The following is a 57,671-nucleotide window of genomic DNA, read 5'->3' as shown; positions in this document are numbered from 1 at the left end:
ATATTGTGTGTACAGGTCAGTTAAAAATTTTAATTTTTACCTGATCTTGGCTTAAATAATTTTGCTGCGATTGCTCACTCATTTTAATTTGGTATCAATAGGAGTATGCAATGGGCTATTTGGTTAATAAAGTTGAATGGGATTTACAAAAAGACATATTACAAAAAATTCGTGAGCGGGTTTTTGTCTACGAATTACATATTCCAAAACACATTGAGTTTGATAGCCTAGATAAAATTGCGTTACATGTACTTGTTACAGATGACGCGCACCACCCTGTTGCAACAGGTAGATTATGTACTGATGGCTTAATTAGCAGAATAGCAGTATTACCCGCCCACCGAAATCGCAGTGTATATAAATCACTTCTCAATTTTATTGTTAAGCTAGCATCTAGCCAAGGCATAGAAGAAATCAGCATTAATTGTATTTTAAATGAAGTAGGACGTTTTAAGCTAAATGGCTTTGCAGAACACGGAAATGTTTTTATGGAAGCTGGAATTGCAAGACAGCGTATGCAGTGTAAAGTTGAGCACTTTAATACAGCCCCTTTCACGCTTGTTCATTAGATAAAGAAAAGGGTAATAAATAAGCTATTACCCTCTACGTTATTGCTTAATACGCACCATAGCTACTTTGATTCATTAGCCCACAGTGGTTCATTCTCATATATTTCGTACAAGCCATGTGCTCTATTTATAAGTAAGTTAGCAAAATCTACCTGCGTTTTATCTCGCGCGCCTGTACTCATAATTTGATCCGCTTTTAATTGCCACTGCAATGAAAAGTAACGCATTGCATCGCGTGCATCTGTTGCTGCACTTACTTCAGCATGATCAGTAGGTAAGCGCCCTGTAACAACCCAATAAGTTTTACCGTTCTGTGCTTTAAACTTCCACATTGCACAAAGAGGTGCTAAAAATCGGCTGTCTTTATCAACTACTGACTTTGGCATAATACCTTTTTCGGCTAAATGCTTTTGTGCAGCTTGAAAGCATTCACGCTGCCATGCAATACCTTGCTGTTCTGCTAAAGCTTGCTCTTGTGCTGTTAACTGTTTTTTTTCTTGTTGTTCCATTTTAATAACCTTTTTACTTCTTTTTTTACACTCTAAGGGCTTAGTAAATAAGGTGCAAGTATAAAACAGTCGTTTGCACCTTAAAGCCTTCTGTTTGCTGTGTTTTTAGACAAATTGCTATTTTATATTGTGATCAAACGATCCTACATCACCCGGAAAAACCACTGGTGACTCAATGCCCTCTTTACTAACAGAGGCAACACCAAAGTAATAATTATCAATCACTACATTTTCAAGCGTATACTTTGAAACATTACCCACGTATTTACTAAATTGCCATTGCGGCTCACTCGTGTAACGCCAATAAATTTTATATCCAGCAATGTTCTCGTCATCATTTTTCGCCCATGAAAACGAAGTATTAGCTGTAACAGCCCCCGTTATTTTAACCTTTTTTGGTGGTGCAGGTGCCCATGCCATAGACGCCATAGTTACCGCATTAAGTGAGGTTAGCTTTGCCGTGTAATCAAAATCAACGCCTTCAATTGTATCGCCATACTCAACACCATTCTCAGTGCGTAGATCTTGATGCTGACGATCGTAGTGCTCGTTAGTTTCCATAATACGCACCGCTGCAAAACCTGCATCGTTAAATGGACGATGATGCCCACCACGGCCAAATCTATCTAATCGATATACAAGCATCGTATCTAGATTAGGGATGTATCTGTCGGCAACGGTATCAATATAACGTGCTAAATTGCGACTCGCCGAATCAACTTCACCACCTGTAAAGCGACGAGTATTAGCTTGCGCCTTGGTTTCTACAACACGGGTGCCTTCAGAGAATATACGTGCAGTGGTGTTATCGATTACGCCATTAATTCCGGTAATGTTACCAATCATATCGTTATTTAAAACACCATGAACTTGCCAGTTATGCTTTTGCGCATACGCGGTGAGTATTTTTCCGCCAAACAACCCTTGCTCTTCGCCCGAAAGCGCCGCATACACTACTGAGCCATTAAATTTATACTTACTCAGTACTCGCGCAGCTTCAATTACACCAGCAACACCCGACGCGTTATCGTTTGCTCCAGGCGAATCGCTGGTAAAATCCATAACATCACTTACACGCGAATCTATGTCACCCGACATCATCACCATGCGATTAGGCTCACTTGACCCGCGTTGAATAGCGACAATATTCACCACTTCAACAGGATTCGGAATGCGTTTTTCGCCCGATATAGTCTCTTTTACTTCTATTATTTCCAGGCAGCCTCCACATTGGGCTGATATTGTTTCAAATTCTTTTTTTATCCAACGCCTTGCCGCGCCTATGCCTCGAGTATCCGACTTAGTCTCTGAAAGAGTATGGCGAGTACCAAAATCCACCAGCGTTTGAATGTCACTGCCAATACGTTCAGCCGATACTTCGCTAGCTATAACATGTAACTTTTGTTGGTCGGTATATTGTAATTGCGTTTCACCATTTGCTGACATAGCAATGCTACATGCACTAGCGAGTACGCTAAATTTAAGTAATCTTGTTGATATTTTAAAAGGTGATTTAAGCATCTATTAGCTCCTAATTATTATAGTGTAACCATTACTTAACTAAAATTTTATGGCAATACATTTGAGGTAGATGTAGAAAGGAGCACGCTAAAGCGCAGTTATAACAATAGTTAGATAATTAATTGAGTCGTACAATTAACATAATGCCGGTCATAGGGATTAAACCAAACATCCAAAGTTTTATTCCTAAAATATATTTTTTAAAGCTCCCTTTATTTATACGTGATCTAACTCTACTTCTATAACCGTTAAAATTACCCAAAATTGAAAATACGATTCCAAGTACTACTGCGTAAAATAAAGCACCAATAAGTAAAGGATTTTGCTTAAAAATACTGATTATTTTATCTAAGTAGCGAACGTTGAAGGTCATCGCTAAAAGAAAAATATATAACGTTGATATCATCGCTAACAATGTTGCCGCATTAATGGCTGTATTTTTATTTCTTGAATCTAACTTTTTCATCCACTGAGCGCATACAAAATGTACTGCACAAATAAATGTTCTCATTTTCAATCCTTGAATGACGTTTAACTTGTTAATTGCTAATACACTATTATATTTAGAGGTTAAATTACAAACCTTGTTACACAATAACTATTAAAAAATGTGCTTTTCGTGGCAAACTAGCATTGTGTATATATTAATAGTTTAAGTTATGCGTCAGCTAAAAGAAGATACAATTAAAAGTAACCTTATCGAATCACAGCAAAGTGAATACGGCCCCGTATGCGTGTATCAAAATAAAGAATACCGTTGGTTAACGCTTGCACAAAAAACTGATGAAGACATAACAATTCAAGGCGTTATGAATCTTACACACCCTGAGCAAGTAATTGTGCCTGTAAACCAGTGTATGATGTTATTTTTACTTAAACCAGTAGATACACTAAAAATATTAAATTTAGGCTTAGGCACGGCAGGGTTTGAGCGAATTATGTACCACTTACAAAATAATACACCTCACATAAAAACTATAAATACATTTAACACAGTAGAAATAAACCCAAGCATTGCCTTAATTGCTGCCCAGTACTTTAAGTTACCCATTAAGCACCGCACCTATTTACAATGCGCCGAGCAATATATTACACAATGTTCTGATCTCTTTAACGTAATCACTATCGATATTTTTAGTGGTGAATATCACCAGCCTTTTTTAACCAGCGATAGCTTTTGGCAAAATATAAATCGCTGCAGTGAGCAAAATACGCAAGTAATCATAAATTTAAATCCACAAACTGGCCAAGAGCTGCAAATGCTTTTAGTTCTATTGAGGCAACATTTTAAGTGTTTAGCAATAATAGAGTTTAACGAATACAAAAATATAGTGATCATGCTAAGCCAACAAACATTAATGCACATAAACGTTGATGAAATACAAAACTCACCTGTGTTTATGAATTTTGCACCTGACCTTTATAAAAATATTAACAGTATTTATCACATAGAATAAAACGTGTTACCTTCCAGGTTCATGTTTTTCATAACAAGGTAAGCTTGTTTCTAGCTGCTCCCAGTTAGCTTTAGACGTAACAAAATTATGCGATAATACTTGCTCTGTAATATCGGTATCGAATATTCCTAAACGAATTCGTATTCTACTTTTATCATCGCTGTTGCTGCTATAAACAGGCGAGCCACAGCATTTACAAAAGTAGCGTTTACGCCCTGGTTTAAAACTAAATTCACTAAGTAGTGCTTGTCCTTTGATTATTGTAAAGTCATCTGTATTTACATAGCCATTGGTTGCAAATGCAGTCCCGCTGTTTTTTCTGCACAGTGAACAATGACAATGAATAATGCTGGTTATACTGCCCGACACTTCAACGCTTACCTCACCGCACAAACACGAACCCGTATACATATAACATCCTAACTATTAAGTTATTTTAAATTCAGCTGAAATTTACTGAGTTGATTTAATGGATAAGTTTACTGGTTAATTTTCTGAATGGAATAATAATTTTTGTATCTTCACAGTTCCCACTGCTATACCTGCTTTTTAATGATTGACATAAAAAAGTTAAATTGGTTATATAAATATTAAAAATAAATATAGCCAAAATTTATATTGGTTAACCAAATATAAATAATATTACGAGAGCCAATTATGCCTTCCAAACACATTTTAATTCTATGTTTGTTTAGCACGCTATCAGCATGTTCAAACATTCACAAAAATACATCGAGCGATTGGCTACTTATTGATAACTTTGAAAATTCACTTAGCAAGTGGCAAAGTGTCGATACCCAAAATGAAACTAAACCACAGGTCAAAAATCCACAAATAACAGTTATACAATCAGAACAAGCAACTACATCCACAAATCATTATTTATTAAAAAAGCCCGCACGCGATGGTATTGTTGGCAATCGTAAAGCGCTTTCTTATACAAAGCTTCCACAAGCGGTTGAAGTTGGTCAAATCTACACTTTTTATATACGTATAAACGTAGCAGCGTTTCCTAATAACCATGCTTTTGGCTTGAGTAACCTCACCCCAGAGCTCATTAATAAACATGCGTACGATGCGTTTGAGCCTACACTTCGCATAACCGATAAAACAGAGTCAAATGGTTTTGTTAACGATGGTGCGTTAATGGTTAAAACCGACAGCGGTTATAGCAATATTCAAAACTACACCACTAAGCAATCGGCTAAACCTCTGCAAACAAATACCTGGTACGACGTATGGTACGTTGTTAATAATTCAGCAGCCTCAGAGCAAGGTCAGCAATACAATGTTTACGTAAAAGGCGGTGAATTTAAAAAGCAAACACTGGTCTACAAAAATGCACAATTTAGAATGAAGCGCGAGCAACCGCTTATATATTTTTTAGCAAACTGTAATACAGGCCCTATTAAAAAGCCTTACGGCAACGGTGGTCTAAGGTATGATGATTTATACATGAGCAAAGGAATAAATCTAAATTACCCAACATTATAAATATGAGTAGAGCGCTTTTTAGGTGTTCTTTTAGATTTTCTGTTAGATATAAGTTTATATTAATAATGCTCTACCATATTCATAATTAATGCCCTACAAACCTGCATTTTAAAATACTTAACTGGTATGATAGCCGCCATTATTTGCCATTTAAGTTTTTAAAATGTATCGATTATTTGAAAAAATGACAAAAGCATTTCCTGAGGACCAACCTACTCAGCCGCCTTCTACTTTGTTTGCTTTTTGTCGCCACTACACCAAAGGAATGGAACTGTCACTGTTGCTTATGTCAATTAGTGCCGCCATGCTCGCTATTTTAGAAGTTTCTTTATTTAGCTACATGGGACAGCTTGTTGATTGGTTAACAGCCTACACACCTCAAACCTTGTTTGTAGAGCAAAAATCAGAACTTATCAAAATGGCTGTCATGCTGTTAGTTGTGCTGCCCGTTGTTGTATTTTTTCACTCCGCTATTTTACACCAAGCCCTACTGGGTAATTATCCCATGTCGATTCGCTGGCTAGCGCATCGTTATTTATTGCGCCAAAGTGTTAGTTTTTATCAAAATGAATTTGCAGGAAGAATCGCCACCAAGGTATTGCAAACCTCGTTAGCTGTTCGCGAAACTGTTACCAAGTTACTCGATGTATTAATGTATATCGTGGTTTACTTTGGCTCTATGGTGTTTTTAGTGGCTGAAGCCGATTGGCGCTTAATGATCCCATTACTCGTTTGGTTAGCTTTATACATTTGCGTGCAGCTTTATTTTGTACCGCGCCTTAAAAGAATTGCCAGCTCACAAGCCGATGCTCGCTCAGAAATGACTGGCCGCATTGTTGATAGTTACACAAATATTTCTACAATTAAGCTGTTTTCGTATACCCAACGTGAAGAGCAATACGCAAAACAAAGCATGGATGTATTTTTGCAGCCTGTGTACAAGCAAATGCGCTTGGTAACCAGCTTAAACTTTGTTATTCAAACCCTAAATTACCTATTAGTGTTCTCTGTTGCTGCCGTATCACTTTATTTATGGTCACTTAGCGCAATTAGCGCAGGCGCTATTGCGGTAGCCGTTAGCTTAGCGCTTAGATTAAACGGCATGGCGCAGTGGATCATGTGGGAAATAAGCAGCTTATTTGAAAACATCGGCACCGTAGCTGATGGCATGAAAACACTGTCAAACCCTATTGAAGTAGCCGATAAACCAAACGCAGATACGCTTAACGTAAGCCAAGGTGCCATTGAGTTTAACAACGTACATTTTAACTATGGTAAAGCAGCAAACGAAACTAGTCGAAGCCCTGTAATGAACGGTTTAAACTTAAATATTAAACCCGGTGAAAAAATTGGCTTAGTCGGTCGCTCTGGCGCAGGTAAATCAACGCTCGTTAACCTGTTACTACGCTTTTACGACACCGATTCTGGCAGCATAAAAATTGATGGCCAAAACATCACAGACGTAAGCCAAGAAAGCCTACGCCGATATATAGCCATGGTAACGCAAGACACCTCCCTGCTTCACCGCTCAGTAAAAGACAACATTTTGTACGGTCGCCCCGATGCAACGCATTCTGAGATGATCAACGCGACCAAACAAGCTAAGGCGCTTGAGTTTATAAACGACTTGGTAGATAGCAAAGGCAACAAAGGTTTTGATGCGCAAGTGGGTGAACGCGGCGTTACGCTTTCGGGCGGTCAGCGCCAGCGTATTGCTATTGCACGAGTGCTACTTAAAAATGCACCCATACTTATACTCGACGAAGCCACCAGCGCACTCGACTCAGAAGTAGAAGCGGCTATTCAAGCAAGCCTTGATGATTTAATGACAGGCAAAACAGTAATTGCCATAGCGCATAGGCTCTCAACCATTGCACAAATGGACAGATTAATTGTACTTGATGACGGCGGCGTAGTGGAGCAAGGCACTCACGAAGAGTTAATAGCTAAAGGCGGCATTTACGCAGCCCTATGGACTCACCAAACGGGTGGGTTTATAGGAATGGATTAGCCATTAATATTACCCTACTGTAGGCGTGATTTTACATCGCGCTGCTCTTTAAACATAAAAGCGAAGATGCCACTAGGCTCTTCGCTTTTATGTTTATAGTTTATAAATACATTTTATAAATTAAGCTATTAATCTTAGCCCTATCAATACCAGCATAACCACATTAGCAAGCACACCTATTAAAAAGAAGTATGAGCGCGGGCTTGGGTTTTTCTCAGTAGCAATCGCGTAGTACAGCACCATGTGAATTAAGCGCGCTATTAAATACACCCAAACACACATTGCAAAAATAGGGCTCTGTAAATTAATTACAAAGGCAAATAAAACAGTACCTATAAATAACGCGCTGTTTTCAAGCGTATTATGAAACGTGCGATGCGCTCTAAATATAAAACTGTCGTGCGATAAATCATCGCTTATTTTACCTGGTACTGCATTAGGCTCTTTTGCTTTACTAAATGTAGCTACCGCCCATTGTACAAGTAACATGATTAAGTAAAGGTAAAAAGCCAGATAGGCCGAAAGTACAACTTCAGTCATTATTAAATCCCTTGTTGTGTTTTTAATTGGTATTGTAGAGCAAGTTTTAGGCCGCACTTAATTAATTGATAAATATAAACTTAATTTAGTAAAGTTATTTATAAATGTAAGTACTTCCATCTATTTATAAAAATTACCTGGTACAAGATCCCTATTAGCCCAACGCGACTGATTTACGAAACCGCGATAACGCAAATATAAAAAATACACTGCCGATAGCAAATAAAGCCAAAAAGTAAGGCCAAACTACATCCCAGCCTGCTCCTCTGTACAAAATAGCTTGAGCAAATTTCACAAAATGAGTAGTAGGTGCAAATAGCATAATATTTTGTACTATATCAGGCATACTTTCACGCGGTGTGACGCCGCCTGACAACATTTGTAATGGCAATAATATAAGGATCATCAATAAGCCTAATTGCGGCATAGTCCGTGCTTGAGTGCCTAATAATATACCCAATGATGTTGTAGCAAATAAATGAATTGCCGCACCCACCAAAAATAGCGCTGCTGATCCATGAATCGGTACTTGTAAAAAACCTTCAATCACAATAAAGAGTGAAAAAGTGGTCAGTAATAAAATGACCAAACCATTAGCCCAAATTTTAGCCATTACAATTTCAAACGGCGTTAATGGCATTACTAATAAATGCTCTAGCGTACCGTGTTCACGCTCACGTATTACTGCGGCTCCTGTTAAAATAATCGAAATCATGGTAATAACATTCATTAATTCCATTACACTACCAAACCACACACTGGTCATATTTGGATTAAACATTATGTGCGCCGATTGCTTAATAGGTAGCGTGTATACCGCTCGATAACCTTTCACAAATTCATTTATTTCAGCACTGATAATTGTTTGAATATAATTATCACCAATAAATGATTGCGACATACGAGTGGCGTCTATATTCACTTGTAATGTCGGTTGCTTACCCGCAAGTACGTCACGCTCAAAGTGTGGCGGAATATTTAGCACGAAGGTATAGCTTCCGTTATCAAGTGAAGGATCCACTTCACTTAATGCAATAACGTCAGGCGTTTTAAAGTAAGGGTCGTAAAATGCATTAATTATACGCTTAGATAATTGTGATTGATCGTCGTCAACAACCGCAATAGGTGCATTATTTAATTCGATAGAAGTTGCCGAAGAGACTACATAAATTAATCCTGTAAAGGCAAAAAATACAAATAATAGCAGCACTTTATCGCGCCATAAGCTACGCAGTTCTTTAATACCTAGATTAAGAATATTCCCGCGATGTTGCATGGCTATTTATCCTGCTTTGGAAGTAAAAATACACTGGCTAGAGTCAGTACCGGTATAAAAGCAAGTAAAGGTAAAAGCTGCGCCGATAAATCAGAAAAGTTAAGTGCTTTATTAAATACACCACGACATGCTTCTAAAAAGTAGGTAGTTGGAAACAGTTTTCCGATTATTGCAGGAAAGCCTTCTAGCGATGAAACAGGGTCAATCAACCCGCAAAAGTTAACTGCAATCATCAATACAACCACAGTTGATGCTGCTAATGCCGATATTTGTGTCTTAGTAAAAGCCGAAATTAACAGCCCTACCCCCGTTGTTGCTGTTACATACAATAATGCAGCCACGCTCAACGCCCATAAACTTCCTTTTAGCGGAACGCCAAACACAGTGACAGCAAGGGCAACTAAACCAAAAAAACTCACCATACTAACTAAAATGTAAGGCAGTTGTTTACCAATAATAAATTCGAGTCGCGTAACCGGTGTAACATATAAATTTGTAATTGAACCTAATTCTTTTTCACGTACAACACCCAGCGCCATTAATATCGCAGGGATAAACACTAATAAAAGTGGAATAACAGCAGGCACCATAGCCTCAATGCTTTTAAAGTCTTGATTATAACGATAGCGTGATTCAATATTCGCAGGTACTAAATTGGGTATTACCCCATAAGTACGCAATGATAAATCAGTGAGGTAAGTGTAATACGAGCTCGTCATATAACCCGATATAGTTTCCGCCCTAAAAGGCATTGAACCATCAATCCAAACTACAATTTCTGGTTTTCGCTCGCGTTTCAATTGCTGACCAAAATTAGGCGGAATTTCAACTGCCACACTTAACTCGCCGCTGCGCATTCGTTTATCTAGCTCTGAAGGGCTTTTAATATCGGCTTTTTGTATGAAGTAACGCGATCCTGCAATATTTTGAATGTAATCTCGACTCTCAGGGGTTTGATCTTGATCCATCACCGCAAAGCTTAAATCTTCAACATCAAAGGTAATACCGTAACCCAAAATAAACATTAAAATAATTGAGCCCAACAACGCAAAGGTTAAACGGATAGGATCACGCCATAACTCTAGCGTTTCGCGATGTGCGTAACCAAATAATCGTAATAAACTAAAAGCGGCATTCCCTTTCTTTTTATGAGTGGTCGATGTTGTAAGTAACTCATCTGATAATGTATCAGACTCGTCAACTGCTGAAATTGGCAAACTTGAAGCAGTAGATTCAAGTACCGCTTCTTCTAAGTAAGTAATAAAGGCATCTTCGAGAGTATCAGCACTACGCGCTTTGCAAAGTGCAGCGGGTGTATCGCTGGCGAGTATTTTTCCTGCGTGCATTAACGATATTCTATCGCAGCGTGCGGCTTCATCCATAAAGTGGGTCGAAATAAAAATAGTAACGCCCTGATCCCGCGATAACTCAATAAGTAATTCCCAAAAGTCATCACGTGCAACAGGGTCTACGCCTGAGGTAGGTTCGTCAAGTATTAGCATTTCAGGGCTATGCACTACCGCAACTGCAAGTGATAAACGCTGGCGAATACCTAATGGTAAATCGACAGGAAAATCATCACGGTATTTTTTAAGGTTAAACCGTATAATTAATTCATTAACACGCGGCGCTATTTGCTCTGCAGGCAAATGAAATAAGCGCGCATGCAACACCATATTTTGCTCAACGGTTAATTCATTATAAAGTGAAAATGCTTGCGACATAAAACCAACGCGTTTACGGGTTTCTATATTGTTAGCATCAACAACTTGACCAAATAACTTAGCTTCGCCACTAGATGCCGGTTGCAGGCCTGTTAGCATTTTCATGGTTGTGGTTTTGCCACAACCATTTGACCCCAAAAAGCCAAAAATTTCGCCTTGTTCAATACGCAAACTAACATTATTAACCGCCGTAAAATCGCCATATATTTTACTAAGCGCTGTAGCCTGAATAGCGGCTTCTGTTGTATTTAGATTTTTCTGGCGAGGAGGAACTACAAGTACATGATGATCATGACGTTTTTCTTCAGGTAATAATGATATAAATGCTTCATCAAGCGATTTTTTCCCTGTTTGTGCTTTAATGTCTTCTGGGCTACCAGTGCCTATAACTTTGCCATCGTCCATGGCTATTAGCCAATCAAAATCATCTGCCTCTTCCATGTAAGCGGTAGCAACGAGTACACTCATGTCAGTGTGCTGAGCGCGTATATGGTTAATCAATTGCCAAAATTGACGACGAGAAAGCGGATCGACCCCCGTTGTTGGCTCATCCAAAATTAATAACTCAGGGTCATGAATTAGCGCACAGCACAAACCGAGTTTTTGTTTCATCCCGCCTGAGAGTTTTTCAGCAGGGCGATCGGCAAACTCAGTGAGTCCAGTGCTTTTTAATAAGTTTTTAATTCGATGCTGGCGCTCTTTTTTTTCTTGTCCAAAAAGACAGCCAAAAAAATCAATATTTTCAAAAACAGACAAGGTGGGATATAAGTTTTTGCCTAATCCTTGTGGCATATAAGCAATACGTGGCGAAGTTGAGGTACGAAAACGGCTACTACGCATATCGCCCCCTAACACTTCAATGTCACCTTTTTGAACGGCACGTGCTCCCGCAATAAGCGCGAGCAAACTCGACTTACCTACGCCATCTGGGCCTATAAAACCTACCATACTGCCTGCAGGTAACTCTAGGTTAATATTATCCAACGCTAAATTATTGCCATAGCAATGCGTAACCTGAGTCAGTTTTACTACACTAAAAGATTTTTTAGCTTTATTACTCTGCTTTTCGCTATTGTTTGCATCAGCCATTATTCAGGCACTCTAACCTGTAATTGTATAGGCCAATTTTGCTCTGGTGCTAATAAAACATAAGCAAGCCCAGGCACACCTGTTTTAACTTGTTCAATATGATCGTTTAATAACTTTGAGTCTAGCTTCACTTTTACTCTAAACATCAGTTTGTCACGTTCGTTACGCGTTTCTACTGACTTAGGCGTAAATTGTGCTTGCGCTGATACAAAAGTAACTTTGGCGGGTAACGTATATTGTGCTATTGCATCTATTACAATGCGTGCCTCAGAGCCTATGGTTACTTTGCCAGCTTGCGCTGTTGGCAAATAAATACTCATATACACATCGGTTAAATCAAGCAAAGAAAAAACCTTACCACCACTGCCAAGCACTTCACCGGGCTCTGCTAATCTATATAATATTCGGCCACTAATCGGCGCTTTAAGTGTGCTATCGGCAATATTGCTTTGTAATCGTTCAATACGCGCTTGTGCCGCATCTATTTCTGCATCCGACTGCACCACTTTTACATTTGCCGCTTTTAAAGCTGCTTGCGCTGTTGCTGAAGCTGTCCGCTTTTGATCAACCACTTCTTTAGAAATATGCCCCTGTTTAAGCAGTGTTACTGAGCGACGTAACTCGGTTTCTGCAAAAGTAAGTTCACTTTTATGTTGTTCTACAATTGCCAAAGCATATTTGCGTGACTCAGTAGCAACACGTAACCCTGCATTAGCCTCACGTAATTGTGCATTTAAATCTTCAGTATCAATAACTGCCAAGGTTTGACCGGCTTCGACCATATCGCCTTCTTGTGCTAAAACCTCAATTAAGCGACCCGGCAATTTTGTTGCAATATCGTACTCGGTCGCTTCAATACGACCATTCCCATAGGCTACGCTCTCTGGCAATTGCTCAGATAGCAGTGCAGATTGCTGAGTTTGCCAAACATACCAACCACCCCCACCCAATATAATCACAGCAGCGATTGTACTGATAGATTTGAGTGTCGATTTAATCGTCATGCGGTAAAGCTCCATGTATATAAAAGTGGGTAAATATAGTTAGTATTGGCGTATTTAATAAGATTAGGCTAATACTAACTATCTTAGGTGTTAACTATCAATGCACTAGTTAATTGTAGTATAGGAGTGACTCTACTTTGTTACTTCACGATAGTAGATGGTTTTAATGAATTTTAAATGTCAGTACCCCTATTAATAATCTATCATTACTGGCGTTTATAAATATGATTTAGATCAAAAAACATTCAACGCAATAATAAAGATTACAAATAAGGTACGCCCTATCAAAAACGGCTTATTTTTTTAGTCTCCAAAAATATAAGATTAAGCCAAAAAGAGTATCAGGTTCTTTAAATATCCGAATAAATACAGGGGCTCCGTATTTAAGCCCTTTAATAAAAAGGCTGCTCTTTTAATGCTGGTTGAACTATTGATATGGCTTTTTCAGAACGTGCACTAGCACGTGATTTCTGCTGCAGAGTAATCAACCATAAACAAGATAAAAGAAATTTATGCAATTAGTGTTAATTCATACATAAAAGACCGTTCATGATCTCAATTTAAGCGTAACTAACACAACACCATGGTCGGTAGTTAAATCATCACGCTCATACTCCGGATTTATTAAGTGCCTGTCGTACGTGCTGTATTCACTAACTTCAAAAAAGCTGTCATCGTAACTAGCGTCAAACTCACACGATAATAAAATGTAATCAAGCACAGAGCTGCTCGCGCCATAGTAATGTGTTGGCGGCCTCAACGGTGCTGGCTTTGTTATTTTTGTATTTTTTACTTGGCTTTTATCTGCTAAATCAACAATCTCACTATTATTACTATCACAATCACTTTGTTCATCGTTTGTTATTAGATCGTCGCTAGTAACCTTATCATTGCTTAGCTGCGACTTTACAAATAAATCCCACGAGTCATTTAAACAATATTTAGCTAAGTAGGTTTTAGCATCAAACGCGGGAGCAAAACGCAGCGTATTTGTCAGTAAATGACTTAATACACCATCCGCAAGTTCATTGTTAAAGTCTCCCATTAATACCATCGGTTGCTGCGTCGCTTCGCGTCGAGCAATCATTTGTGTCATTAGCAATGTAGCTTCACTGCCACGCTGAATAGTTGAGCCCCAGCCGCCCGCTACATTCGCCTTTAATATCTCTATTATGTTTTTCTCGGCTGTTAGCTCTTTATTGTGCTCATCAACATTAATCATTGGGCGCTTAGATTTAAAATGCACCACATAACAATCAGTATTGCCTATGTGCGGCAAAGTAACGGTCGCTCTTAATACCTTGCGACTAAAAGTAAACTCACTATTAAGGCCAAGCGCACTTGCAAGCTCGCTATCATGCTCAACCGACGCCACTTCAACTATCGGGTATTTAGAGGCTATTGCCACTACAGGCCGCTTATAAATAAAGTCGTCAATCACCTCAGGCTCATCAACTACTGCAAAGTAATCATAACCTTGCTCACCCACTAACTCTTTTAACGAATCAATACTAAACACTTCCTGAAAACCAATCACGTCAGGGGTATGCTCTATTAAGTAATCAACAATCCAACGCTGCTTTTTAGCCCACTGCTGCGCGGTATAAATTTTCTCAAACTCATAATACGCGTTGGGTGGCTCAAGGTAGTTAAACAGGTTAAATGTGGCTATTTTTAGGTGAGTGTTGGTAATTACAGCTTCTTGAGCGTTTAAATCTGTATTTAACTGTTTAATATTTTGATTACTGATGGGTATCGCCTAAGTAAAGTTGAAAGTCTAGCTTGCTTATAAACTATCATTTTATTACATGTTTACGTAATAAATCAGTCAGCTTGATTACAATTTTATACAGTCTTTTAATTATGTATTTATTATATCCCTCAATAAATAGCATTAACGCGCCTAAACAGATAAAATTCGCGACAATTAAATATGAGCAAAGTGAAGTTGTAATGAGTAGAAAGATTGAACTATTAGCCCCAGGCGGTGATGTAAACGCGGTAAAAGCCGCCATTGTAGCCGGTGCTAATGCGGTTTATTGTGGGTTAGATACCTTTAATGCACGTAACCGAGCGTCTAATCTTTCGTTTGATGAGCTTAGCGGCGCACTGCGCTTAGCGCATGAATACGGCTGTGAAATATTTTTAACGCTAAACGTAGTTATATTAGAGCATGAAATGGGTGCGCTATTTAAGCTATTAAATCAGCTAGTAAATACCACGCTCGATGGCATTATTGTGCAAGATTTAGGGCTGTTCAATATTGTTAAAAAGCACTTTCCTACTTTGCATATTCACGCATCAACTCAGTTAACTACGCATAACGAATCACAAGTTGAATTTTTAGCGCGCATTGGCGCTACACGGGTAAATTTATCACGCGAGCTTAACTTAACTGAAATTAAAATATTGACCGACGTAGCGCACAAATGCGATGTATTAACCGAAGTGTTTGTACATGGTGCTTTATGTATCGCGTTTTCAGGGCAATGTTACTCAAGCTCGGTAAGTGTGGGTAACTCGGGCAACCGTGGTCGTTGCTCACAAGCATGTCGTGACGAATACGAGCCTACGGCTATGGGTAACAAGCATCCGTTAAACTTAAAAGACAATTCAGCCTATTTTGATTTACCAGAGCTCGTAGCCGCAGGTGTTGATTCGTTAAAGGTAGAAGGCCGTATTAAAGGCGCTAACTACGTACATACGGTTATTGATAGCTGGCGCAAACAAATAGACACGTTTGTGCAAACCGGTAACCTAATTGAAGACGATTCAAGCTTATACAAAGTATTTAACCGTAACTTTACTAATAAGTTTTTAACCGGCGACATGACCAAAAACATGTTTACCGATAACCCGCGCGACCATAGCTTTGATCACGCAAATGAAAAAAACAACGCAATTTCGGTCGTGCAAATTTACGATGCACAGCAAGAGCTTTCTACTCAAAAAAGTGAAATTGATTCGTTAGTTAAAAAGAAAATTGAATTTTTAGATATTTCAAAGCGCGAGCTTACATTAGAATTTTCAGGGCAATTAAATCAGCCATTCACTGTAAACATAATTATTGAAGATAAAAACGATATTACGCTTTCGAATAAAAACGAAAAAGAGCCTCTACGCTTTGAAGTTCAATCGCAAATGCCTATGCAAACCGCCGATAAATCGGTTGTTGATATTGCTGCTATTGATAAACGCTTTAAAAGCTTTAGTAATGCCAATTTTGAAATTAAAAATATGGATTACTCAAACTTAGGCAACAACTTAAGCATTCCGTTTAAAGAGCTCGCCCGTATTAAAAAGCAAGTCGCGTTTTTATTAAACGAAGGCAAAGACGTACTCGCCCCTGTTGAATTACCAAAACTAGTAAGCCACGAAAAAGCAGATAAAAACAAAACAACACTCTCTATTTTAATATCGGACATAAAAGACGTTCACCTATGTGATTTAACAGATGGCGATGTTTACTTTAAATTACCTGAGAGCTTTAGAACCGATAACGATAAATACATCAACGTATTTTTAGAGCACCCGCAGTTAATTCCGTGGTTCCCGGCGGTGTTAATTGGTAAAGACTTTGACGAAGCCGTGCGTTTACTAGAAGTGGCGAAACCTAAACTTATTATTAGTAATAACACCGGCGTGGCATACAAAGCAGTGCAAATGGGCATTGACTGGATTGCAGGCCCGTTATTAAACACCACAAACTCTTATGCGTTATTAACGCTACAAGAGGATTTAAATGCTAAAGGCGCGTTTATTTCAAACGAAATAAACAAGCAGCAAATGCGCAGTATTAAACGCCCTAACAACTTTAAAATGATGTACAGCATTTATCACCCAATACTAATGATGACCAGCCGCCAGTGTTTTTTCCAGCAAACCGTTGGCTGTAAAAAACCACGTATTGATGCCAGCTGTATGCTGAGCTGTAAAAAAGAAACAACCGTTACCAATGTTAAAGGCATTAGCTTTGCCATTGATAAACAAAAAGGCGGCTATCCGAGCATTTATAATCATGAGCAATTTTTAAATATGGATATTGTGACCGATTACGCCGATAAGTTTGACGAGTTCATGATTGATTTAACCGACATTGGCTCAGGCGATAAAGAAAAACTAGATAAAACTGTGTTACTCACCCATTTTCAAAATTTAATTAGCGGGCAAACACAAGCAGCTGATCAGTTAAATCAGATGGTAAAAGTAAAAACACGTCAGCAATATGTTGAAGGCTTAAACAGTTAAGGTAAGTAATAACATGACATTGCCATTATTATATTCATTACAACACTGCCCATACGCAATGCGTGCACGAATGGGTATTTTAATGGCAGAGCAACAAGTGCTACTACGCGCTATTAAAACTAAAAACAAACCACCGCATCTTTTGCAAATATCGCCAAAAGGCACGGTGCCAGTTTTGTTATTACCTAATGGCCACGTAATAGATGAAAGCCTAGACATTATGCTCTGGGCGCTTAAACAAAACGATCCGCATAATTTACTGCATACTCAGGACCCGCTAGCACTTGAGCGTATGCTTGAGTTAATTAAGCTAAACGACACGCAATTTAAGCCAGTCCTCGAAAAATACAAATTTTATGCTCGTACAAAAGACATGGCGCAAATTTATTACCAAAAAGCCTGCGAAGGGTTTATTAAGCAATTTGAAGCAAAACTAACCACGCATAAATACTTAATGGGCGATGAAAAAAGCCTAGCCGATTATGCCCTACTTCCTTTTATTAGGCAGTTTGCCCGCGTAGATAAACACTGGTACTTACAAAGCGAATATGCACACATACGCGCATGGTTAAACGAATTTTTGCACGCCCCGATGTTTACCAAAGTAATGACCAAATTTGATTTGTATATGGACTGCGGCGAAGAATTTTTATACGGCGTTAAAAATAAAAAGTAACTTTTTGTTTAAACAGAAATTTGCTTTGCGACTTTAACCTTTTTTAGTTTCGCCTTTTTTGGCGGTAGTGAATCAACAAAGTCACTAACAATGGTAAGCCACTGAGCTAAATCTGTATCTGACTCAAACCCCTCAGGCATTACATATACCATGGTTTTTATGGCCCTACCCGTAAAGTCCATTTTGGTTGCATGAGGTTTAGCTAAACAATGCTCATAATTATCAGCGCCCGTACGCACCATTAATTTATCGTCGATAATAGCGCAGCACATATGATCTGAGAGTAAAAAGCATAAACCGCCAAACATTTTTTTGACCTTTAAATCGTCACGACTCTCAAAGTACTCGTAAAGCCTTTCTTCTAAACCGCGATCAAATGCCATAATTAGCTAATTTCTTCTAATATAAATTTACTACTTGTGCGCAATTGTATTTTAAATAACTGTATTTGTAATGCTTAAAATAAATGGCCTTGTACACAATAAAACAATGCCGTGAATTATTCTCAACATGCAATTTAAGCACATAATTTACGCTATACTGCCCTCCCCTTTACTAGCGTAAAACAGGTATTATGAACTACTCAAACTTTGGCACTAAATTTACACAGCCCAACGGCATTACTCAGTTAATGGAAGACTTAGGCGGTGCTAAAAACAGCAACAATCCTAATATTGTTATGCTGGGTGGCGGTAACCCCGCATTAGTGCCACAAGTAAATGATGTGTTTTTAGCCGAGTTACAAAAGCTAGTTGCTAGTAATAAAGTATCGCAAGTATTTGGCCTTTACGATGGCCCTACCGGTAACGACGAGTTTAGAGCTGCATTGGCGGGCCAGCTAAGTAAAGAATATGCATGGGATATTAGCGCCGATAACGTAGCACTAGGTAATGGCAGCCAAGCTAACTTTTTTGTGTTGTTTAATATGCTGGCAGGTGAAATGCCTGATGGCAGCCATAAAAAGATTTTATTTCCCCTTGCGCCAGAATACGTAGGTTATGCCGACCAAGGTTTATCGGATGATATGTTTGTTGCCATAAAACCAGATATCGAAATTCTAAATACTGAAAATGGCTCAAAACAATTTAAATATGTGATTGATTTTGACGCAGTTGAAAACGTATTAGCAACCGACAGTAGTATTAGTGCACTTTGTGTATCACGCCCTACAAACCCTACCGGCAACGTAATTACCGATGAAGAAGTACGCCATTTGGATGCGCTTGCACATAAGTACGCTATACCGCTTATTATTGATAATGCATATGGCGATCCGTTCCCTGGTTGTATTTACACCGATGCAAACCTAACGTGGAACTCAAACATTATTTTATGTATGTCACTTTCAAAACTTGGCCTACCTGGTTTACGCAGCGGTATTGTAGTTGCCAATAATGAGATTATTAAAGCCATCGGGCGCGTAAATGGCAGTATGGTGTTATCGCCAAACAGTATTGGCCCAAGCTTAGTGACTCGATTAATTAACGACAACGAACTACTCCCACTGTGCCGTAATGTTGTGTTGCCTTTTTATCGTAATAAAGCACACATAGCGATTGAGTTGTTTGATGAAGTATTTGCCGAACTGCCTGTTTATTTGCACAAAGTTGAAGGCGCATTTTTTATGTGGCTATGGTTTAAAGATGCAAAAATAACCAGCGAAGTGTTGTATCAAAAGCTTAAAGAGCAAGGCGTGTATGTGATCCCAGGTCACAACTTTTTTATTGGCATTGACGACAGTTGGGCGCACAAGCACGAGTGTATTCGTATTAACTATGCTACTGATGCCAATACTCTAAAAAAAGGCTTAGAAGTGATTAAATCGCTAATAAAGTAAATACACTGATGCTGATATTAATATCGGCATCACCTATTTAACTCGATTGGCTTATATATTCGTTTAAAATTTACTGCATTTAATACTCTGCTTATTTGTGCAGTAAGCGTTATTTTAACTTTGAACCTTAGCTTGTAACACTTACTCATACCCACTTTTAGCTTAAACTTTATTCAAACGCACTTTATCCCCTTTAAATATATATATAAATTGGTATCCTACGCGACCTTTTTTAACATATGCTTGTTAAATGAGAACCAGCCAAGGGGCGATAATCGCTGCAAGGCACTTACTGTAAGTGGCAGCAATGACACAACAGGCATCGCGTATAAATATCGTTTTTAAACGTTGGATGTAACTTTAAATAAAAACGTGCAATAGCACTATTAAGGTCAATTATGCGATTAGGACCAGGACTTCTCGTCACCGCTGCCTTCATTGGACCAGGGACCATTACTACTGCCAGCGTGGCAGGTGCAAACTTTGGTTTTGCACTTATATGGACATTACTGTTTTCAGTAATTGCCACTATATTATTACAATCTATGGCGGCGCGCCTTGGCGTTGCTACCGGGCAAGATTTAGCTCAAGCGCTCAGAGCACATATTCAAACGCCCTTATTTAAATCTTTGGCTATATTTTTAGTTATTAGCGCCATTGGCGTGGGCAGTGCAGCTTATGAAGCGGGTAACTTAAGTGGCGCTAGCATGGGCTTAATTGAAATATTCCCTCAAGTTAGCTCTCAAATATGGACACCACTTATTGCTTTTTTAAGTGCTGCTTTATTGTATAGCGGCAAACATAAAGTGGTTGAAAACGCGCTAATTTTACTCGTTATTTTAATGAGCTTAGTGTTTATCTCAACACTTGTAATGGCTGCTCCCTCGCTCAGTGATGTATTTTCAGGTTTTATCCCTAGTATGCCTGAGGGTTCTATTACAACCATACTCGCTTTAGTTGGCACTACCATTGTGCCGTACAACTTATTTTTACACTCCGGCGTGCTCGCTGCTAGGCACGACAGTAACAGCGATATGGAAAAAGTGATCAAACAAACAAATGTTGATACAGGCCTATCAATTACCTTAGGCGGTGTGATCACGCTCGCTATTTTATCTACTGCATCGGTTGCATTTTATGGTACAGATGCGGGGCAAATTAGTGCTGCTAACATGGCCGTACAGCTAGAGCCATTACTTGGCGATGCCGCTCATTACTTTTTTGCTATTGGCTTGTTTGCAGCTGGTTTAACAAGCGCCATTACAGCGCCACTTGCGGGTGCTTATGCTGTGTGTGGCATGTTAGGTTGGTCAAACGATATGAGTAACGCACGCTTCAAAGGCGTTGCTATTGTTATTTTATTGTTTGGTGCTGCGGTTGCCTCACTCGGTTTAGACCCTGTAGCGGTAATTATATTTGCGCAAGCAGCTAACGGGTTATTACTCCCTATTGTTAGTACTTACCTAGTATGGCTGGTTAATCAAAAAGGCGTTATGGGCAACTACACAAACTCTGTGGTTTTAAACCTAGTCACCCTACCCGTTTTAATCCTAATTTTTGGGCTAAGTAGCTACAAACTAATTAGTTTGATTTTTAGTTAAATTCTAAAAAAATCATATTTAAAGCCGCTGTTTATAATAAACAGCGGCTTTTATTTGTTAATCATCAAAATAATGTATAAGCCGTATTCACATTCATACATCTAACACTCTTTTTGGTTGTTAGTTACCTTTATTAATTGTGAAAACGCATAACCACCTACCGCGCCTGCAAGCAGCTGCAAATAAAAACCCCAGCCTCTTGCTCCCGCTATAATATGAATATTCATAATTGATTCAATGGCAATTAACACAATAGCAAACGCCACAATGCCCGCAATAACAAATAGCTGAGTACTGTATTTTTGAGCCTTTTTATTGAGCTTTACGGTAACAAAAAAAGCGATGGCAAGTGCTACGGCAATAATAGCGCCGTAGGTAGGTAATAGACCTAACCAATCATCAAGCGTTAAACTAGCACGATCACTAAAGCCCACCACTACACCTACTTTAACTAATTGATTGACAACGTATTGGCTATGAAACAAGCTAGCAAGTGTGAATGTAAGTAACCAAGAAATTAAAAATGAAGGCAATATACGTGTTAAAAACGACATGGTTATATCAACTTAAAATAAAGCTTTTCTCTTATACTAGTCATGCTAGCAAAGGCTTGCCCCGTAAACAATGTATCTCTTTTTTTACACTGCTTTCGCTTTTTTCGTTTTCTGTTAATGCAGGCGTTGCGCTCCCAAAGGAGCAATACAGTACAAAAATACTGGCTACTCAATTACAATCTCCGTGGAGCATGGTTGAACTACAAAACGGCACCTGGTTAATTACAGAGCGTGATGGTCACGTAGTGATAGTTAAAAACAACGCGCAATCAAGAGTAAAATTAAACCTTGAGGGCTTATACGTTGCAGGCCAAGGTGGTTTACTCGACATTGTATTATCACCAGATTATAACGACTCCAAAGAAATTATTTTTACTTATGCCCAAGGTGATGCAAGCGCAAACAGGCTGGTTGTTGCCAAAGCCACATTTAACGGCACTCACTTTTCAAAGCCTAACGTTATTTATAAAGTGGCAACTGATAAAAACACACCGCAACATTACGCTGGACGCGCCCTTGTACTACCCGATAATACGTTATTAGTTTCAACGGGCGATGGGTTTGACTTTAGAGAGCAAGCACAAGTTATCACCAGCCAACTTGGTAAAATATTACGTATAAACCTAGATGGCACCATTCCAACAGACAACCCATTTATTAATAACGAAAACCTAAATGCACATGCTGTTTACTCACTTGGTCACCGTAACCCACAAGGCTTAGTTTATGATTATGATACACAGCAAATTGTTAGCCACGAACACGGCCCTGCAGGCGGTGACGAGCTAAACTATTTAACCGCTGGCACTAATTATGGCTGGCCTGTAATCACTTATGGTAAGGATTATTCGCAAGCGCGTATTTCACCATTTACCGAATATAAAGGCATGCAAAAACCAAGTGTTAATTGGACGCCATCAATAGCCCCATCAGGCATGGCGTATTATGGTTCTAAACATACCGCTTTCCCTTCACTGCAACAACATGTACTCATAACTACACTCGTCGATAAAAAACTCTACAGCGTTAATCTGGCCAACGGTGAGTTTACTCAGTCTCACGTCTTCCCTGAGGCCGCAGGAAGACTAAGAGATGTATTTATAACTGATAAAGGTAACGTAGCGGTATTAACCGATGGGAAAGATGCAAAGCTAATGTTGATGACATCAAATTAATTCACAAGGGGCGTAAGAGCCGCTGCGCTTTAAAAGTAACGTAGCGGCTTTAAATAAGCCACTTTGGTTAATTAAGTAATTTGATTAGTAAGATCAGGGTTTAACCCCTTTATCTTTAAGATTAAGGTGATCGTCTTTATTATGTTCTTAATAACGTTCTTGTCTCCAACTGCCTCTGCGAATACTTACTGTGCTTGTTATTTACCCGATTCTAATTGCTGTCTCAATAACTCAATAAGTTGAGTGTTAAGCCCTGTAATTTCGGCTTCTAGCACCTTCACTTTAGCCTGCGACTCTTCATCATCTTTACTGCGTAATAATGCAGCTTCTTGTAGTAGCTTTTCAAGCTTTTCTTGTATTTCAGCAATCTGTTCATCAAGTGGGTCACCTTCTGATTGTGATGCCTGACTTACATCTTCATTGCCTGATAATTTGCGTAACGCCTCTCTATTTTGATCTTCCAGGCTTTTTTATTTTCCTTCTTCAGATATATCCACTTGGTCACTTTGATCCGCTGCTTTGTGAATAGTCGCTTTTTCGGTTACTTCATCAGCTACCACCTTTAAAGTTTGTTTTTGCGGGTAATTTTGCGGGTAAGTTTCTAAAGGTTTAGAGGTTATGTGAACTGACATTTTATCCATTTTAATATTCCTTGTTCCTTCAATTATTGGCGAGAAGTAGTTAACTATAAATATAATGCTTTACCAAAAGCCAATTGTAATAGCCCTTGTTTGATTCTTTATTAGATTACACTTTACTCACAAGCTTGCCCATTGTTGTTTTAAACCAACAAGGTGAACAATACCAAAAGATAAACAAATAATAGAACTCCAAATCCAAAACTCAGGCGAACGCCCCATAGGGTTATTTATCAGAAAGAATCCAGCAACACCGCGGGCTAAATAAATAAAAGTTATTAATACAAGAGCAAGTCGGATGAATGGAAGTTTAAAAATCACACCTGCGGCTGAAAATGCATACAATGACCAAGTTGATAGAATCAGAACAATTACACTAGTAATAAGAGTTGGTTTAATACTTCCTTGCTCAGAAAGTAATGCCATTTGCTCTCCTGCACCGAAGAACCGATACCAAGAACCTCCAAAATAAATACAACCTAAATGCAAAGTTGCTACAACAGCACTTAATGTACCTGCAATTATTAGAAAAACATTCATAGAGCGATAAAACCTCTGTGAGACATAACGAACCTGTAAATTAGCTGGTTTATTTATCTTGATAAACAAACCATAGCCGGGTTTTTATCTGGGTACAATAGTAGAATACGTTCCTAAAAAGAGTAATTCTACAGCCTCAACGCCCGCTTAAGCGGAAAAATATAGTTGGCTAAAATGTTGAACGGAGTTAAAACAACCAACTGTATTTTTCCGTTTGAAACGCTTGTTAGCTGGTTACCCACGGAACACCAAAGACAAGTGCTCCATACCTGTCATAGATAACATACAAAATAGATAAAATCATGATAAAACACGATCCTGACATTACATAATCAAACTTAGAGTTATCATCATCATTTATTAGCCGCTTAGTAATGCTAATGAAAAGATAACCACACATTAATAACTGTAAAATAACAATAACAGGGAATAAAAATTTAGCTGTATTATCCATTTTTAATACTACTTCATCCCACTCAACAACCTGAAAACCATTTTTATAACCTTTTATGCGCCCATTAATAGTAAACTCACTATCTTGATTTCCACTAAATAACACATTAATCAGACCACCATCTCCGGACTCTATTGCTTCATCTCCAACTATATTTATATATAAGCAATCTTTTTCTCCATTTTCATCTAGAGAAAATTGTAAATTTTCTCTAGATGAATTTATGAATCTTGCTTGTAAAATACGAGTATTTTCATTGGGGCATAACCGCAACCTATCTGTTTCTGAGAACATAGATTTATCAAGGTAATTTCCTCCCGCATTCCACATTAAGATATCTGTAGAGTACAGATTATCTATTTTGTTTTTTTTCCAAAGGAGAGTTAAATCACCTGTTTTATCTGTAACTTCAGCCAATAATCTTGAATTCTGTACAGCATATTTAGGTTCAACTTCAGCTTTGGCTGCAAAGTAAAGAACCACCGCAACACTTATGCCTATAATTATTCCTGTCAATGGATGCTTAATTATTTTATTGAACAACTTTCATACTCCAGAGTCTTTTACCAGCTAACGAGCCTGTAGATTAACTCGTTTTTTATTTGTTTTTATTTGTTTTTATTGATAAACAAACCATAGCTGAGTTCCTATTTTGGTTCAATCGATTACTGTATTTTTACGCAGAATATAGAAGTGTTTGATATTGTTTTAATTGGCGTTTTGGAAGGGATTACGGGTGTTTGAGTGGCTTTTATTTAGAGTAAGAGGGCTTACCCTTCTTAATGCATCGTGTTTTGCAGCTTTTCTATATTATGAACAAGGTAATACAGTTGCCCCACCGTAAACCAAAGATATTCACTTTCGTTTGACCCCATAAGGTCAGTTTATTCATGTCTTTATTAACAGTAATTTTAGGATGGGTGTCTAATTAATTTTCCGACATCAAGGTAATTGGCGTTATTAATATTAGGTTAGAGCACGTAGTTTTAACCGTGGACTAACATAATATGAGTTAAACGAAAGGTATACTAATGAATACAAGCGGTGGTCAAAACGAGTTGAGCACAACGCTCTACAACTACCTGATTAGATAAAACCATCAATCCCAATCAGGGTATTGTTCCGGTTTTATACCGCTTTCGAGTACCACTTGAGGATAAAGTATATCAGGCTTTTCACTAAAGCGTTTTTTTCTGCTTTTACTTATTTGAAACAACCAGCTATCACCGTAATCAAACATATAATAGAGCTTTTTGCCCTTAGCTTGTGGAAATATGCTATCAATTGTTTCCTGGGTTACCTTATCTTCATTGCATGCTATACGTTGCGCGTTTCTAGAGTAATAAGAGTTACCAATACAAAACTCATACATATGATCATTATCAAAGTCTACAGCACACAAAATTGCCTGATGTAATTCATCCAAACTATAGTCAATTGGGATTTCCAAAGCACATTCCCAATCATTATAAGCGTGCATACCTTCAAGTAATTTTATCTTTAATGTCTCAATCATATCCAGACTCCCCCTTGTTACCTATATTGAATTAACGGCCTATTAAACGGACGGATATTTTAATTAAACTAATTATACTGCGCCACTAACCTTACTTTTTGTGCCAACAAAATTTAGAGTGGCTGTCTTTTATTATCGATGATATAGGCAACTCATATTATTCCTGATTTTTATATAGAGCGGTGATTACACCGCTTAACTACAAAAAAATGAGTGCTAAATTTAATTAACCCATGATTCAATTAAAAACCTAATGGCTTGCTTTAAATATCCTGCGTTTATATATCCTATAAATTTATTGAGGTAAAGCAATATGTAAGCTACTTAACAAGAAGTAGTAAGCCGTTACAGTTAAAATACCTAAACCAAGCACCATAAATGTTTTGTATTTAAATCCATGACGTTGCGCTTTGGCCCTGTCTTTATGCGAGGCTACATCCATCATTTCATCACCAAAATAAATTGACAAAAAAGTACCAAGCGCACTAATCAATAAAATACTCCAATAGGGGTACGGCTCTGACAAAATATGTTTTAATAACTGAGTTACGAATGTTAAGTCATAAATTTCAGGGGTTTTAAAATACATATACACATTAATACCGATCGCAACAAACCAAAGTACTATTTGTGTATAGGCCATTTTAATTTTAAATAATAACCTTATTGGAAACGCTAAAATAAACCCACCATCCGCAATTGGCGTACATAAAACAAAAAAGCTCCATGTAAGTACTGAAACACCAAAGCCTGTAGACGCATCATATTTCCAGCTCATATACGAAAAATAAGCAATAAGTACGCACAATAAAGCAACAAACTTAAGTAGTGTTTCTTTATGTGTGTCGTGTTTAGTATGAAATGTAATATGGCTATTTAACATTAACGTTGTTTCCCTTGCGAGTTAATAATATATTTTAAAATTAATGTAATGTGTATTTCAAGTGGTTATAGTAGATTAATAACAGTCATTAAACTTTAGTGTATAACTAGAATGAAAAATGCCGCGTTTCCATTTAGATAACGCGGCATTTTAATGTTTTACTTGCTACGAATTATTGTTTACCAATCACTTCCAGTCCACCCATGTACGGGCGTAATACTTCTGGTACTACTACTGTACCATCGGCTTGTTGGTAGTTTTCTAATATTGCTACTAGTGTACGGCCAACGGCTAAGCCTGAACCATTTAGTGTATGTAGTAACTCTGGCTTTTTAACACCTTCACGGCGAAAACGTGCTTGCATTCTGCGAGCCTGAAAATCAGCCATGTTTGAACATGATGAAATTTCGCGGTATGTGTCTTGCGCAGGTAACCATACTTCTAAATCGTATGTTTTAGCTGAACCAAAGCCCATGTCGCCCATACATAAAATCACTTTACGGTATGGTAGGTCAAGTGCTTGTAGTATTTGCTCTGCATGACCTGTTAACTCTTCAAGTGTTGCCATTGAGTCTTCTGGTTTTACAAGCTGTACAAGTTCAACTTTATCAAACTGGTGCTGACGAATTAAGCCACGCGTATCGCGGCCATAGCTGCCTGCTTCACTTCTAAAACATGGAGTGTGAGCAACTAAGCGAATTGGTAAATCGCTTTCGTCGTAAATTTCGTCGCGCGCGCTGTTAGTAAGCGGTACTTCAGCTGTAGGAATTAAGCTAAAGCCGGCTTGTTGTTCGCCATCGTCGTTTACAAGGCCCAACGTATGGAACAAATCACCCGCAAATTTAGGTAATTGGCTTGTGCCGTAAAGGCTAGCGCTATTTACTAAGTACGGTACATACATTTCTGTGTAGCCGTTTTTATCAGCGTGTGTATCTAGCATAAATTGCGTTAGTGCTCGGTGCATACGCGCTACTTGACCACGCATTACGGTAAAGCGTGCGCCACTAATTTTAACGCCCATTTCAAAGTCTAAGCCGTTTAGGTCTTGCCCTACATCAACGTGATCTTTAACTTCAAAATCGAATTTTTTAGGCGTGCCCCACGTTAAAATTTCAACGTTGTCGTCTTCGTCTTTACCCGCAGGTACTGACTCATCTGGCAAGTTAGGAATTGCTAAGGCAATGTCGTTAATTGCGGCTAATACTTCATCTTGCTCAGTTTTAGCAGCGTCTAGCTCGCTACCTAAGTTAGCCACTGCATCAAGTAGTGGCTGCGCGTCTTCGCCTTTTGCTTTGGCTTGACCAATTGCTTTTGCGCTTGCATTACGTTGACTTTGAAGTTCTTGCGTTTTTACTTGTAATGTTTTGCGTTTTTCTTCAAGTGCCGTTACCGTCGCTACATCGAGTTCGTAACCGCGCGCTGCTAAACGTGCTGCAGTTTGTTCGATGTCTTGACGTAAAAATTTAGAATCTAACATGTTAGTTTTTTAACCTTTTTGCATTACTAGCTGAAGGCCCAGCCAAGCCATAAAAATACACACCATCACGTTTAAGATGATATTGAGGGCCATTTTAATAAAGTGACCTTGTTGTAATAACAACAACGAGTCCATTGAGAATGTTGAAAAGGTGGTTAATGCACCTAAAAAGCCAATACCGATAAGGGTTTTGGCGGGGCTTGCGGTGATAATTTCTTTATCTATCAAACCGTACAAAATGCCCATTAACAATGAACCCAGAATATTAACCGTCAACGTGCCAAAAGGGAATCCCCTACCGAGGAGTTTTAGCATGCTTTCGCTAATAAAAAACCGTAAACACGCACCTGAGGCTCCGCCAAGTGCAATCATCATGTAAAGTTTAATCATTTTCGTACCGTTTAAGTGGGCTTTGCGCATCGCGCTCTTTTAGGTAGTCGAGTTTTTGTTTAATTTTTTGCTCAAGCCCGCGATCGCTCGGTAAGTAATATTCTTTACCTTCCATTTCTGGCGGTAAGTACTTTTCACCTGCGGCAAATGCGCCTTCTTCGTTATGCGCATAGCGGTACTCGGCGCCGTAACCTAGGTCTTTCATTAAGTTGGTTGGCGCATTGCGTAAATGCTCTGGCACAGGGTAACTTGGCTCGTTTTGAGCATCCTGCTTGGCTTGATTAAACGCCATATACACCGCATTACTTTTGGGGGCGCTGGCTAAATACAATGTGGCTTGTGCAATAGCACGCTCACCTTCGCCAGGGCCTACTCGCTGAAATATATCCCATGCGTTTAACGCCACTTCCATTGCGCGCGGATCGGCGTTACCAATGTCTTCTGTGGCAATAGCAAGTAATCGCCTTGCTACGTATAGAGGGTCACCGCCACCAGCTAAAATTCGACAATACCAATACAATGCACCATCAGGAGAGCTGCCACGTACTGATTTATGAAAGGCTGAGATTAAATCGTAAAACTCATCGCCGCCTTTATCGTATTTAGCTAAATGAGTAGGTAACACTTGGCTAAGTACGTGCTCATCTACGTTGTATTGACCGTTTTTCTCGGTAGTTAAATCAACTGCTTGTTCAAGTAAATTAAGTACTTTACGCGCATCGCCGCCACTTGCTTGGCACAGTGCCTTTTTAGCGTTGTCGGCAATAGTGATGTGTTTTTGGCTTAGCTGCTCGTCTTGTTTAAGTGCGCGCTCTATTACAGTGTATAAATCGGCATCGGCAAGCGACTTTAAAACATACACTCGCGCACGCGACAATATAGCGTTGTTAAGGGCAAACGAGGGGTTTTCGGTGGTTGCACCTACAAATATAAAGGTGCCGTCTTCTATGTGCGGTAAAAACGCATCTTGCTGAGATTTATTAAATCGGTGTACCTCGTCAACAAACATAAGGGTGCGTTGGCCGCGGCTTTCTAAGTTATCGCGCGCTTGCGTTACACTGTCACGTATATCTTTTACGCCTGCGGTTACCGCCGACATTTGAATAAGTGAGGCATCTGCATGGTTGGCAATTATTTGCGCTAGTGTTGTTTTACCTACACCCGGCGGGCCCCACAAAATTAAACTATGGCAGCGCCCCGCTACAATGGCTTGATGCAGTGGTTTGTCAGCACTTAATAAATGCTGTTGGCCAATGTACTCGTCAAGCGTTGTAGGGCGCATACGCGCGGCGAGTGGGCGTACATCGGGCCCAAAATTAAATCCTAAATTACTCACCGTTACTCTGATCGTCTATTTCAACACCTTCAGGAGGCGTAAATTCAAAAGTGCTCTTATCAAGCTGTGTATTAACTTGGGCATCGCTGAACGTAAATGACGATAGCTGCCCTGAGTTGTCAGTAACTACTAGTTTAGCAAGGCCTTGTTCGTTATCTGCAAACGCTATATCAAGTTGTTCTACTTGGCTTTCTACGCCTTTATTTGGTGTTACGCTAAAGCCTGTATTTGTTGCAAGTACGCTGTATTTCTCCCATTGTGCTGGGTCTTTTGATGTAAGTAACACAAATGGTGTTGAATCAATTAGGCTGCTGGTTTTCATAATCGTTACTTGCTCAGCAAAACTGTCGAAGTAATAGGTTTTATCACCGTTTGATACAAATAATGTATCGTCTGGATTAGTTTGCTGCCAGCGAATCATCATAGGCTGTTGGAGCGCTATTGTGCCCTCGCCTTGCATTACTGCTTGGCCTTCTTTGTCTGTTACTTTTTGTGCAAATTGCGCTTTAAAGCTTTTTAAAGTGGCAAGTCTGTCTTGTAATGCTTGGCTGTCGTCAGCAAAGCTTGGTGCGGCAAGTACGCTGCCTAACACTAATAATAAGGCGTTAACTTTTTTCATAAATTTGCTCCATTAGGTACTAATACATCGCGAGCGCCGTTATGACCTGGTGAACTCACGATACCCGATGTTTCCATTTGTTCTACTAAGCGTGCTGCTCGGTTATAACCAACACGTAGTTTACGTTGTACTGACGACACCGATACTTTGCCGGTTTCGATTACAAACGACACGGCTTCGTCGTATAATGGATCGTTTTCTTCGTCTGCATTTTCGCTTGCTTCACCTGGTAATAAAATATCCTCGCTTGCATCGCCATTGAGTATTTCATCAACGTAATTTGGTTTTGCACGCGCTTTCCAATCGTTTACTACGGCATGTACTTCATGGTCGTCTACAAACGCGCCATGCACACGCTCTGGTACGCTAGTACCTGGTGGTAAATAAAGCATGTCACCCATACCCAGCAGGTTTTCGGCGCCTTGTTGATCAAGTATGGTACGTGAGTCTATTTTGCTCGATACCTGAAATGCCATACGTGTTGGTATATTTGCTTTAATTAAACCTGTAATTACATCAACCGATGGGCGCTGAGTTGCCAGTATTAAGTGAATACCAGCCGCACGTGCTTTTTGGGCTATGCGGGCAATCAGCTCTTCTACTTTTTTACCAACAATCATCATCATGTCGGCAAATTCGTCAATTACTACAACAATACTTGGTAATTTACCTAGTTCGTCCGGGCCTTCTTTCATGCCATCTGTGTCTTTAAATAATGGATCAAGAATTGGGTAACCCGCTTCTTTGGCTTCAAGCACTTTTTGGTTGTAACCTTTTAAGTTACGTACACCTAATGCTGACATTAATTTATAACGGCGTTCCATTTCGCCTACACACCAACGCAGTGCGTTAGCGGCTTCTTTCATGTCGGTCACTACTTCACACAACAAGTGCGGAATACCTTCGTATACTGAAAGCTCAAGCATTTTAGGGTCAATCATGATCATACGTACATCGTCAGGACCCGATTTGTACAGTAAGCTTACTATCATGACATTAACGCCCACTGATTTACCTGAACCGGTTGTACCTGCTACTAATAAGTGTGGCATTTTACCAAGGTCGGCACATACAGGCTGACCGGCAATGTCTTTACCTAACACCATAGTAAGTGGCGAAGGGTTTTGTTCAAATTTTGGGGCGTTTATTACTTCTGACAAACGTACTATTTCACGGTGTTTGTTAGGAAGCTCAATACCTACATACGTTTTACCTGGTATAACTTCTACAACACGTACACTAATTGCCGAAAGCGAACGCGCTAAATCTTTAGCTAAGCCTGTAATTTTAGATACTTTAATACCGGGTGCTAAATCTAGCTCAAAACGTGTAACAACTGGCCCTGGGTATACAGCAACAACTTTAGCTTGAACGTTAAAGTCGAGTAGTTTTGTCTCTACTAAGCGCGATACTGTATCGAGCTCTTCTTGCGAAATTGGGTTTTTAGCTTTATCCGGTCTGTCGAGTAAATCAAGCGACGGTAATGGCCCCGGTGGTGGCTCTTGCGTGAGTAATTGCTCAAACTTTTCTTTAGCCGTTGGCGGCGGTTGATACGCAGGTTTTGGTTTAGGCATTGGCCTAGCTGGCGATACAACCGTTGTAACTGGTTTTTCTGGCTCTATAACGGGGCTCTGATCGAGTGCATTTAATGCAGCTTCTGTATCCATTGGCTCGTCGTCTATGGCGCTAAAGCCAATCTCTTGATCGAGTATGTCGTCAAGCTCATCAAACGGCATAAAGTCGTCACTAATTTGTGGCTCGCTAAATGGCGTTTGCGGTTTATTAATTGCTTTTTGTTTATCTGCTTTTTTAGCTGATGTAGGTAGCTCTATTTGCTCATGAATATCGTCTTCAAAGTGAGCGTCAGCTTCATCGTTATTATTTGCTTTGCCCGCAGCGTGTTCTCGGTGCATCCAACCTTTTGCGTACGATACTATAAAGCGATAAAACCTAACCATTAAATCGCCAAGGTAATCTACAAAATCAACCCACGATACACCCGTTAATAAGGTAAGCCCGGCAAAAAAGAAACACAGCAATAATATAGAGGTGCCGGTAAAGTTAAACGCAGGCATCATGGCTGATGCAATAACATCGCCCACTACCCCACCAGAGGAAAAGTTATAAATATCGTCAAAATTGATACTACTAATAGCGGTAGCTGAGGTGATAAACAAAGCAAAACCAATAACACGCAGCGCTAAGGTGGTGTAATCAAGCTGTAAAATGCGGTGAGGTTGTTTAAATAGCAAGTAGCCAAATAGCTGAATGGCCGCTGGCACTAAGTAAGCCAACCAACCAAAGGTGAGTAATAAAATGTCGGCTATCCATGCACCGGCTGCTCCTGTGATATTGCTTACTTCGCTAAAACTAGTTTGCGACCATGCAGCATCTGCTGGATCAAAGCTGATCAAGGCACATAAAATAAATATTGCCGTAAAGGTGCTGATAATCAGCCCAGTTTCTAATAGTCTTTGCACACCGTTTAGGCGCATAGTTCCCTATTCCTCTTTATTATTCTATTTTTATTCACACTTACTTAGCAGTTAAATACCTTAGCAGGAAATGCAATTTGTTGCACTTTATCTTAACCTTGATGGCCTGATTATGAACAAGTTTTTATAATTTGAGCTTACATAAGCAAATGACGCAGCTAATATAAATAACCTTAAGTAATATAAGGACGAATAATTACGCCTTCTTCACCTTTTACTTCTTCCATTACTACATAAGTTCGGCTTTCACTAACGTTAGGCAATTTTAATAATATGTCACCTAATACACCACGGTATTCTGACATATCATTTACGCGCGTTTTAAGTAAAAAATCAAAATTACCCGATACTAAATGACATTCGATAATTTCTTCGTGCTTTTTAACGGCCGCACTAAACTCATCAAATACGTCGGGAGATGTTTTAGTAATTGTTACTTCTACATACACCGATAAACCTTGCCCAAGCTTAGCTGGATCGACCACTGCTTTATAGCCAAGTATGTAGCCTTCTCGTTCTAGCTTTTTCACTCGCTCCAGACAGGGCGTGGCGCTTAGGCCAACTCGTCTGGCCAGTTCAACATTTGACAAGCGTCCATCGTGCTGTAATTCCATTAAAATTTTACGGTCAATTCTATCTAATAACTGATGCATAGTACCAACTAGTTTTTTGTGCTGTTTATTTTTGTTATATAGATGATAACACTAGATTTGACTTTAAAAAAGGTGAGACACACGGGCTTATGATGAATATAATAGTGAAAAATGTTAATCCGTTCTTAATAAGGCAAATGATATGATTATTGGTGTTCCTAAAGAAATTAAAAACCATGAATACCGTGTAGGTATGGTTCCTGCGAGTGTTCGTGAATTAGTAAACCACGGTCATCAAGTGATTGTAGAAACTGATGCAGGCATGGGTATTGGTTTTACTAACGAAGATTACACGCTAGCGGGTGCTGAGATTTTAGCAACTGCTGCTGACGTTTTCGCTAAAGCTGACATGATTGTAAAAGTAAAAGAGCCACAAGCTGTTGAACGTGCAATGTTACGTGAAGACCAAATTCTTTTCACTTACTTACACCTTGCACCTGATCTTCCACAAACTGAAGACCTTGTAAAAAGCAAAGCTATTTGTATTGCATACGAAACTGTAACTGACTCTCGCGGTGGTTTACCACTTCTTGCTCCTATGAGCGAAGTTGCTGGTCGTATGTCTATTCAAGCTGGTGCACAAGCGCTAGAAAAATCTAACCACGGTCGTGGCATGCTACTAGGTGGCGTACCAGGCGTTGAAGCAGCTAAAGTTGTTATCATTGGCGGCGGCATGGTTGGTCGTAGTGCAGCGCAAATGGCTGTTGGTCTTGGTGCTGAAGTTGTCGTTCTTGACCGTAACATCGACGTATTACGTGCACTAGACGCGCAATTTGGTAATAAAGTTAAAGCTATTTACTCAACTGCTGATGCTCTAGAAAAACACGTACTAGAAGCTGATTTAGTAATTGGTGGCGTACTAATCCCAGGTGCAGCTGCACCTAAACTAGTAACTGCTGAGCACATTAAAGCAATGAAACCTGGTTCTGCAATTGTTGACGTTGCAATCGACCAAGGTGGCTGTATTGCTACTTCTAAAGCAACTACGCATGCTGATCCTACTTTCATCGTTGATGAAGTTGTTCACTACTGTGTTGCTAACATGCCAGGTGCTGTTCCACGCACATCTACGTTTGCACTTAACAATGCAACATTGCCTTTCATCATTAACCTTGCAAACAAAGGTTATAAAAAGGCGCTACTAGATGACGCTCACTTCTTAAAAGGCTTAAACGTAATTAAAGGCCAAGTAACTTACAAAGAAGTAGCAGAAGCGTTCAACATGGAATATGTTGACCCACGCACAGCGGTAGAAAACGCATAATTTAGCGTTTTGTAGTTAGGTTGGTATTAAGTAATGTAGCTACCTAACTACAACCCATAAAAAAAGCAGCTAATTAGCTGCTTTTTTTGTATTTAAATTTCAGATTTATATAAACTTATTTAGATAAAACGCTTAATTATAAAATCTACTTTTACGCGCTTAGCTTGGCCAAGTAGTTTTTTAACTGGCTGCGGGTAATCATCCATCGTTTCTAAATCATCTGGGCCTGTTAAACGTCGGCAGTGTTGTAAAATTTCCTGCTTTTCGTTATCAATAGCATCCATAATTGTTTGCTCTGGATCTTCTATTAAAATACCGTTTTCAATATCAAGACCCCATGCACGCGGATTTAAGTTATGCCCGCTCAGTAAATGTTTTGTTCTATCTGAACAAATACCTTTTAAATGAAACGAATTGCTTTCATCTTTCCACAGATACACATTTAAATTACCGTTATCGATATGGCGCTTTTGTGTTTTTACAAACTTATGCAAAATAGTTTCGTATAAATAAGGTAATGCCCCTATTTTACTAAACGGCTCGCTTGGCGGTAAATAAAAGTCATTTGCTGTTTTATCGCCTACAACAATAGTCACTTGCTTGCCTTGCTTTAATAATCGGCGCAGTGATCGCATAAGCGGTGCCGGAAAATTAAAGTATGGCGTATACAATACAAGTTCTTGCTCTGTTGTATCAAATAACGCTTTTATTAAACGATTTAACTCGTTATTGCGACGCCCAAGCCCTAAAAATAAGCGAATACCTAATGCTTGCGTATTTAGCTGCTCTGCTGCGTTATAACTTGCGACTTTTAAATCGCGCATTAACTGCTTTTGATCAAGCTTAAAGTCGTGCAAACGCTTAAGCGGTCGCGTGTCTATACGCGGCACAGCCACTGAACTAAGCAGCTTTGTTTCAATAAAATCAACCACTGAGTCACACAGTTCGCTCTGCGTTATTAAAAAGTAACGATCGAGCCTGTAGCGCTCGTTGTATTGCAAGTACACGTTGTTTAAGCTTGCACCGCTGTAAAGTAATGTGTCGTCAATTACAAAACCTTTTAAATGCAGTACACCAAAAAGCTCTTTAGCTTTTACAGGTACGCCATACACTTGTACATTCGATTTAAACTTTTCTAAATCGTCACAGTATAAGCTTGCGTTGCCGTCTGATTTATCTGCGCCAATTAAACCACGTTGCGCACGATGAAAATCCACCAGCACTTTTACCTCAAGTGCCGGGTTTGCCAATGACACACGATGCAGCGCTTCTAAAATTTCGCGACCTGCTTCGTCATCTTGTAAATACAACGCCGTAATATAAATTCGTTTTTTTGCGTTCGCTATCAAGCGTAGCAATTGCGTTCGGTAATCTTGCGCATTGGTTAAGACGTTAACGTCTTTTGAAGTCAACCCGAATGCGGGTTTTTCCTGCCAAAATAACATAGTTGCCTATTTGCTTAGGTCACATAATCTATCAGTGACAAATAAAATTAGGTAAAACATAACAAAAAAAATCAAAGGGGTCATGAAATAACGCTGTTTTGTTGCCTGTTAGTCTATTTATTGAGCTACTTAGGCATTTTAACTGTAAAAGCACAGAGCTCTAGTACACAATACTGCACAGCTTTTCGATTTGATAAAAAAAATAATCACGGATTTTGTTTACATCTGCCTTGTTTTTCTTAGAATCGAGCGCATTAAAGACCGTATTAAACGTTTAGGAAAAAATAATGACTGAAGCAAAACATTGTAAGCTACTAATTTTAGGCTCTGGCCCAGCTGGTTATACTGCCGCAGTATATGCAGCACGTGCAAATTTAAACCCTGTTTTAATTACAGGCATTCAACAAGGTGGCCAATTAACAACCACAACTGAAGTTGAAAACTGGCCTGGTGATGCACACGGTTTAACAGGTCCTGCGTTAATGGATCGTATGAAAGAGCACGCTGAGCGCTTTGAAACTGAAATCATATTCGATCACATCAATAAAGTAGATGTATCTAAGCGCCCTTTCACACTAACTGGCGACCAAGGTACTTACACATGTGATGCATTAATCATTGCAACGGGTGCTTCTGCTAAATACTTAGGCCTAGAGTCTGAAACTAACTTCCAAGGCCGTGGTGTTTCGGCATGTGCTACGTGTGACGGCTTTTTCTATAAAGGTCAAAAAGTAGCGGTTGTTGGTGGTGGTAATACAGCGGTTGAAGAAGCGCTTTACTTATCTAACATTGCTGACGAAGTACATGTTATTCATCGTCGTGATAGTTTCCGCAGTGAAAAAATACTTGCTGATCGCCTTGCTGAAAAAGCAGCAAACGGTAACGTTGTAATGCATTACAACCGCACGCTTGACGAAGTATTAGGCGACCAAATGGGCGTAACCGGCGTTCGTATTAAAGATGCACACTCTGATGCAACTGAAGAGCTAGATTTAGCAGGCGTATTTATTGCTATTGGCCACAAGCCAAATACTGATATGTTTGTTGGTCAACTAGAAATGAAAGATGGCTACTTAGTTGTAGAGTCTGGTCTTCACGGTAACGCGACTCAAACAAGCGTAGAAGGCGTTTTTGCTGCAGGTGATGTGTCAGACCACATTTACCGTCAAGCAATCACATCTGCGGGTACAGGCTGTATGGCTGCCCTTGATGCTGAACGTTTCTTAGATAATTTATAAGCAATTAAATAAATTATTATAGGGCTGATTATTCAGCCCTTTTTTTATGCCTAAAATATAGTTACACTTTTAAGATCAATTATAAAATAAGTACTGTATGAGAAATCAGCTATACCAATTAAGCGAAAACGATATAGCATTCCCCAATCCGGAATACGCATTAGAATCCCCTGATGGCTTGTTAGCAATTGGCGGAGATTTGAGTTTACCTCGCCTAAGTAATGCCTACAAAAGCGGAGTATTCCCTTGGTTTAGTGAAGATGAGCCTATTATGTGGTGGTCTCCCAGCGAGCGAGGCATTTTTGAGCTTAATGATTTTCATATAAGTAAGAGCCTGCGTAAGCATTTAAAAAAGCACCCTGTAAGAGTAACCATTAATAATGCCTTTGAAGAGGTGATAGAAGCCTGTCGCGATCAACGCCTTGATACCGATGGCACCTGGATCACCTCTGACATGCTCGAAGCTTACGTTAATGCACACAATGCTGGCATTGCACATAGTTTAGAGGTGTGGAGTAACGGAGAGCTTGCAGGTGGCTTATACGGCATTATGCAAAATGGTGTTTTTTGTGGCGAGTCTATGTTTCATCATCAAACCAATTGCTCTAAGCTTGCTATGTGGGCACTGGTAAATTGGCTTAAACGCCATAATGCACATTTTATTGATTGCCAGTTAGAAAACCCTTATTTAATGACTCTAGGTGCACAAGTAATCCCCCGTTCCACATTTTTGACTAAACTAAAAGCTGCACATAACTATACTGTTAACCCTATTATGTGGGAGCCACAAGAACTTGACGCAATCTATGAATGAGCAACTTCCTGCACGTGTTGGTTTAACCCAAGAGTTTGACTGTAGTTATTTACCCAACAGACAAGAGCAACTTTTAGTTATTCTTGATCCCAGTTGCTACAGCACCGACAAATTTGAGTCTTTATTGGGCTTAGGGTTTCGTCGCAGTGGTAACCAAATATACCGTCCACACTGCCCAATATGCAGCGCATGTAGTTCTGTACGTGTATTAGCACAAGACTTTATGCCCTCAAAATCGCAAAAACGTAAACTAAACAAAGCAAAAATACAGTTTGAGGTAAAATATTCAACGCAAGAGCGACCTGAGTACTATCCACTTTATAGCAAGTACATAACGATGCGTCATCAAGACGGAAGTATGTATCCTCCTGAAAAAGAACAGTTTCAAAGTTTTTTGCTTTGTAGTTGGCTCAAGATCACATTTATTGAACTGTGGCACCAAGATACTTTAGTCGCGGTTGCCGTAACTGATTGTATGAATAGCGCTATTTCAGCAATCTATACTTTTTTTGATCCCGACTTTGAACATTATAGCTTAGGCTCTGTGATGATATTAGAGCAGCTAAAGTTTGCTAAAGAGCAAAATAAGCAATACGTGTACTTGGGCTATCAAATTGATGAATGCGACAAAATGAAGTACAAAACTCAGTTTTTACCTGCTCAAAAACAGCTCAATGATGAGTGGGTGGCTATTTAATTTGCAAATATAGCCCCTGCGCCTTTACTTATTGGAGTATTTTGGGCAAAATCTGCAGCGTTTAACTATTAAAGAGGTGTTACGCTAAACATGGCGAAAGAAGACGTAATCGAAATGCAAGGGACAGTCCTTGATACTTTACCAAATACAATGTTCCGAGTTGAGCTAGAAAATGGTCACGTAGTTGTGGCTCATATTTCAGGCAAAATGCGCAAAAACTATATCCGTATTTTAACCGGCGATAAAGTAACGGTAGAAATGACTCCTTACGATTTATCAAAGGGTCGTATCGTATTCCGTGCTCGCTAAGTAAGTGCGTAAACGAGATTTAGTTTTTGGCTAGTGTTTTACTAGCTTTAAGCGTTTATTAAATGTAATTGATAGACATTGACTAGCAATTACATTTAATAAACAAAAAGCCCAGTTTTTGCTGGGTTTTTTGTTGCCTATAAAAAGGGCAAAAAAATGGCCCGCTATTATGTAGCGGGCCATTTTATTTAACTAGATTATTTAATTAACGTTTTACGCTGGTGTTAAATTACTCTCGTAATCAAAGCGAATCTTCTTGTCTTTAACTGATACTTTAACCGTACCGCCATCAACAAGTTCACCAAACAGTATTTCGTTAGCTAATTGCTTTTTAAGCTCTTCTTGAATAACACGTGCCATTGGACGTGCACCCATTGCTTTATCGTAGCCTTTATCTGCCAACCACTCACGTGCTTTAGACGTAAGCTCAAGATTAACCGATTTTTTATCGAGCTGCGCTTGCAGTTCCACAATAAATTTATCAACCACCAGTAGAATAACTTCACGTTCAAGGTGATTAAACCAAATGATGTTATCTAAACGGTTTCTAAATTCTGGTGAAAATACTTTATTAATTGCACCCATTGCATCGTGCGTATGATCTTGCTCTGTAAAACCAATCGACTTACGCGTAGTTTCTTGTACGCCCGCATTGGTAGTCATTACAACCACTACGTTTCTAAAATCAGCTTTACGACCGTTATTATCGGTTAACGTACCGTGATCCATAACCTGTAGCAAAATGTTGTAAATGTCTGGATGCGCTTTTTCAATCTCATCTAGTAGTACAACTGCATGTGGATTTTTAATCACAGCTTCTGTTAATAAACCACCTTGTTCAAAACCAACATACCCTGGTGGTGCACCAATTAATCGGCTTATTGCATGGCGTTCTACATATTCCGACATATCAAAACGAATAAACTCAACACCCATACATTTAGCAAGTTGCTTAGTTACTTCTGTTTTACCCACACCGGTAGGCCCTGCAAACAAGAACGAACCTACTGGTTTTTCTTCGCTCGATAAACCAGAGCGAGATAAGCGAATAGCTGATGTAAGCGCATCAATAGATTGATCTTGCCCAAACACGAGCATTTTAAGGTTACGGTCTAAGTTTTTAAGCGTTTCTTTATCTGTCGACGAGACGCTTTGCGCTGGGATACGTGCCATTTTAGATATAATTAGTTCTATATCTGCCACGCCAATGGTTTTTTTACGTTTAGAGCTAGGTTGCAAGCGCTGACTTGCACCCGCTTCATCAATTACATCAATTGCTTTATCTGGCAAATGGCGCTCATTAATATATTTAGCACTAAGCTCTGCAGCTGCTTTTAATGCTTTTTGAGTGTAACGAATACCATGGTGCTCTTCGTAACGCTCTTTTAATCCATTTAATATTTTAGTGGTATCGGCAACACTTGGCTCAAGTACATCAATTTTTTGAAAGCGACGTACTAATGCACGGTCTTTCTCAAAAATATTTTTATACTCGTTGTAAGTTGTTGAACCCATACAACGTAGCTTACCACTTGAAAGGAGTGGTTTAAGCAAGTTTGATGCGTCCATAACACCACCAGACGCCGCGCCGGCACCAATAATAGTATGTATTTCATCAATAAATAAAATAGAGCCTGGCTCTGCTTGTAGCTCTTTTAGTAAGCTTTTAAAACGCTTTTCAAAGTCGCCACGGTATTTAGTACCCGCAAGCAATGCACCCATATCTAGCGAGTACACAACGGCATCTGCAATTACTTCTGGTACTTGCTTATTAACAATGCGATACGCTAAGCCTTCAGCAATAGCTGTTTTACCAACGCCCGCTTCACCAACAAGTAATGGGTTATTCTTTTTACGACGACACAATACTTGTACCGTGCGCTCTACTTCGCTGTCGCGACCGATCAGTGGGTCAATGTTACCTTCACGGGCTTGAACGTTTAAATTAGTTGTAAAGCTGTCTAGCTTGCTTGCTTCTTCATTTTGAACTTCTTGCACTTCATCATGAATATCGTCGCTGTCGTTGCCTAATTCATCATTTGCTTTAGAAATACCATGCGAAATAAAGTTAACGATGTCTAAACGCGATACATCATGCTTTTTAAGTAAATATACAGCTTGGCTTTCTTGCTCAGAAAAAATAGCAACTAGCACATTCACGCCTGTAACTTCATTTTTGCCTGACGATTGCACATGGAAAACAGCACGTTGTAGTACACGTTGAAAACCAAGTGTTGGCTGAGTTTCACGCTCTTCTTCTAAATCTGGAATGACGGGTGTTGTTTCGTCAATAAATTCTAATAATTCGGTTTTTAAACCAGAAATATTAACACCACACGCGTTTAGGGCTTCTCCTGCAGAAGGATTATCTAACAGCGCAAGTAAAAGGTGCTCTACGGTCATAAACTCATGACGGCGAGTGCGCGCTTCACGAAACGCGGCATTTAATGTGAGTTCTAAGTCTTTGTTTAGCATTGGCAACCCCTTACTGAGATAATAATTTATACCACAACAATCGGATGTTTGATCACCCTAATTGGTATTTATACCAATTGTATTAAATTGGTATTTATTCCTGCTCACAACTACAAAGCAGTGGATGCTCGTTATCACGCGCGTAGCGGTTAACTTGTTCAGCTTTAGTATGGGCTACGTCGGCGCTGTAAACACCACATATACCCTTACCTTTTTCATGAACCTGAAGCATCACGTCGGTTGCTCTATCGCTATCCATATTAAAAAACGTCGTTAAAACTTCTATTACAAAGTCCATCGGCGTGTAGTCGTCGTTATTTAAAACAACTTTATATTTTCGCGGCGGCTGTAGCTTTTGCTTTTCGCTGTCGCGAACTGTATCGATAACACCTGAATCTTTCATACCACTCATAATTAAATATAGTCTTGTCTTTGTAACTCAAGCAAACTTGAATAAAAAATAAATAAAATGTTAAAAAAATAACTCAAAACACTTGACTGATTGGCTAAATAAACTACAGTCAAACGTAGATTGATTAAACCTTAGTCAGTCTAGCAAATAATACAATTTAGAATAACTAAATTAGTCAACTTATTGAAGGATGTAGAAGTATGGCTTGCGGTAAAGTTAAATGGTTCAACAACGCTAAAGGTTTTGGTTTCATCGTAGAAGACGGCTGCGAGAATGATATTTTCGCTCATTACTCAACAATTGTAATGGACGGTTATAAAACGCTTAAAGCTGGTCAAGATGTAACATTCGAATTAGAACAAGGACCTAAAGGTCTACACGCTAAAAATATTGCCCCAGATGGTGACATTATTGAGTGACTATTGTTTTGTTCGACTAAAGCGAGTGACCTTTTAAGATCCTCGCTTAATTCCTTAAGCATACTAACTTATCTCTCCTCCCTATTTATTGCCTCTTTTCATTCAAATTCAACCCTTTTCCTTGAATTTATTTTATATACCCCAATGTTCTAAGAGTTGATTGTTTAACTGCTTATTGGGCATGCTCAAACTCTAGCCCTTTTTATTTAAGCTTGTTACACTCTTGGTGCTAAAAATTGCGTATTAACGCAGCAACTAATCCAATTTGTCGCCTCTTATATATGTACTAGGCTAAAGGCTGATTTATTTTTGTTAATTTTTTAGCTATAAATACAATTCCAGTTCGTCAGGTGTGACTATTCTGCTTTTATAAAAGAGCAACGCTGAGTACCAACACCTAACAAACTATTCATTACGAGCGTACGTGTGCATTAATTCGTTTAATAATATGTACTCACTCATCAGTAATGATTTTCTTTGCATTGTTGAATAAGACCTTATCGGTCTACTATCTAGGAATGATGATGACATCAAAAATTATCTATACAAAAACGGACGAAGCTCCGGCACTAGCAACTTATTCGTTGCTACCGATCATCCAAGCATATACAAATGCGGCCGGTGTTGAAGTTGAAACTCGCGATATCTCATTAGCAGGTCGTGTAATTGCTAGCTTCCCTGATTATTTAACACCAGAACAACGCATTGGTGATGCACTAGCTGAACTTGGCGAGCTTGCTAAAACACCAGAAGCAAACATCATCAAATTACCAAACATCAGTGCATCTGTACCACAGCTTCGCGCTGTAATTAAAGAGCTTCAAGCACAAGGTTATGCACTTCCAGATTACCCTGTTGAACCTAAAAATGATGAAGAAAAAGCAATTCAAGCTGCTTACGACAAAATTAAAGGCAGTGCAGTAAACCCAGTACTACGTGAAGGTAACTCAGATCGTCGCGCACCAGGTTCTGTAAAAGAATATGCACGTAACAACCCACATTCAATGGGTGCGTGGAGCAAAGATTCAGAGTCTTACGTTGCAAGCATGAGCGAAGGCGACTTCTTTGGTTCAGAAAAGTCAGTCACTGTTGATGCAGCCACTGATGTACGTATTGAACATGTTGCAACTAACGGCGACGTGACAGTACTTAAACAAAGCACGCCGCTTTTAGCTGGCGAAGTTATTGATGCATCAAGCATCAGCGCTTCTAAGCTTCAAGCTTTCTTAGCTGCAGAAATTGATGCTGCTAAAGAAAAGGGTGTTTTATTCTCGCTTCACATGAAAGCGACAATGATGAAAGTATCAGATCCAATCATCTTTGGTCACGCTGTAAAAGTATTCTACAAAGATGTTTTTGCTAAACACGGTGAGCTTTTTGAAGAGCTAGGTGTTGATGTAAATAATGGTTTAGGCGATGTATATTCTAAAATTCAAACATTAGACGATGCTAAACGCGAAGAAATTGAAGCAGACATTCAAGCTGTTTACGCTAACCGCCCTGCTATTGCTATGGTTGACTCTGATAAGGGTGTTACAAACCTGCACGTACCAAGTGACGTGATCATCGATGCGTCTATGCCTGCTGCAATCCGTTCAAGCGGTCAAATGTGGAATAACGATGGTAAATTACAAGACACAAGCTTTGTAATTCCAGATCGTTGTTACTCAGGTATTTACCAAGCAACTATCGACTTTTGTAAAGAAAATGGCGCGTTTGATCCAACTACTATGGGTAGCGTTCCAAACGTTGGCCTTATGGCTCAAAAAGCTGAAGAATACGGTTCACACGATAAAACGTTTGAAGCTAAAGCAGATGGTTCTATCCGTGTTGTTGATGCAAACGGTACTACATTACTTGAGCACAGTGTTGAGCAAGGCGATATTTGGCGCATGTGTCAGGCTAAAGATGCACCAATCCAAGATTGGGTTAAACTTGCAGTAAGCCGTGCACGCGCAACGGGCGTTCCAGCTATTTTCTGGTTAGACGAAAACCGTGCACATGATGCTGAGCTAATCAAAAAAGTAAATAAATACCTACCAGATCACGATACAGCTGGCCTAGACATTCAAATTTTAGCACCGCTTGAAGCAACATTGTTCTCATTAGCGCGTATTAAAGAAGGTAAAGACACTATTTCTGTAACAGGTAATGTTTTACGTGATTACCTAACAGATTTATTCCCAATTTTAGAGCTAGGTACAAGTGCTAAAATGCTTTCAATTGTTCCACTTATGAACGGTGGTGGCTTATTTGAAACTGGCGCGGGTGGTTCTGCACCTAAGCATGTTCAACAATTCGAAAAAGAAAACCACTTACGTTGGGATTCTTTAGGTGAATTTTTAGCACTTGCTGCTTCTCTTGAGCACCTTAGCGTAACGACGGGTAACAACAAGGCACAAGTACTTGCTGATACACTAGATAAAGCAACAGGCACTTTCTTAGCAGAAAACAAGTCTCCTTCACGTAAAGTGAAAGAAATTGATAACCGTGGTTCTCATTTCTTCCTATCTTTATTCTGGGCACAAGAACTTGCTAAGCAAAATGACGACAGTGAACTTAAAGCACAGTTTACTCAAATCGCTAGCGACCTTGAGTCTAATAAAGATAAAATCGTAAGTGAGCTTAACGATGCGCAAGGCCCTGCAGTTGATTTAGGCGGATACTTCCTACCTAATGACGATGCAGCGTTTAAAGCAATGCGTCCAAGCACTACATTTAACGATATTCTTGCTAAATTAGTATAAATATTAGTTTGAATTAAAAAGCCGCTTACTTGTAAAAGTAAGCGGCTTTTTTGTGTCTAAATTTTATAAAAAAGGCCGCTATTTTATAAATAGCGGCCTTTAAAATAATCAAATTTATTTAATTAATTATTTAGTATATTAATTACTTGGTATATGCACGTGGCATTTGTGAATCTGTCGTATAACGGTCACGCAGTTTATCTTGGCGAGATTGTGTAGACACTTCAACGCCATTAATAAACATTTTATTCACGTGGCTGCTGAGTTCAAACGGGTCATTACTCCACATTACTACATCAGCAGCTTTACCTACTTCAAGGCTACCTGCATTAATACCAAATACATCAGCAACGTTTGATGTAACCGCTTTTAACGCACCTTCTTGGCTCATACCATACGATACTGCATTACCAGCATCAAAACGCAGCTGGTAAATGTTGTGACTTGCATCACCACCTACCGTTAATAATACTTTAACGCCTGCTTTTTCTAGCAAACCTGCATTATCTAAACTCGCATGAAGCGAATCAAAACTTGCTGGTAAGCTGTCCATTGCACTAATAATTACTGGGATATTTGCTTTAGCAACGCGCTCTTTAACTACAACAGCGTCTTGTGCACCGTTAAGTACTAAGTTAATACCAAATTGCTCTTTTACTTTAATAAGCTCAATAATATCTGCCGCACGTGATACGCCAACCACTAATGGCATTTCGCCACTAAGGACTTTTGCCATTACTTTGTCTTCAGTACTTGGCTTGTCGTCATCTTTTTTAGCTTTTTTACCGGCTTTAGTTTTGTGCTCATCAAGCTTATTAATAAGTGTTTGCAAAGTAAAAGCACGAGAACCTTTACTGCGCTCACCTAAGTAAACAATTAAAGCCGCTTGTTTTTGCATGTTGCTGTCAAAACTACCACTTAAATCAACAACACTAGCTAGGCCCGAAAAAATGCTATCACCACCATGAGGAGTAATTACATCGCGTGTTACGCCGCCTTTACGAGCGTAAGGAATTAAGCTCGAATGTGCGTTGTAAGCAAGGCTTACATCAAAATCAATACCGGCTTTTTCCTCGCCTGCATCGCGAGAGCCCGCAACTGCACTTACTTCAACTAAACCAAGTTGATTAATACTTGCAATAAAGCCAGGGGTTACAATTTGGCCCTTTGCATCAATAACTTTATCTGCTTTAATTTCAGTTGGGTTAATCGCTGTGATTTTACCATCTGTCATTACAATGCTTGCCGCTTCTAATACGCCTTGATCTGATGACGTATGCAATGTTGCATTAATAATTGCTAGCGATTGTGCGCTTACAGCACCAGATGCTAATAATCCTGCAGCAACCAGAGAAAGCGAAAACGAACGTGATAAATTTTTCATTCTGGGTGCTCCTTATTGTTGACCTAACATAAAATCACTTGTTGCTTGATACGCGCTGTCATTTCTATCGTAAACCTTTGCACCATCAACAAACACTTGTTCAGCTTTAGCATAAACACTAAATGGGCTTTGATTCCAAATAACCACATCGCCCTGCTTACCGGCTTCTAGTGAACCTGTTTTGTCATCAATACCAAGTGATTTAGCCGCGTTAGCCGTGATCCATTTAATAGCGTGCTGCTCAGAAATATCAAAACCATTTTCGTTAGCACGATACATAACCTTGCCCGCTTCTTGGTTTAAGCGCTGAATAGTGGTATCTGAATCTGAGTGGACAACCGCACATGAATTTTTAACCGCATCAACAATCGCTACGTTTTCTTGAACCATGTCGTAGGCTTCCATTTTAAAGCCCCACCAGTCTGGCCAAAGTGCAGCACAAGAGCCATTCTCAGCAAGTAGGTCAGCAATTTTATACGCTTCTACACCGTGATGAAACGTACCCGCGTCGTAATTAAATTCTTTTGATAGATCAATCATCATTGCCATTTCTTCGGCTTTATAACAATGATTATGAATACGTACTTCGCCTTCAAGCACACCACGAAGCGTATCGTGTTTAATATCACGTACTGGTGCTTCTGGGTTTAAACCTGCTTCATAATCGGCATCGTATTTATCCCAGGCACGTTTATACTCGCTCGCTTCAGCCCACGCCATACGATAACCTGCCATATTACCCATACGGGTTGAAGGCAATACACCTTGACGACCATAAACACGTTTAGGGTTTTCACCACACGCCATTTTTAAACCGTATGGCGCATCAGGGAACTTCATGCCTTGCATAGTGTGTGCAGGTACGTTTTTAAGCGTAACACCGCGTCCACCAAATAAGTTAGCTGAGCCTGGTAAAATTTGCAGTGAAGTAATACCGCCTTCGCGAGCACGGTTAAAGCCTGGATCTTGTGGCCAAATAGAATGCTCAACCCACACTTCTGCAGTGTTAGGGCTAGTCATTTCGTTACCATCTTGATGCGACTCAACCGACGGGCTTGGGTAGGCACCTAAATGTGAATGCACGTCAATAATACCCGGTGTTACCCATTTGCCTTGTGCATCAATTGTAATATCAGCAGTAGCAGTTAAGTCTTTACCTACTTGTTGTACTTTGCCATCAACAAGTAATACGTCAGCATCATCTAAACGCTCACCAGTACCGGTAAGTACTGTTGCATTTGTAATAAGTGTGCTTGATGTAGCTACGGGCTGATAAGTGCTTGGGTAAGGATTTTTGTTGATTGTTATTTTATCGTCTTGCGGGCCGTTTTCTTGGCAACCTACAAGTGCAGCAGCTAAGCCAACTGCTAATAAAGAAGGTGCAAATTTTTGCATGTTGTTTGGATCTCCTGTTTTTTTGCTACTTTAGCGAAAGCTAAGGAATAAAGCCAAAAAAACAGGTGAAAACGCAGTTAATTAAGATGAATATCTGTAATTATTTCTTTATATAATTGTTATACAACTTTTCAAGCGCACCTTCGGTTGTAAGCGATGGATCTTTGCTTATAAAGTGCTTAACCGTACGGGTTACAAAATCAGAGTTTTGCTTATGTAGCTTTGAAAAATCTTTAATAATTGTATTACCATCTTTAGCCGCAGTTACTTTGTCATGGCGGTGACGATACTGACTTAATGCTTTATTAAAGTCGCCTTGGTAGTCTTCAACCAATATTTTATAAAAGTCACTTTTTTGTACGTTTAAGTCATTAATGCAGTAATTTAACGCCTCTTTAAAGTCGGTAAATACCATGCCTTCTACATCAAACTCTTTTGTTTTTTCACGTACTGCTACTTTGGCATCTTCTGTGGCATAGCTAAAACCAGTAAACGCTAAACGCTCTGCCGCTTCTTTGCCTAATTTCATACCCGCTTGAATACTATGGGCAAACTCATCGCTCATGTCGCCAAGTTCGTTTTCTTCCCACATGTTATAAACACGCAGTGGTTTTGCATATTTAGTGGCAAGCTTTTTTTTCATTTTAGTAAAGCGCTCATCTATCGTCATCAACCTTTCGTTATGTAAAAGTGCGTGGCACTCATAACAAGCCGCAATAGATATAAAATCAGCTTCTTCACCTAAATCAACAATGCTTTGTAGCATATGCAGCGGCGGACAATGGTCGCGCTCTGTCGCTTCACAGCCACAATAAAAACACTGGTTAAAATGCTGCTGATCGCAAGCGTATGCTTGCTGATAATAACTGGCTAACGTTTTGCTCACCGTTGCTCCTAAAAAACACGACTAAGTTATGGGGGCGATAATAACAGCCTGAAAAAATAAGTCAGCCGCAAAAAAGCATTTAATTTAATTATTTTACAGATATCACTTAACACAAAACAGCGCTTAAATAAGCGCCGCTATTAAACCAAATAAACCACCAAACACACCACCCCACACAACAAGCCAGCCTAAGTGCTCGCGGATCATGGTTTGAATAATCTCTTTAACCATTTTTGGGGTAAGCTCATCTAAGCGCTCATCAACTAGTTTAAGCACTGTTTTATGTAAGCTCTCTGCGCTATTACCTTGTGAAAGTGTTTGGCTTACTAATACTTTAAAGTCGTCAGTTTGAGAAATTTCACCAAGTGAGTGTTGCATTTTTTCAATAAATTTTTCACGCATTGGCTCTATTGCCGCTGTGCCACCAAACATACCCAACATGCTACCAAACTGTGACTCTTCAATAACGACAAGTAAATTGTCGAACGCAGGGTTTAAATCAACATTACTAATTATTGGCTCAAAATCGATATTTGGCTGCGCTTTATTGAGTAAATTATTAATTTTTTGCTCTGAAAAGAACTCCGTTAATATTAAATTACGAATTGCGATTTTAAAGCTTTCAAACTTAAGCGCTATAACGCCTGAGCCATATAAAAACGGGACTTTTTCGAACAACATATGAATCGCTAATAAATTAGTTACCGCACCTGAAAGCGCAAATAAACCAACAGATAACACAATTGCTTGGTTAAACATAAAACCGACAACAACACATAAACCCGCTAGCAAATTGGTTATTAAACTTTTGTTCATTTTTACTCCATTACAGTAAGTGTAATTTTTATGCAATATAGTCGTTAATTTTACAACGTTTAGATTGTTAAATTAATACCTTTTTGCCATAGTTTAAGTATCTGTTTAAAAGGCGAGCAATTGTTATGTGGAAAACAGTAAATGAGCACATCAGCCAAGCCATTAATTTTGACTTTAAACACACCTATAAACGCCAATTACAAAGTACAAATACCGATAAACTATTTCATGTTACCAATGGTACGCATAACTACTTGGTTAAAATAGCCCTAAAAAGCGAACTTGAACGTTTAGAAAGTGAATTTATTGGCTTAAGGCTGCTAGCGCAAAATAGTCACTTTAAAGTACCTGAATGTATTGTAACCGGCGCTAATATTGAATTTTCATTTATTGTTTTACAGTGGCTTGTTTTAGATAAACAACCCCACAACACGTGGGCAACTATGGGAAGCAGCCTTGCTAAAATGCATCAAAAACACGACCAAGCTATGTTTGGTTTTGATGTAGACAACTACATAGCTACTACCATACAACCTAACCGCTGGCATAAAAAGTGGGATGTATTTTACGCCGAGGAACGTATAGGTTGGCAATTACAGTTACTCGCTGAAAAAGGCATTAACTTTGTTGAGCCCGAGCGCTTAATTAATGCCACAAAAGAGCAACTTCATAGTCACCAAGTAGAACCTTCATTATTACATGGTGATTTTTGGCGAGGAAATATGGGCTTTTTAAAAGCAGAGCCAACGGTATTTAATCCGGCTTGTTATTATGGTGATCGGGAAGTGGATATTGCAATGAGTGAATTATTTGCCCCACTGCCAAAAGACTTTTATAGCGCCTATAACCAGCACTATCCGTTATCGCCAAATTACGAAAAACGTAAGTTAATATACCAGTTATACCCTATTTTAAATCACGCTAATATATTTGCTGGGCACTATCTTACTGAAGCTAAACAACATATAGAAAAGCTGCTCAGTTAATACAATTTTATGCGTAAAATAAATGTCATAATAGGCTATTAAGAACTATATTTAATCCGTAAGTAAGGAGTTCAGCTTTGAGCCATTAAGTAGTTGCTAGCATATACGCAATTACTTAATTATTTATAACTGGAGTGATTATGAAAAACTATTTATCACAACGAATTGCCTGCCCACACTGCGGACACCACATACATTTAGACTTAGACGCAAGCATGGGCGATCAAGACTACGTTGAGGAATGCACTGCCTGTTGTAACCCAATTCATTTAAATATGCATATAGATCATGCTAACAATAAATTAGAGCTACACGTAGACAGTGACGACGAACAAATATTTTAACTTAAGCCTGATGGCGTAAGTAGTTTTCTACCGTATTTACAATAGTGTAAGTTTGCTGATCAACTTCAATATTAAACTTGTCACCCACTTGCGCTGCACCAATGTTTGTAATGGCGAGCGTTTCTGGAATTAGGTGTAACCAAAAGCCTTGTTCGTCAACTTCGCCTACGGTTAAGCTTGCGCCATTTACCGCAACAAAGCCTTTATATAGCACATACTTTTGCCACTCTTTTGGTAAGCTTAATTGAATTTTGCAGTTATTCTCAAGCTTCACTATTTGAGAAATTTGTGACGTACAATGAATATGCCCAGACACTATATGCCCGCCAAGCTCAGTACCAAACGTAACAGAGCGCTCATAATTAACTAAACTGCCTAGCTCAAGCAAACCTAAATTAGTTAACTTTAGGGTTTCGTCAATTACATCAAAATGCACTTGCGCCACCACATCATGATTACTTAGCTCAACTTGCACAACGGTTAAACAACAGCCATTAATAGCAATACTTGCGCCTAAATCTAAATGCTTAACGTACTCATCGCTCACCGATACAACTAAGCGTAAAACACCGTCTGTTTGAGTTTTAGAGACCGCCGTAGCTTGCGTTTGCACTATTCCTGTAAACATAAAATCACTTTAAATTATTACAAAGTGCTAGTTTAACGTATCAACTCATAAAATCATTCACTCCTGTGATTTTTATTTGAAACACAATAGATTACAATTGCCGCCTGTTTTATCAAATAGCTGTTTTTATGACCTTTTGTAATTGGGAAGCTAAGCGTTTACTTTCCCTCGCTTTACCTGTTTTTTTAGCGCAAGTAACTCTTATTTTAATGTCGGTCGTCGACACAATTATGGCCGGACAAGTAAGCCCTACCGACTTGGCCGCACTTTCTATTGCTACTGGTATTTGGAACCCTCTTTTACTTGGCCTTCAAGGTATTTTATTAGCGCTTACTGGTATTATTGCGCAGTTTTCAGGTGGCGATGATCGCAAAGGTATTAGTCATTATTTTCAACAAGCTCTCTATTTAACGGCTATTTTATGCTGCGTAGGCTTTTCTATTACCTATTTAGCCGACACCATTATTTTTAAACTAGACACCAGCCCAGCAATTGCAAATCTTGCGTATGATTACATTCACTTTGTTAAATGGGGCATTTTTGGTTTTTTAACTTTTACCGTATACAGAAACGTTACCGAAGGCATGGGTATGACCAAGCCCGCGTTTTATATAAGCCTGCTAGGTTTAGCTGTAAATATTCCGGTAAATTATATTTTTATAAACGGCTTATTTGGCTTACCCGCTTATGGCGGCGCAGGGTGTGGTATAGCAACAGCCATTGTTTTAACTGTTATGGCAATAGCACAAGTTACCTATTGCCACACAAGTAAAAAGGTAGATGCCAAAGGCCTGCTTTCATCATTTAAAAAACCTAACCTAACCACTATTGGTATAATTACAAAATTAGGGATACCAATCTCACTCGCCACTTTTTTTGAAGTTACTTTATTTGCGTGTATACCGCTGTTTATCGCGCATTTAGGTGCAGTTGCAGTCTCTGGTCATCAAATAGCAGCAAGCGTTACTACTTTGTTATTTATGATGCCGTTAAGCTTATCTATCGCTATAAGTATTCGTATAGGCAATTTATTTGGCCAAAATAAAATGACCGAACTTAAAGTTGCGGTATCTACTAGCTATATTTTAGCAATTGCGATTGCATTATTTTTAGCACTCATAACATTCCTCGGCCGTGATTTAATTAGCCAACTTTATACCGACAGCCCTGCCGTAATGGCATTGGCTTCATCAATTATGATTTTAGCGTGTATTTATCAATTACCGGATGCATTGCAAGTTGCAGCCAATGGCATACTTCGAGGGTTAAAATACACTACGCCTATATCGTATATTACGTTTATATCGTATTGGTTAATCGGCTTTTGTTTAGGTTACGTATTGGCAAGAACAGACATAATTGTGCCAGCCATGGGGCCTCATGGCTTTTGGGTTGGAATAATAGTAGGTCTTAGTGTCGCTGCTATTTTATTAATGCTAACGGTAAAAAAACGTCTAAAATATGAATTTCTTAAAATTGATGCACTTAATCAAAACTAATAAACTCAGCCTTAAAATATTACCAGCTACAATGCTGGTAATGTTCGTTTTTGTACTTACCGGCTGTAGTAAAGCACCCAGTAGTGTAAACGCAACTTATGTTGAGCGCTTAAGTAGCACCGTTAATGTAAATACAACACAGCCTGCGCCACTCAAGCAACTCCCCTTACTGCAGCCTACCCCAATAGCACAAAGTGACTTAACACTGAGCATTGTTGAGCTTGCAGGCATTAGCCAATGTAAGCTTAACGTACTTATAAGTGAGCACAATAACCAATTAGGAAAAACCGCCAGCGCTGCTGGGCAGTTAAAATATCAAATAAACTTTATTAAAAGTGCGCAGGTTTGCTTAAACACGCTTGATAAAAATAGTCCTAGTTACACAAAAATACTCGCAGCCAAAAACTACAAAGAAACACACCTAATGCACTTTTTTAACACCATGTTATTTAAAGAGCCTGAGCTAAATCGTACCTGGCAACTCACTTCAAACGAGCTTACTACTGAACCCGCTGGTTTTAGCGATACCGTATTTGCACTAAAGCAACTTGTACTCATTAAGCAGCAAATAAACGCTAAAGAATTTAGTGAAATTAATAGCGATTCTATTTTTAGTGCACTCGAACAGCTTAATAAATATCAATTTAACCAAGCTTTAATTCAGTCAGCCCGTAAACAGATAGTGTTAAACAACAACGCCACACAGCTTGTAAAAACACTAAACTTTAATACCCTATGCCCTGAGGGTAAAAACAATAAAAACGCAAAAATTATAAGTAACGTATTTCAAAAGTTTTACCTAAAACAAATTCAGCCCTATCAAGCGCAGTTAACTGGTTATTTAGAAGTACTACAACCGCTTTATAACGAGCTTTGGTTTAACGAAAGTATCTCAAGTCCTCAAATTAATAACTTAGTAAAAACGGGCTCGACAAGTAACTTACTGAACTTACTAAAAAGCTCAGCTAAAAAACATGTGGTTTGGTGGCAAGTATTTTATAAAACGTGTGAAATAAGCCCAATATGAATAAAAAAACGGCAAATAAACTCAAAAACAACAAACTTGCTTGATTCACCAACCGCCACGCTATATATTAGCCGCCGTTGTTAAGCAATTAACACCTACTTAAATAAAGTAATACGACTGTAGCTCAGTTGGTTAGAGCACTACCTTGACATGGTAGGGGTCGGTGGTTCGAATCCACTCAGTCGTACCAAAATTTAAGAAAAAAGTATCACTGAAGGAAAAAGCACTACCTACTCTTGATCACCCGGTCCAAGGGTCAGTAGTTCGAATCCACTCAGTCGTACCAATATTTAAGTAAAAAGTATCACTGAAGGAAAAAGCACTACCTACTCTTGATCACCCGGTCCAAGGGTCAGTAGTTCGAATCCACTCAGTCGTACCAACATTTAAGAAAAAAGTATCACTGAAGGAAAAAGCACTACCTACTCTTGATCACCCGGTCCAAAGGTCAGTAGTTCGAATCCACTCAGTCGTACCAAAATTTATTCTAATATCACAGAATAAATTTATTTAAGAATTCAAAAATTGTACGACTGTAGCTCAGTTGGTTAGAGCACTACCTTGACATGGTAGGGGTCGGTGGTTCGAATCCACTCAGTCGTACCAATTCAAAGTAATGAAAAAACCTAAGAAAAAGCACTACCCACTCTTAATCATCCGGTCCAAAGGTCAGTGATTCAAACCCACTCAGTCTTACCAATTCAAAGTAATAAAAAACCAAAGAAAAAGCACTACCCACTCTTGATCACCCGGTCCAATGGCCAGCAGTTCGAATCCACTCAGTCGTACCACTTCAAAGTAATAAAAAACCAAAGAAAAAGCACTACCCACTCTTGATCACCCGGTCCAAAGGTCAGTGGTTCTAATCCACTCAGTCGTACCACTTCAAAGTAATAATAAATCCAAAGAAAAAGCACTCCACATTGTGCTCTGCTTCTGCGTTTGCTCTGAATATTAGAAGTGATTTATGCGTTTGTTAAACAACGTGAAGCGATTTAATGGTAAGTATTAAAAAGGCGTTAGCAATTTGATTACTAACGCCTTTTATTTTTCAAATTACAAACTAGATAATAAACCTTTCTTTAATTACAAATTGTGCCCGTAACATTTATTACTGGAGCTGCTGAACCACTCGTAGACTTAGAGTTCTGTGTACCAAACTCAATAGATTGTCCTGGTTGTATCGTGCTATTCCAGCTATTAGGTGTTGCTGTATATGGATTTGAACCTGTAACCGTTCCATTCCAGCTATTAGTAAGACCGTACCCTGAAGGATATGACCAGGTAACAGACCAATTGCCTGATACAGCAGTATCACCATTATTGGTTACTTTAATATTACCTGAAAAACCTGAATCCCAATCATCCCCCAATACAAATTCACAAGTCACACTGTTGCTTGGAGCTGGTGTAGGATCTGGATTAGGTGTAGTACCACCACCATTTTTAATGAACTTAAAGTAATTCACATTAAATAAGTAACCGCTACCCGTAAAATTAGTCCGAATAGTTTGATTACCCGCAGCTAAATCAACTGTTGTAGAAACCGTTTGATAGGTCTGCCATCCGCCAGTGTTTGATACGTTAATAGAACCAATACTGTTTGTTCCATTTAGTAAATACGTTAATGTACCACCATTAGAATCAGATGCTACACGCGCTTCAACGGTATAAGTACTCGCCTCTGCAACATTAACAGCAAAGTCTAAATAATCACCATTTTGAATATAGCCGACATTTAAACCACCACCTGAATCACCAGTATCTTCAGTTTTCGTACCACTTTCACGTATAAACGCTTCAGCTTGAACAGTTCCTGGAATAGAAAGGCGATCTGTTGGTGTAGTGCCACCACCATCATCAATAACACTAACCGTTACGGTTGCGTTGTTACTTGTTGTTGTACCATCGGTTATTGCATAGGTAAAGCTATCAGTACCGGTATATCCAGTATTTGGCGTATAAACTAAACTATTACCATTTTGGCTAACAGAGCCATTACCCGCTTGTGAGTAAGTAGTAATACTGATTGAATCACCATCTGCATCACTATCATTTGAAATCACATTTTTAGATACATTAGTATTTTTGGTTGTTGAAACTGAGTCGTTGTTGGCTACAGGTGCATTATTACCACCGTCTCCAGGTCCTGGATCAATTACGCTACCTTCACAGCCGTTATTTGGACAATAGATTCGGTAATTACCACTCATCGCTAACATACCGAACATATATAGAGTTCCATCATAATAACGATACTTTCCCTCCGGCACAGGTGTATTCCAAAATGCATCAACAAACTCCCAAGCATCTGACTTATTAGACGCTAAACTTGCTATCGCGTTCATAGCAACTAAACCGGGTGAATGATCGGTATTATTTGGATCATATAATGAACCATTTAGGTTATATAAACCTGCGTAGGTATCAATTCCCTTGCCTTTAAAGAAAGATTGTAAACGTGTTGCCCACGTAACTTGCCACTCATCTTTTTTAAACCACGAATAATCCATTGCAGCATTGCTAATAGTACGCCATGCATCATATTGAAAAGTTTCTTTCCATTTTTGGAAACTGCCATGTGGACTACCGTCAAAGTT

At 39.1% G+C, this 57,671-nt stretch carries 51 protein-coding genes and 2 tRNA genes (1 of these 53 only partly in view); 22 read left to right on the top strand and 31 right to left on the bottom strand.

Annotated elements, in window-relative coordinates; translation table 11 throughout:
* Positions 1-110: 110 nt before the first annotated feature.
* Positions 111-569, top strand: a complete 459-nt coding sequence (locus tag I6F49_RS01760; protein WP_165741970.1) for a GNAT family N-acetyltransferase — start codon at positions 111-113, stop codon at positions 567-569.
* A gap of 62 nt (positions 570-631) precedes the next feature.
* On the opposite strand, the gene I6F49_RS01755 is transcribed toward I6F49_RS01760, so the two are convergent.
* The 3 genes from I6F49_RS01755 to I6F49_RS01745 form a co-directional block, all read right to left on the bottom strand.
* Positions 632-1,078, bottom strand: coding sequence for a DUF4826 family protein (locus I6F49_RS01755; protein ID WP_165741967.1), 447 nt, complete (start codon positions 1,076-1,078; stop codon positions 632-634).
* Between the two features lie 117 nt (positions 1,079-1,195).
* Positions 1,196-2,599: a M28 family peptidase gene (locus I6F49_RS01750; protein ID WP_197178116.1), complete on the bottom strand. Its 1,404-nt coding sequence runs from the start codon at positions 2,597-2,599 to the stop codon at positions 1,196-1,198.
* A 118-nt stretch (positions 2,600-2,717) separates the two neighbouring features.
* Entirely contained in the window at positions 2,718-3,110 is a 393-nt protein-coding gene (locus tag I6F49_RS01745) for a hypothetical protein (protein ID WP_197178115.1), read from the bottom strand.
* Positions 3,111-3,258: 148 nt separating this feature from the next.
* Here I6F49_RS01745 and I6F49_RS01740 point away from each other — a divergent pair, with 148 nt between their 5' ends.
* Positions 3,259-4,056 carry a hypothetical protein gene (locus I6F49_RS01740; RefSeq protein ID WP_197178114.1) on the top strand — a complete coding sequence of 266 codons (798 nt, stop codon included), beginning with the start codon at positions 3,259-3,261 and terminating at the stop codon, positions 4,054-4,056.
* Between the two features lie 6 nt (positions 4,057-4,062).
* Here the strand turns inward: I6F49_RS01740 and I6F49_RS01735 are convergent, their stop codons facing one another.
* Entirely contained in the window at positions 4,063-4,467 is a 405-nt protein-coding gene (locus I6F49_RS01735; RefSeq protein ID WP_197178113.1) for a GFA family protein, read from the bottom strand.
* A gap of 246 nt (positions 4,468-4,713) precedes the next feature.
* On the opposite strand from I6F49_RS01735, the gene I6F49_RS01730 reads away from it, so the two are divergent.
* Positions 4,714-5,550: a hypothetical protein gene (locus tag I6F49_RS01730; RefSeq protein WP_197178112.1), complete on the top strand. Its 837-nt coding sequence runs from the start codon at positions 4,714-4,716 to the stop codon at positions 5,548-5,550.
* Positions 5,551-5,713: 163 nt separating this feature from the next.
* Positions 5,714-7,561: an ABC transporter ATP-binding protein gene (locus I6F49_RS01725; protein WP_197178111.1), complete on the top strand. Its 1,848-nt coding sequence runs from the start codon at positions 5,714-5,716 to the stop codon at positions 7,559-7,561.
* A 120-nt stretch (positions 7,562-7,681) separates the two neighbouring features.
* Here the strand turns inward: I6F49_RS01725 and I6F49_RS01720 are convergent, their stop codons facing one another.
* From I6F49_RS01720 to I6F49_RS01700, 5 genes are all read right to left on the bottom strand, one after another.
* A complete protein-coding gene (locus I6F49_RS01720) occupies positions 7,682-8,101 on the bottom strand; it encodes an MAPEG family protein (protein WP_197178110.1) in 420 nt (139 codons plus the stop codon).
* A gap of 154 nt (positions 8,102-8,255) precedes the next feature.
* The gene (locus I6F49_RS01715; RefSeq protein WP_197178109.1) at positions 8,256-9,377 is read right to left on the bottom strand and encodes an ABC transporter permease; all 1,122 of its coding nucleotides are present in this window, start codon (positions 9,375-9,377) and stop codon (positions 8,256-8,258) included.
* 2 nt (positions 9,378-9,379) lie between these two features.
* A complete protein-coding gene (gene rbbA, locus I6F49_RS01710; protein WP_197178108.1) occupies positions 9,380-12,190 on the bottom strand; it encodes a ribosome-associated ATPase/putative transporter RbbA in 2,811 nt (936 codons plus the stop codon).
* A complete protein-coding gene (locus I6F49_RS01705; protein ID WP_197178107.1) occupies positions 12,190-13,194 on the bottom strand; it encodes an HlyD family secretion protein in 1,005 nt (334 codons plus the stop codon). The genes rbbA and I6F49_RS01705 overlap by 1 nt, the downstream gene beginning before the upstream one ends.
* A gap of 547 nt (positions 13,195-13,741) precedes the next feature.
* Positions 13,742-14,851 (bottom strand): endonuclease/exonuclease/phosphatase family protein, encoded by a 1,110-nt coding sequence (locus tag I6F49_RS01700; protein ID WP_197178191.1) that lies wholly within the window; start codon positions 14,849-14,851, stop codon positions 13,742-13,744.
* Between the two features lie 296 nt (positions 14,852-15,147).
* Here I6F49_RS01700 and I6F49_RS01695 point away from each other — a divergent pair, with 296 nt between their 5' ends.
* On the top strand, positions 15,148-17,442 hold the full coding sequence (locus I6F49_RS01695) for a peptidase U32 family protein (RefSeq protein WP_197178106.1): 2,295 nt from the start codon (positions 15,148-15,150) through the stop codon (positions 17,440-17,442).
* Between the two features lie 13 nt (positions 17,443-17,455).
* The gene (locus I6F49_RS01690) at positions 17,456-18,118 is read left to right on the top strand and encodes a glutathione S-transferase (RefSeq protein ID WP_197178105.1); all 663 of its coding nucleotides are present in this window, start codon (positions 17,456-17,458) and stop codon (positions 18,116-18,118) included.
* Between the two features lie 8 nt (positions 18,119-18,126).
* Here I6F49_RS01690 and I6F49_RS01685 read toward each other — a convergent pair whose 3' ends face one another.
* Positions 18,127-18,501 (bottom strand): TfoX/Sxy family protein, encoded by a 375-nt coding sequence (locus tag I6F49_RS01685; protein WP_197178104.1) that lies wholly within the window; start codon positions 18,499-18,501, stop codon positions 18,127-18,129.
* Positions 18,502-18,692: 191 nt separating this feature from the next.
* Between I6F49_RS01685 and I6F49_RS01680 the strand changes: the two genes are divergently transcribed.
* Together I6F49_RS01680 and I6F49_RS01675 are read left to right on the top strand one after the other, a co-directional pair.
* Positions 18,693-19,955, top strand: a complete 1,263-nt coding sequence (locus I6F49_RS01680; RefSeq protein WP_197178103.1) for a valine--pyruvate transaminase — start codon at positions 18,693-18,695, stop codon at positions 19,953-19,955.
* 398 nt (positions 19,956-20,353) lie between these two features.
* The gene (locus I6F49_RS01675) at positions 20,354-21,556 is read left to right on the top strand and encodes an Nramp family divalent metal transporter (RefSeq protein ID WP_197175111.1); all 1,203 of its coding nucleotides are present in this window, start codon (positions 20,354-20,356) and stop codon (positions 21,554-21,556) included.
* A gap of 101 nt (positions 21,557-21,657) precedes the next feature.
* Here the strand turns inward: I6F49_RS01675 and I6F49_RS01670 are convergent, their stop codons facing one another.
* Complete coding sequence (locus I6F49_RS01670) at positions 21,658-22,110, bottom strand: hypothetical protein (protein ID WP_197178102.1); 453 nt, start codon at positions 22,108-22,110, stop codon at positions 21,658-21,660.
* Between I6F49_RS01670 and I6F49_RS01665 the strand changes: the two genes are divergently transcribed.
* Positions 22,095-23,285, top strand: a complete 1,191-nt coding sequence (locus I6F49_RS01665) for a PQQ-dependent sugar dehydrogenase (RefSeq protein ID WP_197178101.1) — start codon at positions 22,095-22,097, stop codon at positions 23,283-23,285. The genes I6F49_RS01670 and I6F49_RS01665 overlap by 16 nt on opposite strands.
* A gap of 470 nt (positions 23,286-23,755) precedes the next feature.
* Here I6F49_RS01665 and I6F49_RS20295 read toward each other — a convergent pair whose 3' ends face one another.
* From I6F49_RS20295 to lrp, 11 genes are all read right to left on the bottom strand, one after another.
* Positions 23,756-23,926 (bottom strand): hypothetical protein, encoded by a 171-nt coding sequence (locus I6F49_RS20295; RefSeq protein ID WP_231615003.1) that lies wholly within the window; start codon positions 23,924-23,926, stop codon positions 23,756-23,758.
* A 117-nt stretch (positions 23,927-24,043) separates the two neighbouring features.
* Positions 24,044-24,463 carry a hypothetical protein gene (locus tag I6F49_RS01655; protein ID WP_101162874.1) on the bottom strand — a complete coding sequence of 140 codons (420 nt, stop codon included), beginning with the start codon at positions 24,461-24,463 and terminating at the stop codon, positions 24,044-24,046.
* Positions 24,464-24,689: 226 nt separating this feature from the next.
* Positions 24,690-25,433, bottom strand: coding sequence for a hypothetical protein (locus I6F49_RS01650; protein ID WP_197178100.1), 744 nt, complete (start codon positions 25,431-25,433; stop codon positions 24,690-24,692).
* Positions 25,434-26,016: 583 nt separating this feature from the next.
* Complete coding sequence (locus I6F49_RS01645) at positions 26,017-26,433, bottom strand: IS1096 element passenger TnpR family protein (RefSeq protein ID WP_197178099.1); 417 nt, start codon at positions 26,431-26,433, stop codon at positions 26,017-26,019.
* A gap of 295 nt (positions 26,434-26,728) precedes the next feature.
* Positions 26,729-27,316: a hypothetical protein gene (locus tag I6F49_RS01640; protein ID WP_166419449.1), complete on the bottom strand. Its 588-nt coding sequence runs from the start codon at positions 27,314-27,316 to the stop codon at positions 26,729-26,731.
* 172 nt (positions 27,317-27,488) lie between these two features.
* A complete protein-coding gene (gene serS / locus I6F49_RS01635; protein WP_096793228.1) occupies positions 27,489-28,793 on the bottom strand; it encodes a serine--tRNA ligase in 1,305 nt (434 codons plus the stop codon).
* 9 nt (positions 28,794-28,802) lie between these two features.
* On the bottom strand, positions 28,803-29,183 hold the full coding sequence (gene crcB / locus I6F49_RS01630) for a fluoride efflux transporter CrcB (protein WP_021032117.1): 381 nt from the start codon (positions 29,181-29,183) through the stop codon (positions 28,803-28,805).
* On the bottom strand, positions 29,176-30,519 hold the full coding sequence (locus I6F49_RS01625; RefSeq protein WP_197178098.1) for a replication-associated recombination protein A: 1,344 nt from the start codon (positions 30,517-30,519) through the stop codon (positions 29,176-29,178). Before I6F49_RS01625 ends, crcB begins: the two co-directional genes overlap by 8 nt.
* Complete coding sequence (lolA, locus tag I6F49_RS01620; RefSeq protein WP_197175101.1) at positions 30,512-31,138, bottom strand: outer membrane lipoprotein chaperone LolA; 627 nt, start codon at positions 31,136-31,138, stop codon at positions 30,512-30,514. The genes I6F49_RS01625 and lolA overlap by 8 nt, the downstream gene beginning before the upstream one ends.
* Positions 31,135-33,633, bottom strand: a complete 2,499-nt coding sequence (locus I6F49_RS01615; RefSeq protein ID WP_197175099.1) for a DNA translocase FtsK — start codon at positions 33,631-33,633, stop codon at positions 31,135-31,137. The genes lolA and I6F49_RS01615 overlap by 4 nt, the downstream gene beginning before the upstream one ends.
* 173 nt (positions 33,634-33,806) lie before the next feature.
* On the bottom strand, positions 33,807-34,286 hold the full coding sequence (gene lrp, locus I6F49_RS01610) for a leucine-responsive transcriptional regulator Lrp (protein WP_007582985.1): 480 nt from the start codon (positions 34,284-34,286) through the stop codon (positions 33,807-33,809).
* Between the two features lie 142 nt (positions 34,287-34,428).
* Here lrp and ald point away from each other — a divergent pair, with 142 nt between their 5' ends.
* The gene (gene ald, locus I6F49_RS01605) at positions 34,429-35,550 is read left to right on the top strand and encodes an alanine dehydrogenase (protein ID WP_010552621.1); all 1,122 of its coding nucleotides are present in this window, start codon (positions 34,429-34,431) and stop codon (positions 35,548-35,550) included.
* A gap of 119 nt (positions 35,551-35,669) precedes the next feature.
* On the opposite strand, the gene pssA is transcribed toward ald, so the two are convergent.
* Entirely contained in the window at positions 35,670-36,995 is a 1,326-nt protein-coding gene (gene pssA, locus I6F49_RS01600) for a CDP-diacylglycerol--serine O-phosphatidyltransferase (RefSeq protein WP_024590327.1), read from the bottom strand.
* A gap of 287 nt (positions 36,996-37,282) precedes the next feature.
* Here pssA and trxB point away from each other — a divergent pair, with 287 nt between their 5' ends.
* The 4 genes from trxB to infA all read left to right on the top strand — a co-directional run bounded on the left by trxB (position 37,283) and on the right by infA (position 40,053).
* Positions 37,283-38,233: a thioredoxin-disulfide reductase gene (trxB, locus tag I6F49_RS01595; RefSeq protein ID WP_008168643.1), complete on the top strand. Its 951-nt coding sequence runs from the start codon at positions 37,283-37,285 to the stop codon at positions 38,231-38,233.
* 97 nt (positions 38,234-38,330) lie between these two features.
* Positions 38,331-39,047 (top strand): leucyl/phenylalanyl-tRNA--protein transferase, encoded by a 717-nt coding sequence (aat, locus tag I6F49_RS01590; protein WP_197119315.1) that lies wholly within the window; start codon positions 38,331-38,333, stop codon positions 39,045-39,047.
* Positions 39,040-39,744, top strand: a complete 705-nt coding sequence (locus tag I6F49_RS01585) for an arginyltransferase (RefSeq protein WP_197119355.1) — start codon at positions 39,040-39,042, stop codon at positions 39,742-39,744. Before aat ends, I6F49_RS01585 begins: the two co-directional genes overlap by 8 nt.
* A gap of 90 nt (positions 39,745-39,834) precedes the next feature.
* On the top strand, positions 39,835-40,053 hold the full coding sequence (gene infA / locus I6F49_RS01580) for a translation initiation factor IF-1 (protein ID WP_002962494.1): 219 nt from the start codon (positions 39,835-39,837) through the stop codon (positions 40,051-40,053).
* Positions 40,054-40,266: 213 nt separating this feature from the next.
* Here infA and clpA read toward each other — a convergent pair whose 3' ends face one another.
* Entirely contained in the window at positions 40,267-42,528 is a 2,262-nt protein-coding gene (gene clpA / locus I6F49_RS01575) for an ATP-dependent Clp protease ATP-binding subunit ClpA (protein WP_197178097.1), read from the bottom strand.
* A gap of 94 nt (positions 42,529-42,622) precedes the next feature.
* Entirely contained in the window at positions 42,623-42,931 is a 309-nt protein-coding gene (gene clpS / locus I6F49_RS01570; protein WP_007585109.1) for an ATP-dependent Clp protease adapter ClpS, read from the bottom strand.
* Positions 42,932-43,140: 209 nt separating this feature from the next.
* Between clpS and cspD the strand changes: the two genes are divergently transcribed.
* Entirely contained in the window at positions 43,141-43,359 is a 219-nt protein-coding gene (gene cspD / locus I6F49_RS01565; RefSeq protein WP_002962500.1) for a cold shock domain-containing protein CspD, read from the top strand.
* A gap of 524 nt (positions 43,360-43,883) precedes the next feature.
* A complete protein-coding gene (locus tag I6F49_RS01560) occupies positions 43,884-46,106 on the top strand; it encodes an NADP-dependent isocitrate dehydrogenase (RefSeq protein ID WP_197175095.1) in 2,223 nt (740 codons plus the stop codon).
* 142 nt (positions 46,107-46,248) lie between these two features.
* Here I6F49_RS01560 and I6F49_RS01555 read toward each other — a convergent pair whose 3' ends face one another.
* The 4 genes from I6F49_RS01555 to I6F49_RS01540 all read right to left on the bottom strand — a co-directional run bounded on the left by I6F49_RS01555 (position 46,249) and on the right by I6F49_RS01540 (position 50,587).
* Positions 46,249-47,490 (bottom strand): amidohydrolase family protein, encoded by a 1,242-nt coding sequence (locus I6F49_RS01555; protein WP_197178096.1) that lies wholly within the window; start codon positions 47,488-47,490, stop codon positions 46,249-46,251.
* 12 nt (positions 47,491-47,502) lie between these two features.
* Positions 47,503-48,885, bottom strand: a complete 1,383-nt coding sequence (locus tag I6F49_RS01550) for an amidohydrolase (RefSeq protein ID WP_197178095.1) — start codon at positions 48,883-48,885, stop codon at positions 47,503-47,505.
* Positions 48,886-48,985: 100 nt separating this feature from the next.
* The gene (locus tag I6F49_RS01545) at positions 48,986-49,771 is read right to left on the bottom strand and encodes a hypothetical protein (RefSeq protein WP_197178094.1); all 786 of its coding nucleotides are present in this window, start codon (positions 49,769-49,771) and stop codon (positions 48,986-48,988) included.
* A gap of 123 nt (positions 49,772-49,894) precedes the next feature.
* Positions 49,895-50,587, bottom strand: a complete 693-nt coding sequence (locus I6F49_RS01540; protein WP_197175089.1) for a DUF445 domain-containing protein — start codon at positions 50,585-50,587, stop codon at positions 49,895-49,897.
* A 125-nt stretch (positions 50,588-50,712) separates the two neighbouring features.
* On the opposite strand from I6F49_RS01540, the gene I6F49_RS01535 reads away from it, so the two are divergent.
* Together I6F49_RS01535 and I6F49_RS01530 are read left to right on the top strand one after the other, a co-directional pair.
* Positions 50,713-51,573 (top strand): fructosamine kinase family protein, encoded by an 861-nt coding sequence (locus I6F49_RS01535; protein WP_197178093.1) that lies wholly within the window; start codon positions 50,713-50,715, stop codon positions 51,571-51,573.
* Between the two features lie 140 nt (positions 51,574-51,713).
* Entirely contained in the window at positions 51,714-51,917 is a 204-nt protein-coding gene (locus tag I6F49_RS01530) for a CPXCG motif-containing cysteine-rich protein (RefSeq protein ID WP_197140288.1), read from the top strand.
* 1 nt (position 51,918) lies between these two features.
* Here the strand turns inward: I6F49_RS01530 and I6F49_RS01525 are convergent, their stop codons facing one another.
* Positions 51,919-52,545 carry a riboflavin synthase subunit alpha gene (locus I6F49_RS01525; protein WP_197178092.1) on the bottom strand — a complete coding sequence of 209 codons (627 nt, stop codon included), beginning with the start codon at positions 52,543-52,545 and terminating at the stop codon, positions 51,919-51,921.
* A gap of 128 nt (positions 52,546-52,673) precedes the next feature.
* Between I6F49_RS01525 and I6F49_RS01520 the strand changes: the two genes are divergently transcribed.
* From I6F49_RS01520 to I6F49_RS01505, 4 genes are all read left to right on the top strand, one after another.
* Complete coding sequence (locus I6F49_RS01520; RefSeq protein ID WP_197175079.1) at positions 52,674-54,044, top strand: MATE family efflux transporter; 1,371 nt, start codon at positions 52,674-52,676, stop codon at positions 54,042-54,044.
* Complete coding sequence (locus tag I6F49_RS01515; RefSeq protein WP_197175287.1) at positions 54,025-55,071, top strand: DUF3080 family protein; 1,047 nt, start codon at positions 54,025-54,027, stop codon at positions 55,069-55,071. The genes I6F49_RS01520 and I6F49_RS01515 overlap by 20 nt, the downstream gene beginning before the upstream one ends.
* A gap of 113 nt (positions 55,072-55,184) precedes the next feature.
* Positions 55,185-55,261, top strand: a tRNA-Val gene (locus I6F49_RS01510).
* Between the two features lie 339 nt (positions 55,262-55,600).
* Positions 55,601-55,677: transfer RNA gene (locus I6F49_RS01505), tRNA-Val, on the top strand.
* Positions 55,678-56,153: 476 nt separating this feature from the next.
* On the opposite strand, the gene I6F49_RS01500 is transcribed toward I6F49_RS01505, so the two are convergent.
* A protein-coding gene (locus I6F49_RS01500; RefSeq protein WP_197178091.1) for a glycosyl hydrolase family 8 crosses the window boundary here: on the bottom strand, positions 56,154-57,671 show its 3' portion. The gene runs 1,239 nt beyond the window's last position; 1,518 of the gene's 2,757 nt are visible here — the last part of the coding sequence; the start codon falls outside the window, past its right edge; the stop codon is at positions 56,154-56,156.

Source organism: Pseudoalteromonas sp. SWN166, from assembly GCF_015864485.1.
Classification (GTDB): Bacteria; Pseudomonadota; Gammaproteobacteria; order Enterobacterales; family Alteromonadaceae; genus Pseudoalteromonas.
Note: the sequence above shows the minus strand (reverse complement) of the source record. Positions and strands in the feature narration are given on the sequence as shown.

Excerpts from the sequence above, each read along its gene's own strand:
- I6F49_RS01760 (WP_165741970.1), top strand. The coding sequence starts at position 111 with ATGGGCTATTTGGTTAATAAAGTTGAATGGGATTTACAAAAAGACATA.
- I6F49_RS01755 (WP_165741967.1), bottom strand. The coding sequence starts at position 1,078 with ATGGAACAACAAGAAAAAAAACAGTTAACAGCACAAGAGCAAGCTTTA.
- I6F49_RS01750 (WP_197178116.1), bottom strand. The coding sequence starts at position 2,599 with ATGCTTAAATCACCTTTTAAAATATCAACAAGATTACTTAAATTTAGC.
- I6F49_RS01745 (WP_197178115.1), bottom strand. The coding sequence starts at position 3,110 with ATGAGAACATTTATTTGTGCAGTACATTTTGTATGCGCTCAGTGGATG.
- I6F49_RS01740 (WP_197178114.1), top strand. The coding sequence starts at position 3,259 with ATGCGTCAGCTAAAAGAAGATACAATTAAAAGTAACCTTATCGAATCA.
- I6F49_RS01735 (WP_197178113.1), bottom strand. The coding sequence starts at position 4,467 with ATGTATACGGGTTCGTGTTTGTGCGGTGAGGTAAGCGTTGAAGTGTCG.
- I6F49_RS01730 (WP_197178112.1), top strand. The coding sequence starts at position 4,714 with ATGCCTTCCAAACACATTTTAATTCTATGTTTGTTTAGCACGCTATCA.
- I6F49_RS01725 (WP_197178111.1), top strand. The coding sequence starts at position 5,714 with ATGTATCGATTATTTGAAAAAATGACAAAAGCATTTCCTGAGGACCAA.
- I6F49_RS01720 (WP_197178110.1), bottom strand. The coding sequence starts at position 8,101 with ATGACTGAAGTTGTACTTTCGGCCTATCTGGCTTTTTACCTTTACTTA.
- I6F49_RS01715 (WP_197178109.1), bottom strand. The coding sequence starts at position 9,377 with ATGCAACATCGCGGGAATATTCTTAATCTAGGTATTAAAGAACTGCGT.
- rbbA (WP_197178108.1), bottom strand. The coding sequence starts at position 12,190 with ATGGCTGATGCAAACAATAGCGAAAAGCAGAGTAATAAAGCTAAAAAA.
- I6F49_RS01705 (WP_197178107.1), bottom strand. The coding sequence starts at position 13,194 with ATGACGATTAAATCGACACTCAAATCTATCAGTACAATCGCTGCTGTG.
- I6F49_RS01695 (WP_197178106.1), top strand. The coding sequence starts at position 15,148 with ATGAGTAGAAAGATTGAACTATTAGCCCCAGGCGGTGATGTAAACGCG.
- I6F49_RS01690 (WP_197178105.1), top strand. The coding sequence starts at position 17,456 with ATGACATTGCCATTATTATATTCATTACAACACTGCCCATACGCAATG.
- I6F49_RS01685 (WP_197178104.1), bottom strand. The coding sequence starts at position 18,501 with ATGGCATTTGATCGCGGTTTAGAAGAAAGGCTTTACGAGTACTTTGAG.
- I6F49_RS01680 (WP_197178103.1), top strand. The coding sequence starts at position 18,693 with ATGAACTACTCAAACTTTGGCACTAAATTTACACAGCCCAACGGCATT.
- I6F49_RS01675 (WP_197175111.1), top strand. The coding sequence starts at position 20,354 with ATGCGATTAGGACCAGGACTTCTCGTCACCGCTGCCTTCATTGGACCA.
- I6F49_RS01670 (WP_197178102.1), bottom strand. The coding sequence starts at position 22,110 with ATGTCGTTTTTAACACGTATATTGCCTTCATTTTTAATTTCTTGGTTA.
- I6F49_RS20295 (WP_231615003.1), bottom strand. The coding sequence starts at position 23,926 with ATGGATAAAATGTCAGTTCACATAACCTCTAAACCTTTAGAAACTTAC.
- I6F49_RS01655 (WP_101162874.1), bottom strand. The coding sequence starts at position 24,463 with ATGAATGTTTTTCTAATAATTGCAGGTACATTAAGTGCTGTTGTAGCA.
- I6F49_RS01645 (WP_197178099.1), bottom strand. The coding sequence starts at position 26,433 with ATGATTGAGACATTAAAGATAAAATTACTTGAAGGTATGCACGCTTAT.
- I6F49_RS01640 (WP_166419449.1), bottom strand. The coding sequence starts at position 27,316 with ATGTTAAATAGCCATATTACATTTCATACTAAACACGACACACATAAA.
- serS (WP_096793228.1), bottom strand. The coding sequence starts at position 28,793 with ATGTTAGATTCTAAATTTTTACGTCAAGACATCGAACAAACTGCAGCA.
- crcB (WP_021032117.1), bottom strand. The coding sequence starts at position 29,183 with ATGATTAAACTTTACATGATGATTGCACTTGGCGGAGCCTCAGGTGCG.
- lolA (WP_197175101.1), bottom strand. The coding sequence starts at position 31,138 with ATGAAAAAAGTTAACGCCTTATTATTAGTGTTAGGCAGCGTACTTGCC.
- I6F49_RS01615 (WP_197175099.1), bottom strand. The coding sequence starts at position 33,633 with ATGCGCCTAAACGGTGTGCAAAGACTATTAGAAACTGGGCTGATTATC.
- lrp (WP_007582985.1), bottom strand. The coding sequence starts at position 34,286 with ATGCATCAGTTATTAGATAGAATTGACCGTAAAATTTTAATGGAATTA.
- ald (WP_010552621.1), top strand. The coding sequence starts at position 34,429 with ATGATTATTGGTGTTCCTAAAGAAATTAAAAACCATGAATACCGTGTA.
- pssA (WP_024590327.1), bottom strand. The coding sequence starts at position 36,995 with ATGTTATTTTGGCAGGAAAAACCCGCATTCGGGTTGACTTCAAAAGAC.
- trxB (WP_008168643.1), top strand. The coding sequence starts at position 37,283 with ATGACTGAAGCAAAACATTGTAAGCTACTAATTTTAGGCTCTGGCCCA.
- aat (WP_197119315.1), top strand. The coding sequence starts at position 38,331 with ATGAGAAATCAGCTATACCAATTAAGCGAAAACGATATAGCATTCCCC.
- I6F49_RS01585 (WP_197119355.1), top strand. The coding sequence starts at position 39,040 with ATGAATGAGCAACTTCCTGCACGTGTTGGTTTAACCCAAGAGTTTGAC.
- infA (WP_002962494.1), top strand. The coding sequence starts at position 39,835 with ATGGCGAAAGAAGACGTAATCGAAATGCAAGGGACAGTCCTTGATACT.
- clpA (WP_197178097.1), bottom strand. The coding sequence starts at position 42,528 with ATGCTAAACAAAGACTTAGAACTCACATTAAATGCCGCGTTTCGTGAA.
- clpS (WP_007585109.1), bottom strand. The coding sequence starts at position 42,931 with ATGAAAGATTCAGGTGTTATCGATACAGTTCGCGACAGCGAAAAGCAA.
- cspD (WP_002962500.1), top strand. The coding sequence starts at position 43,141 with ATGGCTTGCGGTAAAGTTAAATGGTTCAACAACGCTAAAGGTTTTGGT.
- I6F49_RS01560 (WP_197175095.1), top strand. The coding sequence starts at position 43,884 with ATGACATCAAAAATTATCTATACAAAAACGGACGAAGCTCCGGCACTA.
- I6F49_RS01555 (WP_197178096.1), bottom strand. The coding sequence starts at position 47,490 with ATGAAAAATTTATCACGTTCGTTTTCGCTTTCTCTGGTTGCTGCAGGA.
- I6F49_RS01550 (WP_197178095.1), bottom strand. The coding sequence starts at position 48,885 with ATGCAAAAATTTGCACCTTCTTTATTAGCAGTTGGCTTAGCTGCTGCA.
- I6F49_RS01540 (WP_197175089.1), bottom strand. The coding sequence starts at position 50,587 with ATGAACAAAAGTTTAATAACCAATTTGCTAGCGGGTTTATGTGTTGTT.
- I6F49_RS01535 (WP_197178093.1), top strand. The coding sequence starts at position 50,713 with ATGTGGAAAACAGTAAATGAGCACATCAGCCAAGCCATTAATTTTGAC.
- I6F49_RS01530 (WP_197140288.1), top strand. The coding sequence starts at position 51,714 with ATGAAAAACTATTTATCACAACGAATTGCCTGCCCACACTGCGGACAC.
- I6F49_RS01525 (WP_197178092.1), bottom strand. The coding sequence starts at position 52,545 with ATGTTTACAGGAATAGTGCAAACGCAAGCTACGGCGGTCTCTAAAACT.
- I6F49_RS01520 (WP_197175079.1), top strand. The coding sequence starts at position 52,674 with ATGACCTTTTGTAATTGGGAAGCTAAGCGTTTACTTTCCCTCGCTTTA.
- I6F49_RS01515 (WP_197175287.1), top strand. The coding sequence starts at position 54,025 with ATGCACTTAATCAAAACTAATAAACTCAGCCTTAAAATATTACCAGCT.